This window comes from Burkholderia sp. SRS-25 (genome assembly GCF_004343765.1).
Taxonomy (GTDB): domain Bacteria; phylum Pseudomonadota; class Gammaproteobacteria; order Burkholderiales; family Burkholderiaceae; genus Burkholderia; species Burkholderia contaminans.
In genome coordinates this window covers 1-52252 of sequence record NZ_PTXM01000039.1, presented here as the reverse complement: position 1 = coordinate 52252, position 52252 = coordinate 1, and the positions used below count along the sequence as shown (strand labels likewise).

Annotated in this window: 49 protein-coding genes and 1 pseudogene; 29 read left to right on the top strand and 21 right to left on the bottom strand. The window is 67.5% G+C overall.

Annotated features, from left to right (window positions below; all coding sequences use genetic code 11):
• The 5 genes and pseudogenes from C5O79_RS36370 to C5O79_RS36350 form a co-directional block, all read right to left on the bottom strand.
• Window positions 1-135 (bottom strand): annotated as a pseudogene (locus C5O79_RS36370) (AMP-dependent synthetase); the annotation flags it as partial.
• Between the two features lie 247 nt (window positions 136-382).
• Window positions 383-2317 carry a sigma-70 family RNA polymerase sigma factor gene (locus C5O79_RS36365; protein WP_240687937.1) on the bottom strand — a complete coding sequence of 645 codons (1935 nt, stop codon included), beginning with the start codon at window positions 2315-2317 and terminating at the stop codon, window positions 383-385.
• A complete protein-coding gene (locus tag C5O79_RS36360) occupies window positions 2274-2588 on the bottom strand; it encodes a high-potential iron-sulfur protein (RefSeq protein WP_046549654.1) in 315 nt (104 codons plus the stop codon). The genes C5O79_RS36365 and C5O79_RS36360 overlap by 44 nt, the downstream gene beginning before the upstream one ends.
• A 102-nt stretch (window positions 2589-2690) precedes the next feature.
• Window positions 2691-3899: a c-type cytochrome gene (locus tag C5O79_RS36355; protein WP_122476675.1), complete on the bottom strand. Its 1209-nt coding sequence runs from the start codon at window positions 3897-3899 to the stop codon at window positions 2691-2693.
• A gap of 80 nt (window positions 3900-3979) precedes the next feature.
• Entirely contained in the window at window positions 3980-5701 is a 1722-nt protein-coding gene (locus C5O79_RS36350) for a methanol/ethanol family PQQ-dependent dehydrogenase (protein ID WP_122476672.1), read from the bottom strand.
• 416 nt (window positions 5702-6117) lie between these two features.
• Here C5O79_RS36350 and C5O79_RS36345 point away from each other — a divergent pair, with 416 nt between their 5' ends.
• Entirely contained in the window at window positions 6118-8463 is a 2346-nt protein-coding gene (locus C5O79_RS36345) for a TonB-dependent receptor (RefSeq protein ID WP_131932249.1), read from the top strand.
• Between the two features lie 67 nt (window positions 8464-8530).
• Here C5O79_RS36345 and C5O79_RS36340 read toward each other — a convergent pair whose 3' ends face one another.
• On the bottom strand, window positions 8531-9547 hold the full coding sequence (locus C5O79_RS36340; RefSeq protein ID WP_124619738.1) for an alpha/beta fold hydrolase: 1017 nt from the start codon (window positions 9545-9547) through the stop codon (window positions 8531-8533).
• A 315-nt stretch (window positions 9548-9862) separates the two neighbouring features.
• Between C5O79_RS36340 and C5O79_RS36335 the strand changes: the two genes are divergently transcribed.
• The 9 genes from C5O79_RS36335 to C5O79_RS36295 all read left to right on the top strand — a co-directional run bounded on the left by C5O79_RS36335 (window position 9863) and on the right by C5O79_RS36295 (window position 17500).
• Window positions 9863-11881, top strand: coding sequence for a sigma-54-dependent Fis family transcriptional regulator (locus C5O79_RS36335; RefSeq protein WP_131932247.1), 2019 nt, complete (start codon window positions 9863-9865; stop codon window positions 11879-11881).
• Between the two features lie 332 nt (window positions 11882-12213).
• Window positions 12214-12288, top strand: coding sequence for a pyrroloquinoline quinone precursor peptide PqqA (gene pqqA, locus C5O79_RS36330; protein ID WP_006485436.1), 75 nt, complete (start codon window positions 12214-12216; stop codon window positions 12286-12288).
• Window positions 12289-12349: 61 nt separating this feature from the next.
• Window positions 12350-13273 carry a pyrroloquinoline quinone biosynthesis protein PqqB gene (pqqB, locus tag C5O79_RS36325; protein ID WP_046549649.1) on the top strand — a complete coding sequence of 308 codons (924 nt, stop codon included), beginning with the start codon at window positions 12350-12352 and terminating at the stop codon, window positions 13271-13273.
• A gap of 2 nt (window positions 13274-13275) precedes the next feature.
• Window positions 13276-13995 carry a pyrroloquinoline-quinone synthase PqqC gene (gene pqqC / locus C5O79_RS36320; protein ID WP_039369437.1) on the top strand — a complete coding sequence of 240 codons (720 nt, stop codon included), beginning with the start codon at window positions 13276-13278 and terminating at the stop codon, window positions 13993-13995.
• Window positions 13992-14273 carry a pyrroloquinoline quinone biosynthesis peptide chaperone PqqD gene (pqqD, locus tag C5O79_RS36315; RefSeq protein ID WP_039369440.1) on the top strand — a complete coding sequence of 94 codons (282 nt, stop codon included), beginning with the start codon at window positions 13992-13994 and terminating at the stop codon, window positions 14271-14273. Before pqqC ends, pqqD begins: the two co-directional genes overlap by 4 nt.
• A gap of 1 nt (window position 14274) precedes the next feature.
• Window positions 14275-15414, top strand: coding sequence for a pyrroloquinoline quinone biosynthesis protein PqqE (gene pqqE / locus C5O79_RS36310; RefSeq protein WP_124619740.1), 1140 nt, complete (start codon window positions 14275-14277; stop codon window positions 15412-15414).
• Window positions 15415-15657: 243 nt separating this feature from the next.
• On the top strand, window positions 15658-16335 hold the full coding sequence (locus C5O79_RS36305; protein ID WP_160310344.1) for an energy transducer TonB: 678 nt from the start codon (window positions 15658-15660) through the stop codon (window positions 16333-16335).
• A 14-nt stretch (window positions 16336-16349) separates the two neighbouring features.
• Window positions 16350-17081, top strand: a complete 732-nt coding sequence (locus C5O79_RS36300) for a MotA/TolQ/ExbB proton channel family protein (protein ID WP_047849499.1) — start codon at window positions 16350-16352, stop codon at window positions 17079-17081.
• Window positions 17078-17500 carry a biopolymer transporter ExbD gene (locus C5O79_RS36295; protein ID WP_047849500.1) on the top strand — a complete coding sequence of 141 codons (423 nt, stop codon included), beginning with the start codon at window positions 17078-17080 and terminating at the stop codon, window positions 17498-17500. The genes C5O79_RS36300 and C5O79_RS36295 overlap by 4 nt, the downstream gene beginning before the upstream one ends.
• A gap of 60 nt (window positions 17501-17560) precedes the next feature.
• Here C5O79_RS36295 and C5O79_RS36290 read toward each other — a convergent pair whose 3' ends face one another.
• Complete coding sequence (locus tag C5O79_RS36290) at window positions 17561-17899, bottom strand: helix-turn-helix transcriptional regulator (RefSeq protein ID WP_124474520.1); 339 nt, start codon at window positions 17897-17899, stop codon at window positions 17561-17563.
• Window positions 17900-17978: 79 nt separating this feature from the next.
• Between C5O79_RS36290 and C5O79_RS36285 the strand changes: the two genes are divergently transcribed.
• Window positions 17979-18878: a hypothetical protein gene (locus C5O79_RS36285; RefSeq protein ID WP_046549644.1), complete on the top strand. Its 900-nt coding sequence runs from the start codon at window positions 17979-17981 to the stop codon at window positions 18876-18878.
• Between the two features lie 207 nt (window positions 18879-19085).
• The gene (locus C5O79_RS38755; protein WP_046549774.1) at window positions 19086-19319 is read left to right on the top strand and encodes a hypothetical protein; all 234 of its coding nucleotides are present in this window, start codon (window positions 19086-19088) and stop codon (window positions 19317-19319) included.
• 103 nt (window positions 19320-19422) lie between these two features.
• Here the strand turns inward: C5O79_RS38755 and C5O79_RS36275 are convergent, their stop codons facing one another.
• From C5O79_RS36275 to C5O79_RS36245, 7 genes are all read right to left on the bottom strand, one after another.
• Window positions 19423-20430 (bottom strand): aldo/keto reductase, encoded by a 1008-nt coding sequence (locus tag C5O79_RS36275; RefSeq protein WP_046549643.1) that lies wholly within the window; start codon window positions 20428-20430, stop codon window positions 19423-19425.
• A 51-nt stretch (window positions 20431-20481) separates the two neighbouring features.
• Window positions 20482-20808 carry a carboxymuconolactone decarboxylase family protein gene (locus C5O79_RS36270; protein ID WP_131932245.1) on the bottom strand — a complete coding sequence of 109 codons (327 nt, stop codon included), beginning with the start codon at window positions 20806-20808 and terminating at the stop codon, window positions 20482-20484.
• Window positions 20809-20940: 132 nt separating this feature from the next.
• Complete coding sequence (locus C5O79_RS36265; protein ID WP_039369467.1) at window positions 20941-21834, bottom strand: LysR family transcriptional regulator; 894 nt, start codon at window positions 21832-21834, stop codon at window positions 20941-20943.
• A 67-nt stretch (window positions 21835-21901) separates the two neighbouring features.
• Window positions 21902-22792 carry an alpha/beta hydrolase family protein gene (locus C5O79_RS36260; protein ID WP_046549640.1) on the bottom strand — a complete coding sequence of 297 codons (891 nt, stop codon included), beginning with the start codon at window positions 22790-22792 and terminating at the stop codon, window positions 21902-21904.
• A 97-nt stretch (window positions 22793-22889) separates the two neighbouring features.
• Window positions 22890-23630: an alpha/beta hydrolase gene (locus C5O79_RS36255; protein ID WP_131932243.1), complete on the bottom strand. Its 741-nt coding sequence runs from the start codon at window positions 23628-23630 to the stop codon at window positions 22890-22892.
• Entirely contained in the window at window positions 23627-24433 is an 807-nt protein-coding gene (locus C5O79_RS36250) for a DinB family protein (protein WP_046549638.1), read from the bottom strand. Before C5O79_RS36250 ends, C5O79_RS36255 begins: the two co-directional genes overlap by 4 nt.
• Before the next feature lie 166 nt (window positions 24434-24599).
• Window positions 24600-25031: a YciI family protein gene (locus C5O79_RS36245; RefSeq protein ID WP_122476649.1), complete on the bottom strand. Its 432-nt coding sequence runs from the start codon at window positions 25029-25031 to the stop codon at window positions 24600-24602.
• Window positions 25032-25240: 209 nt separating this feature from the next.
• On the opposite strand from C5O79_RS36245, the gene C5O79_RS36240 reads away from it, so the two are divergent.
• The gene (locus C5O79_RS36240) at window positions 25241-25471 is read left to right on the top strand and encodes a hypothetical protein (RefSeq protein WP_046549636.1); all 231 of its coding nucleotides are present in this window, start codon (window positions 25241-25243) and stop codon (window positions 25469-25471) included.
• A 42-nt stretch (window positions 25472-25513) separates the two neighbouring features.
• On the opposite strand, the gene C5O79_RS36235 is transcribed toward C5O79_RS36240, so the two are convergent.
• The 4 genes from C5O79_RS36235 to C5O79_RS36220 form a co-directional block, all read right to left on the bottom strand.
• Complete coding sequence (locus tag C5O79_RS36235) at window positions 25514-25885, bottom strand: hypothetical protein (protein ID WP_226148099.1); 372 nt, start codon at window positions 25883-25885, stop codon at window positions 25514-25516.
• Entirely contained in the window at window positions 25833-27254 is a 1422-nt protein-coding gene (locus C5O79_RS36230; RefSeq protein ID WP_122476647.1) for an MFS transporter, read from the bottom strand. Before C5O79_RS36230 ends, C5O79_RS36235 begins: the two co-directional genes overlap by 53 nt.
• A gap of 165 nt (window positions 27255-27419) precedes the next feature.
• On the bottom strand, window positions 27420-28181 hold the full coding sequence (locus C5O79_RS36225) for an ABC transporter permease (protein WP_039369495.1): 762 nt from the start codon (window positions 28179-28181) through the stop codon (window positions 27420-27422).
• A gap of 3 nt (window positions 28182-28184) precedes the next feature.
• Window positions 28185-29129, bottom strand: a complete 945-nt coding sequence (locus C5O79_RS36220; RefSeq protein WP_039369498.1) for an ABC transporter ATP-binding protein — start codon at window positions 29127-29129, stop codon at window positions 28185-28187.
• A 434-nt stretch (window positions 29130-29563) separates the two neighbouring features.
• Here C5O79_RS36220 and C5O79_RS36210 point away from each other — a divergent pair, with 434 nt between their 5' ends.
• The 9 genes from C5O79_RS36210 to C5O79_RS36170 all read left to right on the top strand — a co-directional run bounded on the left by C5O79_RS36210 (window position 29564) and on the right by C5O79_RS36170 (window position 39055).
• Window positions 29564-29860 carry a cupin domain-containing protein gene (locus tag C5O79_RS36210; protein WP_046549632.1) on the top strand — a complete coding sequence of 99 codons (297 nt, stop codon included), beginning with the start codon at window positions 29564-29566 and terminating at the stop codon, window positions 29858-29860.
• Window positions 29861-30477: 617 nt separating this feature from the next.
• Window positions 30478-32076 (top strand): DUF2957 domain-containing protein, encoded by a 1599-nt coding sequence (locus C5O79_RS36205; RefSeq protein WP_122476644.1) that lies wholly within the window; start codon window positions 30478-30480, stop codon window positions 32074-32076.
• A gap of 71 nt (window positions 32077-32147) precedes the next feature.
• Complete coding sequence (locus C5O79_RS36200) at window positions 32148-33401, top strand: DUF2957 domain-containing protein (protein ID WP_122476642.1); 1254 nt, start codon at window positions 32148-32150, stop codon at window positions 33399-33401.
• 73 nt (window positions 33402-33474) lie between these two features.
• Window positions 33475-34299, top strand: coding sequence for an OmpW family outer membrane protein (locus C5O79_RS36195; protein ID WP_046549629.1), 825 nt, complete (start codon window positions 33475-33477; stop codon window positions 34297-34299).
• A gap of 121 nt (window positions 34300-34420) precedes the next feature.
• Entirely contained in the window at window positions 34421-34924 is a 504-nt protein-coding gene (locus tag C5O79_RS36190) for a hypothetical protein (RefSeq protein ID WP_046549628.1), read from the top strand.
• A 373-nt stretch (window positions 34925-35297) separates the two neighbouring features.
• Window positions 35298-36389, top strand: a complete 1092-nt coding sequence (locus C5O79_RS36185; RefSeq protein ID WP_122476640.1) for a hypothetical protein — start codon at window positions 35298-35300, stop codon at window positions 36387-36389.
• A 434-nt stretch (window positions 36390-36823) separates the two neighbouring features.
• A complete protein-coding gene (locus C5O79_RS36180; protein ID WP_046549626.1) occupies window positions 36824-37966 on the top strand; it encodes a glycosyltransferase in 1143 nt (380 codons plus the stop codon).
• Window positions 37963-38457 carry a hypothetical protein gene (locus C5O79_RS36175; protein WP_122476638.1) on the top strand — a complete coding sequence of 165 codons (495 nt, stop codon included), beginning with the start codon at window positions 37963-37965 and terminating at the stop codon, window positions 38455-38457. Before C5O79_RS36180 ends, C5O79_RS36175 begins: the two co-directional genes overlap by 4 nt.
• Window positions 38458-38470: 13 nt before the next feature.
• On the top strand, window positions 38471-39055 hold the full coding sequence (locus C5O79_RS36170; protein WP_122476636.1) for a dual specificity protein phosphatase family protein: 585 nt from the start codon (window positions 38471-38473) through the stop codon (window positions 39053-39055).
• 84 nt (window positions 39056-39139) lie between these two features.
• Here C5O79_RS36170 and betA read toward each other — a convergent pair whose 3' ends face one another.
• The 3 genes from betA to betI are packed head-to-tail and all read right to left on the bottom strand — an operon-like array spanning window position 39140 to window position 42952.
• Complete coding sequence (gene betA / locus C5O79_RS36165; protein ID WP_046549623.1) at window positions 39140-40840, bottom strand: choline dehydrogenase; 1701 nt, start codon at window positions 40838-40840, stop codon at window positions 39140-39142.
• Between the two features lie 25 nt (window positions 40841-40865).
• Complete coding sequence (gene betB, locus C5O79_RS36160) at window positions 40866-42335, bottom strand: betaine-aldehyde dehydrogenase (protein ID WP_122476634.1); 1470 nt, start codon at window positions 42333-42335, stop codon at window positions 40866-40868.
• A 32-nt stretch (window positions 42336-42367) separates the two neighbouring features.
• Window positions 42368-42952 carry a transcriptional regulator BetI gene (betI, locus tag C5O79_RS36155; protein WP_122476631.1) on the bottom strand — a complete coding sequence of 195 codons (585 nt, stop codon included), beginning with the start codon at window positions 42950-42952 and terminating at the stop codon, window positions 42368-42370.
• Window positions 42953-43673: 721 nt separating this feature from the next.
• Between betI and C5O79_RS36145 the strand changes: the two genes are divergently transcribed.
• The 7 genes from C5O79_RS36145 to C5O79_RS36115 all read left to right on the top strand — a co-directional run bounded on the left by C5O79_RS36145 (window position 43674) and on the right by C5O79_RS36115 (window position 52158).
• Complete coding sequence (locus C5O79_RS36145) at window positions 43674-44576, top strand: alpha/beta hydrolase (protein WP_046549620.1); 903 nt, start codon at window positions 43674-43676, stop codon at window positions 44574-44576.
• 67 nt (window positions 44577-44643) lie between these two features.
• Entirely contained in the window at window positions 44644-45213 is a 570-nt protein-coding gene (locus tag C5O79_RS36140; protein ID WP_046549619.1) for an isoprenylcysteine carboxylmethyltransferase family protein, read from the top strand.
• A gap of 17 nt (window positions 45214-45230) precedes the next feature.
• Complete coding sequence (locus tag C5O79_RS36135; protein WP_122476628.1) at window positions 45231-46514, top strand: nucleotide disphospho-sugar-binding domain-containing protein; 1284 nt, start codon at window positions 45231-45233, stop codon at window positions 46512-46514.
• Window positions 46511-48106: a DHA2 family efflux MFS transporter permease subunit gene (locus C5O79_RS36130; RefSeq protein WP_122476626.1), complete on the top strand. Its 1596-nt coding sequence runs from the start codon at window positions 46511-46513 to the stop codon at window positions 48104-48106. Before C5O79_RS36135 ends, C5O79_RS36130 begins: the two co-directional genes overlap by 4 nt.
• Window positions 48107-48116: 10 nt before the next feature.
• A complete protein-coding gene (locus tag C5O79_RS36125) occupies window positions 48117-49055 on the top strand; it encodes a glycosyltransferase family 2 protein (RefSeq protein WP_122476623.1) in 939 nt (312 codons plus the stop codon).
• An 8-nt stretch (window positions 49056-49063) separates the two neighbouring features.
• Window positions 49064-50968, top strand: coding sequence for an efflux transporter outer membrane subunit (locus C5O79_RS36120; RefSeq protein WP_131932241.1), 1905 nt, complete (start codon window positions 49064-49066; stop codon window positions 50966-50968).
• Window positions 50968-52158, top strand: a complete 1191-nt coding sequence (locus C5O79_RS36115) for an efflux RND transporter periplasmic adaptor subunit (RefSeq protein WP_122476618.1) — start codon at window positions 50968-50970, stop codon at window positions 52156-52158. The genes C5O79_RS36120 and C5O79_RS36115 overlap by 1 nt, the downstream gene beginning before the upstream one ends.
• Window positions 52159-52252 lie beyond the last annotated feature (94 nt).

Sequence of the window (52252 nt, the reverse complement as noted above, 5' to 3'; positions counted from 1 at the left end):
TCCTTCGTAATCGCTTTCGGCTTCGGCGGCGAGCGCACGATAGGCCGGCATGCCGGAAATGGTCGCCGCCTGTTCGAGCGCCGCGGGCGGCGCAAACTGACGGGTTTCGTGAAGAACCGATTCAATCTTGGACAAGCGTGTCTCCTTGCGTTCTTGTGATGCCTGACGGTGTTCCGGAAAACGCAACATGCATGCCAGCATCGGCGATCGACGCGCGCCGGCGGCGACAACCGCGGCAGCCGGGGCGCGTGCCGAACGATCGTTACCGGCGGACCACGGCGTGCACGGCAACACGATGCGGCCGGTCGTTCAGAAATGCAGCAGGGTGTGTTGCAGTCCTGAGCATTGGCGTGAAGCTGGAAAGGCTGCCGGTACCGCCGCGTCAGGCGAGCAGCGATCGCAGCGCCGGCGCGTGTCCGAATTGCCGGATGCGCTCGAGCGCCGCCACCTCGATCTGGCGAACGCGTTCGGCCGACAGGTTCAGTTGGCGGCCGATCTCGCGCAGCGAATACTCGCTGTCCACGTCGATGCCGTACCTCAGGCGAAGAATCCATGCTTCGCGCGCGGGCAGGCTGTCGATCAGCGCCGCCACCGCGGAGCGAAGCTGGCCGGCGCTCGCGGCGTCTTCCGGGTTCGGCGCATCGGGATCGATCGTGACGTCGCACAACGTGAGGTCGTGATCGGGCGAAACGGGCGAGTCGGCGGAGACGGGCTCGCGCACGACGCGCATCAGTTCGCGTACCTTGTCGACGGGCAGTTGCATCTGCGCGGAGAGTGCCGGCGCGTCGGCGACATCGCCGGTGCGCTGCCGGTGCGTCAGCGCGAGCCGCGACAGCTTGTTGAGCGCATCGACCGTATGGGCGGGCACCCGTATCGTGCGGCCCTGATCGGCGAGCGCGTGCGTGATCGCCTGCCGGACCCACCAGGTCGCATACGTCGAGAATTTGAAGCCGCGCCGGTGGTCGTAGCGATCGACGGCCTTCAAGAGGCCGATATTGCCTTCCTGGATCAGGTCGAGGAACGGCAGGCCGCGATCGGGATACCGTTTGGCGATGGATACGACGAGCCGCAGATTGCTGCGGAACAGTTTCGTTCTCGCGGGTTGCATCGCACGCTCGATACGCGACAGCCGCGCGTCGAGCGCGACCGCGATGGTGAGCGGCAGCGGCGACTGGCCGGCGAGGCGGGCAAGCGCGATGCGCGCATCGATCAGCGCCGGTGTGTGGCGGGCGACGGCGGCGGCGCATTCGGGATGCGCGGCGATGCAGGCGCGCAGCCAGGCGTGCGCGTCGTCGCACGGCGCGAAGCGGTCGCAGCGCGTCGATCCGGTGCGTATGCCTGATGCGGCCAGCGTATCGACGAGCCGTTTTTCGACCTGGCGCGCCCGGGTGGCGCGCTCAACGTTCGCATGACCGATGCGCTCGATCGCGCGCGACGTGAAGCGGATCCTGCCGGTCACCGCGGCAGCTTCGCGAATCAGCGCGCGATAACGGGCCGACGCGAACCCGTCGGCGTGCAACGCGTGCCGCATCGCCGGTGCCAGCGCGCTGGCGCGCTCCAGCGATTCGGCAACCGCATCGCGCCACGCCGGGCTGTCCGGCGAGAGGCCGGTGTCGCCCGATTCCATGGCGGGGTCGGGCGCCGTGTCGTTCCCGGGCGAATCGTCGTGCGAATCGTCGGGCGGCATCACGGGCGCTTGCGTGAGCCATTCGGCGTTCCCGGCGAACCCCGTCACGTAGACCGACGCCGCGACCTTGCCGGCGCGGATGTCGTCTGCGATCGCGGCGATGCCGGCGAGTGCCTCCGGATCCCGGCTCAATGCGTCGATGCATGCCGCGCGGCCGCTTTCCAGGTGAAGCGCGAGCGCGATCTCTTCGTGGCGGTCGAGGAGCGGCGTCGCGCTCATGTCCCGCAGATAGAGCCGGACCGGATCGTTGGTCCGGCCCGTGATCAGATCGTCGGGCGCGAGCGGCGCCGATGCGTCCGCGAGCCGCAGCGTGACTTCCGGCGCCTGCGCGAAATGACGGTCGAGTGTCCACGCGGTACGCGAGCCGGCATGCGCGCGCACCTCGATGCCGAGCGCGCGGAGCGTCGCCGCGGCCGCGTCGACGTCCGTGCGTTCCGCCGCATCGTCGGGCAACGCGTCGGCGATTTCGCCGTGCGTCACGTAACCGCGATCGATGCCCAGCGCGATCAACGCATGCAGATGGGCCGCGTGTTCGGCATCCGTGGCGCGACGCGGTGCGCTGTCGCGTCCGCGCGCGGCCCCGGGATCAAGCGAGCTTTGCATAGACGTTGCACCAGCCTTCGGCGGCAACCGTCTTGCCCGCGAACATCGGGCACGTGCCGAAGGATTCACCCGCGGCGGCCTTGTAGAAGCGGCAGTTCGAACAGGTCTGGCCGGCCTGGTATTTCGGGAACTTGCCCGCGTCGACGGTCGTGGCTTTGGCGCGGTAGCCGAGCGTCTTCGCGGCCGCGTCGTTTTCATCGACGGGCGGCGGGGCTGCGAATGCGCGGGTGCCGGCTGCGAGTGCGGCGCACAGGCCGGCCGCCTGGACGAAGAAGGTTCGGCGATTGGAGGAGATCATGGCGTTGTCCTGAATGAAATAAAAAGATGAAGCCGGGCCCGCGCGCCGGGCATGCTGCCCGGCGCGGCGGTCGGTCGGTCGAAACGAAAGCGGGCGGGGAAGTTACTTGCGCGGTCCGGCGATGAGCGGCGCCTTCGACGCGGTGGCGGCATCGGCGGTCAGCTTGCTTTTGGACGCGTCATAGCCGTTCGAGTAAAGCAGGAACGCCATCACGTCCTCGTATTCCTGTGCCGTCATCTTGCCGGGGCGATCGGCCGGCATGTTGTTCGACATGTACTGGAAGATGCCGCCGACCGTGATGTGCGACTTGCCTTCGGGGGCGAAGGATTCCCCGCTCAGCGCGGGAGCGGTATTGCCTTCGAGCTGGTCGCCGTGACATTTCGCGCAGGCGTCGCCGTAGAGCTTCTTGCCATGCTGGACCTGCGCCTGGTCGAACGACGGCATCTCGCTGCCTTCGCTGGCCGATACCTTGATGAAGCCGCTCCTTGCCGGCATGGATGGTGCGGACGCGATCGCGCCGTCGAGAAACCGGCCGGGCGCACGCGCGGCGGCGGCTTGCGCGACCGTGTCCGGAAGCGCCCAACCGCGCGTGAGCGAGGCGAGGCGGCCATCGCCGCTCATGCGGGACAGTGTTGCGTCGACGCGCTTTTGCAATGCGTCCTTGCCCGGCCCGAATGCGAACGACAGTTGCCAGATGGAGTAGGGCGAGGAAGTCGCCGCGACCCGGAACCGTTGGCGCGGGTGCGCTCGCTCGTACGCTACGACGCTCGGATACCAGACGATCGCGCGCTGGGCACGGCCCGCGGCGACCGCGCCGATCGTCTTCTCGCTCGTGTCTTCGAGGTCGAAGCGGGCGTTCGCCTGCTGGGCGGCGATCAGTTGAGACGGGCTGCCGTACGTGGCCGCGATCGTTTCCTTGGCGCCGGACGAGGCCTGCGCGTCGAGCAGCGACACGCTGACGTATCCGGCGCGCAGATAGCCTTGCGAGAACGTCATTTTCGATCCCGATGCATCGGCGATTTCCGAGCGTGGGAAGCCGGCGATCACGTCGCAGTCGCGTTCGAGCGATTTCTTCAGCTCGCCGGCGGAGATGCCGTCGTCGCCGCCATCGTCGTCGACGCCGCGCTTGTTGAACGTCGCGACGATGCCTGCGGTGCGGAACACTTCGCGTGCAACGGATCGGTCGAGTGCCGTGGTCGGGCTGCCGGGCAGCGTGCAGATGCGCACGCCGGCCGACGCGGTTGCCGGTGTCAGCGCCACGCCCACGGCGAGCAGACTGGCGACGGTAACGGAAGTGAGACGAGTATTCATGATCCTGTGTCCGGTGGAAGCGGGGAGGGCGTCGCGCCCGCATCGGGCGCATGCGGGCGCGACTCGGGCCTGGCGCCTGGTCAGTCGAGCGCGAACACGTAGAGCGTGCCGCCGCGCGGAACGTCCTTCGCGATGTCGGCCATCGGGCCGCCCCAGATCGGGTTCGCGCCGCCGTAACCGGCCAGCACGGCGACGTATTCCTTGCCGTCGACCTCATACACCGACGGCTGGGAGATGATGCCGCTCGCCAGTTGCGGGCTTTCCCAGAGCACCTTGCCGGTCGCCGTGTCGAACGCATACAGGTGGCCGTCGAGCGAGCCGCTGAACGCGAGACCGCTCGCGGTGGTCGCGACGCCGCCGTTCCACGGCTTCTTCGACCAGTGGCTCCACAGCTTCTTGCCGGTGTTCACGTCGATGGCCGTCAGTTCGCCGTAGCCCTCGCTGCCCGGTTCGGGCTTGATCTCGAAGCCTTCGCCGAGGTACGGCAGGCCCTCCATGTAGCTGACCGACTTGCCGGTGAGACTCATGCACGCATGCAGCGCGGGCACGACCGCGATGTTGCGTTCCTGGTCATAGGAGATCGACCACCAGTTCTTGCCGCCGAGGAAGCTCGGGCACGTTTCGATCGTCGTGCCGGCCTTCGGGAACTTCGATGCATCCTGGATCGGCTTGCCGTCGGCCGTGTAGCCGGTGACCGACAACGCCTTCACGAACGGCGTCGCATAGATCAGCTTGCCGGTCGTGCGGTCGATCGCGTGGAAGAAGCCGTTGCGGTCCGCGTGGATGATCGCGTCGTAGTCCTTGCCTTTGTACTTGATGTCCGCAAGCACGGCCGCGTTCACGCCGTCGTAGTCCCACGTGTCGTTGTTCGTGTACTGGTAGTGCCACTTCAGGTTGCCGTTCTTCGCGTCGAGCGCAAGCAGCGAGTCGGAATACAGGTTGTCGCCGGGGCGCAGCGCCGCGAGCCACGGGCCCGGGTTGCCGACACCCCAGTACAGCGTGCGGGATGCGGCGTCGTAGGTGCCGGTGAGCCACGCCGCGCCACCGCCGTGGCTCTGCATGCCGTCGGGCCAGGTTTCCGCGCCCTTTTCGCCGGAAGCGGGGATCGTGTAGCGTTTCCAGACTTCGGAGCCGTTCTCCGGATTGAGCGCGACGATATAGCCGCGAATGCCGTATTCGCCTCCCGACGTGCCGACGACGATCGCGCCGTCGAGCGCGAGCGGCGCGAGCGAGAATGCGTAACCGAGGCCCGGCTCGAACATCTGCTTCTTCCACACGAGATTGCCGGTCTGCGCATCGAGCGCCGCGACTTCGCCGCTCAACATCGCGACGTAGACGTTCTTGCCGTACAGCGCGACGCCGCGGTTCACGACGTCGCAGCACGCGGTCTTGAACGACGCGGCGCCGAGCTTCGGCTCGTATTTCCACAGCTGCTTGCCTGTCTTCGCGTCGAATGCATAGACGTTGTCCTTCGGCGTCGTCACGAACAGATAGTTGCCGTTGATGATCGGCGTGGCCTCGAAGCCCTGCTTCAGGTCGGCGGGGAACTTGTAGGCCCACACCTGCTTGAGATCCTTCGCGTTCGACGTGTCGATCTGCTTGAGCGGCGAATGCGAGCGGCCGTCGTAGGTGCGGTAGTAGGTCAGCCAGCCGGGATCGCCATGTGCATCGGTCAGGCGCTGGTAGGTCACGGCCGGGTAGTCCGCGGCCGCTTCGACGAGGCCGGGGTTCAGCGCGACGGCGGCTGCCACCGCGATTCCGATCGTCGCCAGCCGGCTCGCTGAAGCCGAGAATTTCTTCATGGTTGTCTCCTGAGTCATTGTGGTCGCACCGCCGCGAACGGTTGATCGCGCCGGCACGGTTGGGAATCCGGGCCGAGTGCCCTGCCCGTTACGCAAGTCGCATGCCATCGCGGTGCGAAGCCCGCGCGGCGCGGCATACCGGCGCAGCGCGCGCGATGCGCCGTCGAACACGCCGGGCTCCGGCATCCCCGAAGGTGTTGCATTCAGGTACACCGCCGTGCATGAAGTGTTGCCAAACATGACAGGTGACGCAGCACGCGGGACAGGTGGGCCGTCGCACGCTTCCATGCCGCGCGGAACCGATGCGCCGTGCAGGCAGCGCTGGCATGGTTCTCGCACGCGCGCTTCTCGACACCACATCGCCGCGCGGTGCATTGCACGATCCGGCGGAACATAAAAATACGGAGACAACGGAAATGATCAGGAGGCCAAAGGCAGCCGGGCGGCGCAGCGCGATGCGAGGCGGCCGGCGGGCGCGATGCGTCGGCACGGCCATCGGTGCGCTTGCGCTCGCCGGGCTGTCGCCCGGCAGCGCGCGTGCGCAGCAGCAGGCGGAGGGTGCCGCGCCGCCTGCCGCCGCCATCGCGTCGCAAGCGTCGGCCGTGATGTTGCCGGCGGTGGTCGTCGTCGGCACGACGCCGCTGCTCGGAATCGGCACGCCGCTGTCGAAGGTGCCGGCAAACGTGCAGACGGTGCGCGGTGCGGAACTCGACGCACAGCACCGTGCGACGCTGACCGACTTCTTCGCCGCAAACCTGCAGAGCGTGACGATCTCGGAGGCGCAGGGCAACCCTTACCAGACGGACGTCAACTATCGCGGCTTCACCGCGTCGCCGCTGCTCGGCACGCCGCAGGGGTTGTCGGTGTTCGTCGACGGCGTGCGCGTGAACGAGCCGTTCGGCGACGTCGTGAACTGGGACATCCTGCCCGCGCAAGCGATCGATCGGGTGCAGCTGATTCCGGGCTCCAATCCGGCATACGGACGCAATACGCTCGGCGGTGCACTCGCGATCACGACGAAGGACGGCAAGACGAACCCGGGCGGCGAAGCGGAGGTGTCGGGCGGCTCGTGGGGGCGCAAGACCGCCAGCATCGAGCAGGGCGGGACGATCGGCGCGAACCTCGACTACTACGCAACCGCGAACGTCGCGAACGATGGCGGCTGGGCCGACCACAACGCGAGTCGCGTGCGCCAGGCGTTCGGCAAGCTGCGCTACACCGATGCGGACACGACGCTGTCGATCGCCGGCGGCGGCGCGGACAACACGCTATACGGCACCCAGACGATTCCGCGCTCGTTCCTCGGCAACCCGAAGCAGGCGTATACGTATCCGGACCAGAACCGCAACAGCGCCGGCTACCTGACGCTGTCGGGCGACCGGTTCTTCGGCGAGCACGTCGAGCTGAGCGGCAACGCGTACTATCGGCACCTGCGAAACGCCAATACGAGCAGCAACAACAATACGGATTACGGATCGACCGGCGACGACGGCACGGTCGACACGGTGCAGGGCAGCAATGCGCGGTCGACGATCGTTACCGACAGCTACGGCGGCAGCGTGCAGCTCACGCTGCTCGGCAAGCTCGGCGGGATGGCCAACCGGCTGATTGCGGGCGTCGCGGCCGATGTCGCGAATTCCAGCTACGTCGCGTCGTCGCAGGACGCGTATTTCACCGATACGCGCGCGGCGATCGGCGTCGGCGATTTCGTCCAGCAGACCCGCGCGAAGACGCGCAACGCGAACGTCGGCGTGTACCTGAGCGACGCACTGTCGCTGACGCCGCACTGGACGCTGACGCTGTCGGGCCGCTACGACTGGTCGAAAGCGCAGATCGGCGACGAGAGCGGCGTGCAGCCGCTGCTCGACGGCAACCATACGTTCTCGCGCTTCAATCCGGCGGTCGGGCTGAACTGGAACCCGGTCCCGGGCTTCACCGCGTATGCGGCGTACAACGAAGGCATGCGTTCACCGACCGCGATCGAGCTGGCATGCGCAGACCCTTCCGCGCCGTGTTCGCTGCCGAACGACTTCATCGCCGATCCGGCGCTCAAGCCGGTGATCTCGAAGACGTTCGAAGCCGGCGTGCGCGGCCGCATCGGCGCCGCGACGACCTGGAGCGCCGCGGCCTACCGCACGACACTGACCGACGACATCCAGTTCATCAGCAGTCCGACAAGCGCGCAGGGCTATTTCCGCAATGTCGGCGATACGCGGCGGCAGGGTATCGAACTGGCGGGCCGCACGCGGCTCGGGCCGTTCGGTGTCGGGCTGTCGTACAGCTATGTGGATGCGACCTACCGTTCGTCGTGGACCGAACACAGCCCGGCGAATTCGTCGGCCGATGCGAACGGCAACGTGACGGTCAAGTCCGGCGACCGCATGCCCGGCATTCCCGCGCACACAGTGAAGCTGAGGCTCGACTACGCGGCGACGCCCGCATGGGATATCGGCGCGAACGTCACGTGGCGCAGCGGCGTGTATGCGCGCGGCGACGAGAACAACCAGGACGTGAACGGCAGGCTCGCGGGCTACGTGCTCGTCGATCTCGACATGCGCTACCGGATCACGAAGCGGTTCGAGGTATTCGCCAGCGTGACGAACCTGTTCGACAAGCGCTATGCGAGCTTCGGTGCGCTCGGCCAGAACTTCTTCAACGGACCGAATCACACGTTCGACGGCGCCAATCCGGTGAACGAACAGTTCGTCGGGCCGGGTGCGCCGCGCGGTGCGTGGATCGGTGTGCGCTATGCGTGGGATTGAGCGTGGCGCGGCCGCGCCGGTCGTCGCGTCATGGCGTGAACAGGCGCAGGTTGCGCGGCTTCCGCGATCACATGAACGCTGACGCCGCGAACATCGTTGCCACGGCGCGTGCGACGCTGTGTGCCAACGCCGGGTCGCTTGCGAGATGCCCGGCATGCACGCGTTCGATCACCACCTCGGGTGCGGCACGCGCGAGGCGAACGACGTTGGCGGCCGGGCACACGGGGTCGTGCATCCCGTGCGCGGCGAACAGCGGCACCCCCGCCCGCGCCGCCCGACGCGCAAGCGCAAGCACGCTGCGCTCGCCGAGCCAGCAGCCGCGCTGCAGGTAGTGTGCCTGGATCCGGTATTTGTCGATCAGCCTGCGAACAGTCTTCTCCGAGCGGATCGCCCGCGCAGGCGAGCGGCGCGTCCGCGCCGAGGCGAGGACGGCGTTTTCGTACGCGTGCCACGCGAGCGCCACTGCGCGCTGGTGTGCCACGCTTGCGCCGCGGCGCAGCCGCCGCGCGCAGCGCGACAGCAGTCGCTCCGCGTGGCCGCCGCCGGCCGCCGCATGCAGGCGCCGCCATTCGCGGGGCGCTCGCGTGCGCGACGTCGTGAACAGTCGGCGGACCTCGCGTGGCGACGTCAGGAACAGGCCGCGCAGTACGACGCCGGTCACCCGCGCGGGATGCGTGCCCGCATAGGCGAGTGCGAGCGCGGCGCCCCACGATCCACCGACGACGCCCCAGCGCGCAATGCCGAGCTGTTCGCGTACTGCCTCCAGGTCGGCGATCAGCCGCGCGGTGCTGTTGTGGCGCGTGCCGCCGCGCGGCGCGGAGGCCCCTGCACCGCGCTGGTCGACGAGTACGACGCGCACGCGGGTCAGGTCGAACAGCCTCAGGATGCCGGCCTGGCTGCCGCTGCCGGGCCCGCCGTGCAGCACGACGACCGGGTGGCCGTGCGCGGCGCCGGCCACGGCGAACGCGATCGATTGGGCATCGCGCCGCAGGCGGCGGACGGCGGGGACGGCGGGCGGCGCCGGTGTATCGGGCAACGCCCGCATCGCGGGCGACGGCGTGGATCGATTCGGGCGGCGTGTCATGTCGATAAGGCTCGGTGTGGAGTCGGCGCAACCGTCACGCGGCCGCATGGATGTCCGGGCGGCCGCTGGGCTTGACCTGCGACAAAGCCAGAAACGCGCCAGCCGCGAAGATCGGGATTCGCACGGGTAGTCACGCGTCCGGAAATCGCGGTATCACGAAGCCGGCCTGTTGCGCAGCGCACATGCACGGGTGTGCCCGGATCGTTCATTACGTCCTGCTTTCAGTTCGGGCGGTGACGCTGGCGTGGCCCGATGCTTGCTTGCAAAGACGGCAAAGAGTCCGGCAAATGACCGGAAGGATCCCCGGAGGAGACAATGCGCGATGACGTAGAGCAGGCGGCCGGAACACGGGCCGCGCATCCCGCCGGCTGGCCCGCGCCGTCGATTCAGAAAGCCCACGAGCGGTCCGAGACATTCGGCCTGCAGGTATCGGCCCGGCCCGACTACGATGTGTTGCCGAGCTCGGCGCTGGTGCTCAAGCGCGAGCAGAGCCGGGTGCTGTGCGTGCACGCGATGCCGGTGATGGAAACGCTGCACGAGCAGATCGTCAACACGCAGAGCATGATCGTGCTGACCGACGCCGAAGGTCTGATCCTGCATTCGATCGGCGACGACGATTTCCTGCGTCGCGCGGAGAAGGTCGCGCTGCGCCCGGGTGCGAACTGGGCGGAGAACCGGCAGGGCACCAATGCGATCGGGACGGCACTTGCCGAACTGTGCCCGATGGTCGTCCACGGCGACCAGCACTTCCTGGCGGCGAACCGCTTCCTGACCTGTTCGAGCGTGCCGATCCTCGATCCGTACGGCGATGCGATCGGCGTGCTCGACGTGACGGGCGACCATCGCAGCTATCACCAGCACACGATGGCGCTCGCGAAGATGTCGGTGCAGATGATCGAGAATCATCTGTTTACGACGACCTTTCAGGAAACGCTGCAGGTGTCGTTCCATGGCCGTCCTGAATTCCTCGGCACGCTGATGGAGGGAATCGTCGCGTTTACCGCCGACGGCCGCTTCCTGTCGGCCAATCGCAGCGCGCAGTTCCAGCTCGGCATGCCGCTCGCCGCGCTGCGCGCGCATACGCTGTCGTCGCTGTTCGACGTCACGAGCGCGCAGCTGATCGACCGCATGCGCGCGAGCACCGACCGGCACCTGACGCTGAATCTCGGCAACGGCGCGGTAGTGTGCGCGCGCGTGCACTTCCGGCGCGCGACGCTCGCCGAAGGCAGCCGGCCGACGGACGTCCACGATGCGCTTGCGCCGGCCGCGCGTGCGACTGCAGTGCCGGCGCCGGCCGCCGGCACGTCGGCCGGCCTGTCGCGGCTCAACTATCTCGACACCGGCGATTCGCAGGTCGCCTGCGTGATCGCGAAGGTGCGCAAGGTGATCGGCAAGGACATCCCGATCCTGATCACCGGCGAAACCGGCACCGGCAAGGAACTGCTCGCGCAGGCGATCCACAACGACTCGCCGCGGCGCGACGCGCCGTTCGTTGCGGTCAACTGCGCATCGATTCCGGAGACGCTGATCGAGTCCGAGCTGTTCGGCTATGAGGAGGGCGCATTCACCGGCGCGCGCCGCAAGGGCGCGATCGGCAAGCTGCTGCAGGCGAACGGCGGCACGCTGTTCCTCGACGAAATCGGCGACATGCCGTATCCGTTGCAGGTGCGGCTGCTGCGCGTGCTGCAGGAGCGCCTCGTCAACCCGCTCGGCTCGACGAAGACGATTGCCGTGGACATCGCGATCATTTGCGCGACGCACCGCGACCTGCGCGACATGATCGCGCAGAATCGCTTTCGCGAAGATCTCTACTACCGGCTGAACGGCCTCGTGGTGCGCCTGCCGCCGTTGCGCGACCGCACGGATCTTGCGGTGGTCGTGCAGAAGATGCTGCAACGCGAGGCGTTCGCGGGGCCGGGCCGGCCGCCGCTGTCCGTCGCGCCGGACGTGATGGCGCTGTTCGTGCGCTGCACCTGGCCCGGCAACTTCCGCCAGCTCGGCAACTTGTTGCGCACGGCGGCGGCGATGGTCGACGACGATGGCGAAATCCGGCGCGAGCATCTGCCGGACGATTTCTTCGACGACCTGCGCCGCGGCGATGCGCAGGCCGCCCAGGTCATGCACGAGCCGTCTGCCGGACCGTGCGTCGCGGATGCGCTCCCGCCGGCCGACGCGCGCCTGCAGGACGTCGCGGCGTCCGCGATCGCCGCCGCGCTCGCGCGCCATGGCGGCAACGTGTCCGCCGCGGCGCGCGCGCTCGGTGTCTCGCGCAACACGATCTACCGGAAGATGCCGGCCGCCGACACGGAGCGCCGCCCGTCGGACGAGAACTGACGCGCCGGCCGCGGGATCCCGGCCGGCGCACCGCGCGCGTCCTGTCACAACCGGTGTGTCAAGTTGCAACACCGGTGTTCAACGATTCAACACCTGTCACACCCCTCGCACACCGCGCCGCGGGGGCGGAGGATCACGCGTGCGCGAATCCTGTCGGCTATTCGTAAGGATGGCATTCCGATGCCCGAACGACGGCCTTATGCGGCCGCCGGACGGCCGACGCGAGGTTTCGGCACGCTCCTTGCTGAAGAGGAACCGACCGCCCGATTTCCGCGGTTGTTCGACTCACCACGCAACGCATCAACTCATCAACTCGATCAGGAGACAACATCATGCAGTGGACGACACCGTCTTACACCGACCTGCGCTTCGGCTTCGAAATCACGATGTACATCGCCAACCGCTGATCGCCGTGCGTGCCGCCCGTTTCGCCGTGATCGGCGCGGGCGGCCTCGGGAGCTGACGCCCATGAAGATCAAGATACTCGGCTCGGGAGCCGGCGGCGGCTTGCCGCAATGGAACTGCAATTGCGCGAACTGCCGCCGTGCGCGCAGCGGAAGCGGCCACGTACTGCCGCGCACGCAGTCGTCGATCGCGGTCAGCGACGACGGCATCGACTGGGTCCTCGTCAACGCGTCGCCCGACATTCTTTCCCAGTTGCGCGCGGATCCGGACCTGCAACCGGCGCGCGCGATCCGCGACAGCGGCATCGCCGCGGTCGTGCTGTGCGATGCGCAGATCGATCACGTGACGGGCCTGCTGATGCTGCGCGAGCGCTCGACGCCGCTGCCGCTCTATGCGAGCGCGCCGGTGCTCGACGACCTGTCGACCGGCTTGCCGCTCGTGCCGCTGCTCGGCCATTACTGCGGCGTCGCCGCGCATACGATCGTGCCCGGCGAGCCATTCGAAGTGCCTGCCGCGCGCGGCATCCGTTTCACCGCGATTGCCGTCGACAGCAAGGCGCCGCCTTATTCGCCACGGCGCGCGTCGGCCGCGCCCGGGGACAACATCGCGCTGTCGATCGAAGACGTCGAGAGCGGCCGCCGCGCGTTCTATGCGCCGGGGCTCGCGACGGTCACCGACGACGTGCGTGCGGCCATGGACGGCGCCGATCTCGTGCTGGTGGACGGCACGTTCTGGACCGGGACCGAGATGATCGATCTCGGCCTGTCGGGCAAGCACGCAGCCGACATGGGCCACCTCGCGCAGTGCGCGGAACACGGGCGGCCCGGCATGATCGACTGGCTCGACACGCTGCCCGCGCGTACGCGCAAGGTGCTCACGCACATCAACAACACGAACCCGATTCTCGATCCGCATTCCGTCGAGCACGCGCACCTGCGCGCGCACGGCATCGACGTCGCACACGACGGCATGCAATTCCAGGTCTGACGATGAACGCACCGATCCCCGCTACGGCGTTGCACGCGACGCCCTGGACCGCGACCGAATTCGAGACGCGCCTGCGTGCGCTCGAATCGCGCTACCACATCCATCACCCGTTCAACCGGCGGCTCAACGGCGGCGCCTGTTCGCCCACGCAGATCCGCGGCTGGGTGGCAAACCGCTTCTACTACCAGATCAACATCCCGCTCAAGGATGCGGCGATCCTGTCGAACTGCCCCGACCGCGACACGCGGCGCCGCTGGATCCAGCGGCTGGTCGATCACGACGGGCAGGGCGACAACGAAGGCGGCATCGAGGCGTGGGTGCGGCTCGGCGAGGCATGCGGTCTCTCGCGCGCCGAACTGTGGTCCCTCGAGCACGTGTTGCCGGGCGTGCGGTTCGCAGTGGATGCATACGTGAACTTCGCGCGGCGCGCGCCGTGGCAGGAAGCGGTGTGCTCGTCGCTGACCGAGATGTTCGCGCCGCAGATCCATCTCGACCGCCTCGCGGGCTGGCCGTCGCATTACCCGTGGATCGAACCGGCCGGGCTGCATTACTTTCGCAGCCGCGTGCCGCTCGCGCAGCGCGACGTCGAGCATGGCCTCGCGGTCACGCTGCAGCATTTCACGACGCCGGATGCGCAGCAGCGCGCGCTCGGCATCCTGCAATTCAAGCTCGACATTCTGTGGTCGATGCTCGACGCCGTCGAAAGGGCCTATCCGCTATGAACGCGATCGAAGCCGCCAGCGGCGTGCCGCTGCGCCCTTGCCTCAGTGGCATGTACCGCCTGCAATGGGAGGCGGCCCAGGATGCCTACGTGCTCCTCTATCCGGAGGGCATGGTCAAGCTCAACCCGAGCGCGGGCGAGATTCTCGCGCGTTGCGACGGCACGCGCGAACTGGACGACATCATCGGCGAACTCGAGCGCCTGTTCAGGCAGTCGGATCTCGCGACCGACGTCTATCGTTTCCTCGATCATGCGCGGCTGCGCGGCTGGCTCGACTGACATGGCCCCCGACACTTCCCGTCCATCCGCGCCGCTGTGGCTGCTCGCGGAACTCACGTACCGTTGCCCGCTGCACTGCGCGTTCTGCTACAACCCCGTCGACTTCGCGGCGCACGGCGCGGAACTCGATACCGATGCATGGCGCACGGTCATCGGCGATGCGCGCGCGCTTGGCGCCGCACAGATCGGCTTCTCGGGCGGCGAACCGCTGCAGCGTGACGACCTCGAGACGCTCGTCGCGCATGCGCGCGGGCTCGGCTTCTATACGAACCTGATCACGTCGGGTGTCGGGCTGAGCGTTGCCCGCATCGAGCGGCTCAAGGCGGCCGGGCTCGACCACATCCAGTTGTCGCTGCAGGATTCGACGCGCGAGCTGAACGATTTCCTGAGCAGCACCCGCACGTTCGAACTGAAGCGCGGCGTTGCGCGGCTGATCAAGGCGCACGGCTACCCGATGGTGCTCAACTGCGTGCTGCATCGCTACAACCTGCCGCACGTGGGACAGATCATCGAGATGGCGCTCGACCTCGGCGCCGATTACCTGGAACTCGCGAACACGCAGTATTACGGGTGGGCGATGCTGAACCGCGACCAGTTGATGCCGACCGTCGAACAGGTGCGCGAGGCCGAGGAAACGGTCAACCGCTATCGCAAGCTGGTGGGCGAGCGCTGCAAGATCCTGTTCGTCGTGCCCGACTATTTCGAGCGGCGCCCGAAGGCCTGCATGAACGGCTGGGGCTCGGTGTTCCTGGGCGTAGCGCCGGACGGCACCGCATTGCCGTGTCATGCCGCGCGGTCGCTGCCCGGACTCGCGCTGCCGAACGTGCGCGACTGGTCGCTGCGGGAAATCTGGTACGACAGCGACGCGTTCAACGCGTTTCGCGGCGACGGCTGGATGCGCGAGCCGTGCCGCACGTGCGACGAACGGCATGTGGATCACGGTGGATGCCGATGCCAGGCCTACCTGCTGGCCGGCGACCCGAAGGAGGCCGATCCGGTGTGCGAAAAGTCCGCGCACCATGGCCAGGTCGAGCAGGCCGTGCAATTCGCGCGTCGTGGCACGCCGCGCGACGAGCAGCCGCTGATTTTCCGCAGCCGGGAGAATTCGCTGGCGCAATGCGGAGCCGCGTGCGATTGCTGAGGGCGCGCGGCGAAGACGGCGGGCGTGAACGGGGCAGGGCGAGGCGATGGAGACCGTGGCGATCGATACGCAATCCTCTTCATATGGGCGATCGGGTGCGTACACGCGAGGATCATTGAACGCCGGATGGAGGGTGCGATGAGTACGGCTGCCTTCGATACGCGAGCGGCGGGCGGCTCATATCGATTCGCCCGCAATCGTTCCCGTCGCCGCGGAATGTGCGTCGCGTCGACCGTGGCCGTCGTGAGCGTGCTTCATGCAGGCGTATTCGTCCTGCTTGCACGCGAGCCGGCCGTGCGAAGCGTGCCCGTGCAACGGCAGGTGATGGTGGCGACGCTGATTCCGCCGGAACCGGCGCAGGAGGTATCGATGGTGGCGACTGCCGCGACGCGGCCGAAGGCGGCGTCGCACACGACACGTGGGGCGAATGCCGCGGCCCGATCGTCAGCGGGCAGCGCGTTGCAGCCAGCCGGGCCCGTTGCACCGGTTCGCGCCCGGCAGCGTGTCGGTGATGCGCTTGCGCCGCCGCGGCCGGTGCCGTTCGCGGCGGCGATCGAGCGACGCGAGGCGCCGCACGTCGACGCGGCTTCCGGTGTCACGCCGACGCAAGCCGCGTCACCGGCACCTCCGGCGCCTGCGATACCGCGCTTCGTCGCGCATCCCGAATGTGCGCTGGTCACTCCAGACTACCCGCCGCAGTCGCTGCGCGCGGGTGAGCATGGCACCGCGCTCGTCGAACTCGAAACCGACGCGGCAGGCCGGGTCGTCGCCGCGCGGATCGTGGCCGGCAGCGGCTCGCCGCGTCTCGACGCGGCGGCGCGCGACGCGGTGCTGGCGAGCCGCTGCGCGCCGCATGTGGAAAACGGCGCGGCGTTGCCCATGCGGGCGCGCGCGCCGATCACGTTCAATCTCGACGAATGACAGGACACTTCATCATGACAGTCTACGGAATCGGTCACGTATGGGCGCAGGGCGACGCGATGACGCATGCGGTGGCGCTGTCGCTCGTCGCGATGTCGATCGCGTCGTGGGCGGTGATCGTGATCAAGTCGATCGAACTGATTGGCGTCCGGTGGCGCGCGGGGGACGTGGAAGCCCGGCTGCGGAACGCCGACGGGATGCGCGCACCTGACGTGCAGGGCGTGCCGTTCATCGATATCGTGCGCGCGGGCGAAGCGGCGGTCGCGCATCATGAAGCGAGCCGGCACCGGCTGCACGACCGCGTCGACGCGAGCGACTGGCTGTCGCGCAGCCTGAAGACGTCGGTCGACGAATCGGCGGCACGCATGCAGCGCGGGCTGGGCGTGCTCGCGTCGATCGGCAGCACCGCGCCGTTCGTCGGCCTGCTGGGCACCGTCTGGGGGATCTATCACGCGCTGCTGTCGCTCGGTGCCGCCGGCGATGCGAGCCTCGATCGCGTGGCCGGGCCGGTTGGCGAGGCGCTCGTGATGACGGCATTCGGACTGTGCGTCGCGATCCCGGCGGTGCTCGGCTATCACGCGCTGGTGCGATTGTCGCGCGATATCGTCGCGCGCCTGAACCGCTTCGCGCATGGGCTGCACCTGTTCCTGCTCACGGGCAGCGGGCCCTCGGCGGCTGCATGCGCCGGACGCGCGGCCGGAATGCCGGCCGACCTGCGGCCGGCTCCCGACGGAGCACGAGCATGAATGACGATGCGGCCGGTGGCAACGACGGGATGGCCCTGGCGGCGGACATCAACATGACGCCGCTGATCGACGTGATGCTCGTGCTGCTGGTGGTGTTCATGGTGACGTTGCCGGTGCTGCATCACGCCGCGCACGTGACGCTGCCGCAGGCGGCGAGCGCGCGCGAGGCGCGGCCCGGGCCGCACGTGGATGTCGCGATCGACGCCAGCGGCGGCGTGAGCTGGGACGCGCATCCGGTGTCGAGTGCCGAACTGCAGGCGCGCCTTGCCGCGGCGGCTCGCGCCACGCCCCAACCGGAAGTGCGCCTGTCGGCCGATCGCGCGGCCCGCTACGACAGCATCGCGAAGTTGCTGTCGGCGGCACAGGCCGCCGGCATTGCAAAGGTCGGTTTCGTCACCGATCCCGCCGCCGGCCGATAACACGCGGCGCGCTGCTGCCGCGCCAGCGATGCGACCCGGCGGCACCGCCCGGCCGCGACGTTATCCATCATCTGCCTTCGCCTGCAACCCCTTCAGCCCCTGGATCACGACCAGCAGCGCGCGCCCGTGCTCATCCGACCCGTCCCACGCGTCGACGATCGCGTCGCGCAGCAGGTCGTTGAACTGGCGGCGCGACGGCCCGGTATCGACACCATAGAAATTGCATAGCTTATTGAATGGCGCGCTGCGGCGCAGCCGGTGCCCGTTCGACAGCCTCAGGCGCGATACGGTCGGCTGGCTGACCCCGGAGAGTCGCGCTATTTCGCTGGACGAGCGTGTATCTGCCATCAAGCGGCGCAACAGGTCTTGAACGGGAAAATCTTGGTCCGGGGCTTCCATGCGATGCATTATACATATACAGTTACGGCTGTTGAATGGGCTTGCTGTCACCGGCGAGGCTGTATCCCCGAGAAAGTTGATGACACTGAAACACCTCCCACCCACGTTCTGCTGGACCAAGATCGGTACCGAGTCCGGCGAGGAACTGCCGACCGTCGTGCTCCGCAAGGAATGGGAGCGCCGGCTCGGGGGCGGGCGTTTTCTGTGGGGCATCAACCAGCCGCTCGGCAGCAGCGCGCAAGTCGCCGCGCATCGCACGGGCTCGCTGCTCGCGCTGTTTTCGCCGGTCGCATCGCGCCCGCGCGCCGGCGAGCGGAAAGACATGCTGCTGTGGAATGCATGGGTCGACGCAAGCGGGCAGGTGCGTCCGCTGCCGCCGCACACGTTCATCGCCAGCCGCTCGACCTTGCCGTCGGGCCGGCGCCGCGAACAGCACTACGCGCTCGTGTGCGCGTCGTCCACCGCACTGACGGTCGGCACGCAGTTGCGCGTGTTTCCCGATCACCTGCGCAGCGTGAGCACCGGCCAGCCGCTCGGCGCCGCACAGGGGGCGGCCGTGGTCGATTGCGTCGGGCGTGCGAAGGAGCAGACGGGCAAGAGCTATCCGCTCGCGCTGTCGGTCGAGCTCGAGGCACCGTATTTCGTGCGGCTCGCGCAGCCGTGCGTGCTGAAGGCGCGCGATCTCGCGGAAGTGAACAAGGCCACGCGTGCGGGCGATTTCGATCGCTTCGTCGAACTCGTCGCGCGCTTGCGCGGCCGTTCGCCGACGGACGCCGTGCGCGGTGTCACGCGCGATCTGTTCGATGCGCCGCCGATCGAAACGGCGGCCGCGTATGTTGCGCCCACGCACGCGGCGCGCTTGCGCAACCGGCCGGCGGTCGAGCACCCGCGTGATCTCACCGGCGACCTGTTCGACCTGTCGCCGGGTGAAGCGGCCGCGTTCGCGGGCCTTGCGCTTCCCCGTATCGGGCGCGCGTGAAGAAACGCGCGCAGCAGGTCGCGCAAGAATTTGTTGCAATCTCGCCATAGCGGAGCGGCGAGCGCAGAGAGACAATCGGCACGAAGCGCGCTGCGCGGCGGCCGATGCGTCGATACTCGATGGGTCGTGGTTCACGCCGCCGACATGCGCACCACGCACACTGAGCGTCGGCGTGCTTCACACTGCAACCCTGAGGGAGAAGTGTCGATGTCGACCCACATCTGTTCGCGGGAAGCCCGGGCCGCGCAGCGCTTCGTCGAAGCCACGCGCAATGTCGATCAGGCGTTTCGCGCCGTGCGCGGCGAAAGCGACGACGACGTTTCGTCGGCCGAATACGCACGCGCGATGTCGCGCCTCGACCGCGCGCTCGACGAGCTGGCGCGTGCGCAGGAATTTTTCGATCGCGTAGTCAGCGCTGACGCAACCGCGCACGAAAACTGATCGAGCTGCATCAACGTGAAAGCGCGTCGAGCGACGCGCTTTCATCATCATCATCCTGCCGGGCTTCGCGCCCGGCATGTCATTCACGCATCCCGTTCCGACTTCAGACCTTGCGGCCTTCGACCGGATAGCCGGGATCGGTATAGCCGTGCGTCGACGCATGCCCGGGCGGCACGAGCGAATCGACGAATCGTTCGTCGTCCGGGCCGAGTTCGAGCGTCAGCGCATCGATGTAGCTGTCCCAGTGCGCTTCGGTGCGCGGCCCCGCGATCGTCGAGCTGACGATGCGGTTTTTCATGACCCATGCGAGCGCGAACGCAACCGACGTCGTGCCGCGCGCGGCGGCATGCGCGGCCACCTGCTGCGCGATGTGCAACGATTCGGGGCGCCATTCCGTTTGCTGGATGCGACGGTCGCCGCGGGCCACGCGTGAATCGGCGGGCGGTTGCGCATCGACTGCATATTTGCCGGTCAGTACGCCGCGCGCGAGCGGGCTGTACGGCACGACGCCGATCCCGTAGTGCGCGGCGGCCGGAAGCTGTTCGACCTCGGCCGTGCGATCGACGAGGTTGTACAGCGGTTCGCTCGCGACCGGGCGATCGATGCCGAGCTGATCCGCGAGCCGCACGATCTCGGCGATGCGCCAGCCCTTGAAGTTCGACAGCCCGAAGTAGCGCACCTTGCCTTGCCGGATCAGGTCGGCGATCGCGCGCATGCCTTCGTCGAGCGGCGCATCGGTCAGCGCGCGATGGAAATAGAGGATATCGATGTAATCGGTGCCGAGCCGCTTCAGGCTCGCGTCGACCGATTCGACGATCCATTTGCGCGACTGGCCTTGCCGGTTCGGCCCCGCGTCGGGTCCGGCCGGATAGCCGAACTTCGTCGCGACGACCCAGCTGTCGCGACGCGACGCAATCGCGCGGCCGACGACTTCTTCCGAGCGGCCGGCGTGATAGACGTCGGCCGTGTCGATGAAATTGATGCCCTGGTCGAACGCCTTGTCGATGATGCGCGCCGATGTCGCTTCGTCGGTCTCGCCGCCGAACATCATTGCGCCGAGACACAGCGGCGACACCTTGAGCGCGCTGCGCCCGAGATAGCGGTAATCCATGAAGGCTCCATGCGGGCGCGTGCCCGCCGGTTGATGGAAGGGCGCCCGCGCTTACACGCCGGCTTCGTCGAACGCGCGCTGCGCGATCGTGAGCGCCGAGCTTGCGGTCGGCCAGCCCGAGTAGAACGCGAGGTGCGTGATCGCTTCGACCAGCTCGTTGCGCGTGAGGCCGTTGTCGAGCGCTTTCTTCAGGTGGAACGGCAGTTCGTTGACGCGATACAGCGACACGAGGCTCGCCACCGTGACGAGGCTGCGATCGCGCGGCGACAGGCCGGGGCGCTGCCAGACGTCGCCGAACAGCACGTTGTCGGTGTAGTCGGCGAGGGCGGGGGCGATGGCGCCGAACGCTTTGCGTGCGGCGGAAGTCGGTTCGGACATCGAGGGCTCCGGGGAAAGTGGGGAACACCGTCGATGGTAGCCACCGATGCGTCTATCGATAATCCCCGCCGATCCGCATGCACTTATCGACGCGATTCATGAATCGGCGCGCATCGGCGGCGCCGCGTCGGCTCATGCGCGATAGCGCAGCGCGTCGACGATCACGGCAAGCGCGCGCGACGACTGCCGCCGGCTCGCGTAGTACAGGTGATGGCCGGGGAACGTCGGGCACCAGTCGTCGAGCACGCTGTCGAGGCGGCCGGCGGCGACATGCGGCGCCGCGAGTTCGGCGGGCACATAGGCGAGCCCGTAGCCCGCGAGCGCCGCATCGAGCGTTTCGTAGGTCCCGTTGAACGTGACCTGCCCGTCGACGCGCACCTGCAGCATGTCGTCGCCGCGCGCAAGTTCCCACGCGTACAGCGCGCCGTGCGTCGGCAGGCGCAGGTTGATGCAGTCGTGCGCGAGCAGATCCTGCGGCGACACGGGGCGCGCGCGTTCCGCGAAATACGCGGGCGCGCCGACGATCGCCATCTTCATGTCGGCCGAGATGCGTACGGCGATCATGTCCTTCGCCACCTGGTCGCCGAGCCGCACGCCGACGTCGAAGCGTTCCGCGACGATGTCGGACAGCCCGTAGTCGTTCACGAACTCGACCTTCAGGTCGCGATAGTCGCGCAGGACCGGCGCGAGCTTCGGCCACAGCAGCGTGCGGATCACGAAGTCGGTCGCGTTGATGCGCACGGTGCCCGCGGGCTGGTCGCGCAGTTCCGCGAGCGCAGCCAGTTCGGCCTCGATTTCGTCGAAGCGCGGTGCGAGATTGAGCAGCAGGCGCTCGCCGGCTTCGGTCGGCGCCACGCTGCGTGTCGTGCGCGTGAGCAGCCGCACGCCGAGGCGCGTTTCGAGCGAGCGGATCGTGTGGCTGAGCGCGGATTGCGAGACGCCGAGCTGAGCGGCCGCCCGCGTGAAACTGCGCTCGCGCGCGACGGCGATGAAGGCGAGGAGGTCCGCAAAGTTGTCGCGCGGCATGGAAGGTGTCGGGTGGTCGATGCCCGCGCATCGTACCACCGGGTTCGCCGGGCCGCGTCGCGGCGCGTCAGCCCGCGCGCGTCATGCCCGGCGCATGGGGCGCGGGATGATACGCATAGCCGCGCTGCTGGAACGACGTCGCGAAGAACCGCATCTGGTAGCGGATCGCATTCGCCCAGTAATCCCACGTATGACCGCCCGGTCGCTCCGCGTAGTCGTGCGGCACGCCGAGCGCGACGAGCCGTTCGTGCAGCGTGCGGTTCGAGCCGACGAGCGCGTCGTCGCGGCCGCAATCGATCGTCAGGTCGAGATGCGCGCGCACGAACGCGCTGGCGCTGGCGACGATCACGTTGCGATCCCAGAACGACGGATGGCGGCCGGGGTCGCCGAACACGTGTGCGATGCCAGGCTCGTCCGAGCAGCAGCGCGGATCGACCGCGCCGCTGATGCTGCCGACCGCGCCGAACGTGTCGGGCCGGTCGAGCGCGATGCGCAGCGCGCCGAAGCCGCCCATGCTGAGCCCGGTGATCGCGCGGGCACGCTGCGTCGCAATCGTGCGGAAGTGCGAATCGACGTACGACACGACTTCGTCGCCGATGAAGGTTTCGTAGCGGCTGCCCGAGTCGAACGGGCTGTCGATGTACCAGCTCTCGTGCCCGCCGTCGGGCATCACGAGGATCACGTGGTAACGGTCGGCCAGCGCGGCGATATGCGTGTTCGACGTCCAGTCGGTGTGGTCGCCCCCGGAGCCGTGCAACAGGTAGACGACCGGATAGCGATCGCCGTCGCGGGCGCCGCGCGCATAGGCGTCGGGCAGCACGACGGTGGCCTTGAGCGTCTCGTTCATCGCGGCGCTGGGAATCACGACGACCCGCGCGTGAAATGCGAGAGCAGGGCCCGAAATGGCGAGCAGCAGAATCAGCCAGAAAGCGCGTGCCAGGTTTGTCGATCCTCGCATGTGTCGATCCCGTCCGGCGCAGACGCCGGGAAAACCCTGTTCTGGCGACTCTAGCAACCGCGCCTTTCAACCAAATTTCGGCGAATCCTACGGGTTGTCAGGCGGGCGACGCGGACACGATGCGCCCGAGCGCCGCGCGAAACGCATCGGGTTGCTCGGCCGGGATCAGGTGCCCGCAGCGCTCGATCGTGTCGAAGCCGGCGCAGCGCGCGAGCGCCCAGTCGGGCAGGTGCCAGCCAGCGCGCGAGCGTTCGCCGGCCATCAGCCAGACCGGATGACGCTCGAACACCTGCGCGAGTGCCTGCAGATAGCCCGGTTCGCCCGTCGTCGCGACCACCGAGCGGCCCATCGCGCGCAGCGTCGATGCGGGTTGATGCGCGAGCCAGCGGCGGGCGTCGTCGAGCAGGCCCGGCGACGGCGCGTCGATCGCGCGGCGCAGCCAGCCTTGCGGATCGGCACGCAGGCCGTCGAGCATCGCATCGGCTTCGGCAGGCGTCATGCGGCCGACCGACGCCGACCAGAACGCGTCGTCGAGCGTGAAGTTGCCCTCGACGTTGACGATCCGCCGCACGCGTTCCGGGTGCGCATGCGCGAACAGCATCGCGATCGCCCCGCCGACCGAATGGCCGACGACATCGACCGGCTGTGCGCCGAAGTGCGTATCGACGGTATGGCGAAGGTGCTCGACCTGCGCAGCGAGCGTGATCGCGTCGAACGGCGTCGCGCGATGCGTGCCGTAGCCGAGCAGGTCGGGGGCGAGATGCGGGCCGTTCCACCCGCGCACGTCGAGCGTGCCGATGAAACCGTGAATGAAGACGACGGGCGTGGTCGGGATCATGGGGCGGGCGCGGAAGGAAGGGGCGGCAATTCGAGTTCGGCGAGCAGTTCGTCGAGTTCGAGCACGTGCGTGCGGTCGTGGTCGAGCAGCTCGCGCACGAGTTCGTCGAGCGACATGCGGCGGATGCCGTCGCGCAGCCCGCAGCGGGCGAGCTGCGCGGAATCGAGCGCGGCCGCGGTTGCACACAGCGCGGCGCGGCCCGTGCGGAATGCCGTGACGGCAGCGTCGAGCGGCTGCGCGAGATAGTCGCGTTGCGCGGCGAGCGCGGTGCCGTCGACGGATGCAATCACGGGCAGGTCGAGCGTGCGTACGGCGTCGATGCGCTCGGCGAACACCGCGTCCAGATCGCGCAGGTGGCACGCATGCTCGACGAGCGAGAAGCCCGTGCCGTCGGGGCGGCGTGTCCGCAGCGCGGCCGGCACATGTGCCGCGTACGCGGCGAGCCGACCGGGCAGGCTCGCCAGCGCGGCGATGACGCCGGCGAAAGGCAGCACCTGCGGATACGCGCTGAACACCGCGCCATAGCTGAACGGCGTGCCGCCGAGCCGCCCGCGTGCCTGTACGACATCGTGCCCGTGGCGGCGCATGATTTCCGCGACCATCGCGCCGCAGAACTGGCGGGCCGTGGTGTCGGTGTCGATTTCGGGGAATTTGTGCGCAATCTCGTGCTGGATCGCACCGATCGCGGCGACGCCGACGCGCGACAGCGCCGCGAATTCGACGTAGCGCTCGGGTTGCGCGATCAGCGCTTCGAGCTGGGTGCCGAGCGCGGTGATGCGGAAACGGTCGAAGCGGGAGTGCATGACGGAAGGATTTCGCCGAGTAACGTTTCAAAACGATACGTTACTCGGCGGGGCCGCGTCAATTGGTTCGACGGAGCGAGGTGATGCATCCCGGTCATTGCCGTCTGGTAGCCCCGGCGGTCCCCGGGGGCGCCGCGCTGCGCGCGATCTGCGCTCCGCCTGCCGCTCAGGACTTCTGCCGCGCGTCGATTTCCTCACGCATCCGCGCTTCCTGCTCCTGCAACTCGGGGGTGAGCGCCGCGCCGAAATCCTCCGGCGAAAAGATTTGCCGGATCTCGATGTCCGATTCGACGGGCATCGGGTTCGGGCAGCGCTTCACCCATTCGACGGCTTCGTCCATCGACTTCACTTCCCACAGCCAGTAGCCGGCGATGAGTTCCTTGGTTTCGGCGAACGGGCCGTCGATCACCGTCCGGTCCTTGCCGGAGAAGTGCACGCGCTTGCCGCGCGAACTCGGATGCAGCCCTTCGCCGGCAAGCATCACGCCGGCTTTCACGAGTGCTTCGTTGTACTGGCCCATTGCGGCCAGCAGTTCGGTGTCGGGCATCGCGCCCGATTCCGAAATGGCGGTTGCCTTGACGATGACCATGACGCGCATTGCTGTTTCTCCTTGAGCAGGCGTTGACGGGAGCCGCCGGCGGTGCCGACGGCAAACCGATCGGTTACGACAACACGACGCGTGAAGATGGCGCGAATCGACATTGTGCGTGAAGAATTTTTGCGTGCGGCCGCACCGGCGGGGCCTGCTGCGGAACCGTTCGCCAAAACTGGTATGCTGATCTTCACCACGTTCGCGCGGAGGACGCCATGGCTGCTAAGGAAGTCTCGAAGAAGAAGTACCTGAAAATCCTGAACAAACGCTTGCGCGCCGAGCCGGCGGCCCCGGCCGGCGCGTCGTTTGTCTTTTTCCCGCTGGGTGCGAAGGCGAAGAACGCGACGGGTGTCGTGTCCGGCGACACGCGCAGCAAGCGCGAACTCGCGGTGATGGCCGCGGTGCAGCGCAAGGCGGCCGAAGAGTTCGTCGTCGCCGGCGCCTGACCGGAACCTGCTGCACCGCCGCTGGATTGCCGCCTCCGCAACTTACGCGGCGGCGGCCTCGCAATGCGCGATCGCGCCGGCGAGCACGCGCGGGATGTCGTGCGTGATGGCCGGGCCGTGCGTGCAGATCGGAGGCGCGTACGCGACGAGCGCCGGATTGGCCGCGAGGAAGTCGGGCAGTGCGCGCCTCTCGTCGACCTCGAAATGCGGAACGATCACGCTGCTCACCATCGACGGCGTGGTGCCGGCGGCCGCGAGGCTCGCGGCCAGTTGCGGAAAATTCGAACGCGTGCGCGTTTCGATGCAGACGACGTCGCCGTTCGGCGACGGACGAAGAACTGGCTGAAGCCTGATCAGGCGCTCAGGAGAGCTTGTCTGCCGCAGCCGCGTACCTGCCGCCGCCGCCCGCTTCATCACCCGCTGCGAGCTGTTCCAGCGCGAGGCCCTTCGTCTCGATCCCGAGCGTCCACACGGCAAGCGCGGCCGCGATGAACGACAGCGCGCCGAGCGTGAACACGCCGCCCTGGCCGAACACCGGCAGCACGACGCCGACCACGTAAGGCCCGATCAACGAGCCGACGCGCCCGATCGCCGACGCGAAGCCCGAGCCCGTCGCGCGCGCGCCGGTGCCGTACAGCTCCGGCGTATACGTGTACAGCGCGGCCCACATCCCGAACAGGAAGAACTGCATCGCGAGGCCGGTGCCGATCAGCAGCGTCGTGCTGCCGCCGTACAGCGCGCTCTGGCCGTACGCGTACGCCATCACGGCGCCGCCGATCAGCGACGCGATGCAGGTCGGCTTGCGCCCCCAGCGTTCGACGAGCCATGCGGCGCACAGGAAGCCCGGCACGCCGCCGAGCGAGATCAGCACCGTGTAGAACACCGATTTCGTGACCTCGAAGCCGGCCTGCTGCAGCAGCGCGCCGAGCCACGACGTGAGACCGTAGAAACCGAGCAGCGCGAAGAACCACAGCAGCCACACCATCACCGTGCGGCGGCGGTACACGCCGCTCCAGATTTCGCGCAGCGCGCCGTGGCCACGTGCGACGACCGGCTCGGCGAGCCGCGACGGCGGCGGCAGCGTCGTCACGCCGGCCGAGCGCATCACCTTCGCCTCGATCGTGCGCATCACCGTGTCGGCTTCCGTTTGCCGGCCCGCATGCTCGAGCCAGCGCGGCGATTCCGGAACGATGCGGCGCACGACGAGCACGAACACGGCGGGAATCGCGAGCAGCGCGAACACCGTGCGCCAACCGAATTGCGGCAGCACGAAGTACGCGACGATGCCGGCCGTGATGAAGCCGAGCGGCCAGAAGCCGTCCATCAGCGCGATCAGGCGGCCGCGCTTCTCGGTCGGCACGAATTCGGACAGCAAGGTCTGGGCGACCGGGAATTCCATCCCCATCCCGATCCCGAGCAGCACGCGGTAGACGATCAGCGCGTCGACGCTCTGCGCGGTCGAGCACAGATAAGAGGCCGCGCCCCACAGCACCATGCTCCACTGGAACACGGGCCGGCGGCCGAAGCGGTCGGCGAGCAGGCCGGCCACGGCCGCGCCGAGCACCATCCCGAAGAAGCTCGCGCTCGCGACGAGGCCGGCGGCCGCGGTCGATAGCCCGAACTCCTTGCGGATCGAGCCGAGCACGAACGTCATCGTGCCGAGGTCGACCGAATCGAAGAAGAACGCGATCGCGATGATGAAGAAGATCCGCTTGTGATAGCCGGAGAACGGCAGGCGTTCGAGCCGGGCGGCGGCGGAGGCGGGAGCGGTGGCGGCGGGCATGGCGTCCTCTGAAATGAAAAGGGGCCTCGCAGCGCATGCTCCAAGGCCCCGATGCTTCGGTATTCAGTAGACGCGACCACAAAATGCCGCATCAGAGGAAAAGCGCCGCCTGCTTGCCCAAATGCGTCATCGGCGGCCGCGCGGGGTGCGGCCGTCGCGCATCAATTAGTTCTTCAGCTTGTAGCCGGTGCGGAACATCCACGCGACGATCGCCAGCAGGATCACGAGGAACAGCGACGTTGCGCCGAGGCTGACGCCCACGTGCACGTCGGCGATCCCGTAGAACGACCAGCGGAAGCCGCTGACCAGGTAGACGATCGGATTGAACAGCGTGACGACGCGCCACGCGGGCGGCAGCATGTCGACCGAGTAGAAGCTGCCGCCGAGGAACGTGAGCGGCGTGATGATCAGGAGCGGCACGAGCTGCAGCTTCTCGAAGCTGTCGGCCCAGATGCCGATCACGAAGCCGAACAGGCTGAACGTGACCGCCGTCAGCACGAGGAACAGCACCATCCAGAACGGATGCAGGATGTGCAGCGGCACGAACAGGCCGGCCGTGGCGAGGATGATCACGCCGAGCAGGATCGACTTCGACGCGGCCGCGCCCACGTACGCGATCACGATCTCCCAGTACGACACGGGCGCGGAGAGAATTTCGTAGATCGTGCCCGTGAAGCGCGGGAAGTAGATGCCGAACGACGCGTTCGAGATGCTCTGCGACAGCAGCGACAGCATCACGAGCCCCGGCACGATGAACGAACCGTAACCGATGCCGTTCACGTCGCTGATGCGCGAGCCGATCGCGGAGCCGAACACCACGAAGTACAGCGATGTGGAAATCACCGGCGCGATGATGCTCTGCATCAGCGTGCGGCGCGTGCGGGCCATTTCTGCGCGGTAGATCGCGCGGATGCCATGCCAGTTCATGCGTCAGGCTCCTTGCGTGCCGTTGCGGCGGTTGTCGATCAGGCTGACGAAAATGTCCTCGAGCGAGCTCTGCGTCGTGTGCAGGTCGCGAAAGCCGATGCCGGCCGAGCCGAGCGCGTTGATCAGTTTCGCGATGCTCGCGTCGTCGCGCTGCGAGTCGTACGTGTAGACGAGCGCGGCGCCGTCGTCCGCGCGTTCAAGCCCGAACGGCGCGAGCGCGGGCGGCACGTCGGCGAGCGGGTGCTCGAGCTGCACGGTGAGCTGCTTCTTGCCGAGCTTGCGCATCAGCTCGTGCTTTTCCTCGACGAGCACGAGCTCGCCGCCGAGGATGATGCCGATGCGGTCGGCCATTTCCTCGGCTTCCTCGATGTAGTGCGTGGTCAGCAGGATCGTCACGCCGTTGTCGCGCAGCGAATCGACGAGCTTCCACATGTCTCGGCGCAGCTCGACGTCGACGCCGGCCGTCGGCTCGTCGAGGAACAGGATGCGCGGCTCGTGCGACAGCGCCTTCGCGATCATCACGCGGCGCTTCATGCCGCCCGACAGCGTCATCAGCTTGTTGTCGCGCTTGTCCCACAGCGACAGCGCCTTCAGCGTCTTCTCGATGTACGCGGGATCGGGCGCCTTGCCGAACAGGCCGCGGCTGAACGACACGGTCGCCCAGACGGTTTCGAATGCGTCGGTCGTCAGTTCCTGCGGCACGAGGCCGATCATTTCGCGGGCTGCGCGGTATTGATCGCGGATGTCGTGGCCGCCGACCGTCACGCGGCCTTCGGTCGGTGTGACGATGCCGCAGATCGAACCGATCAGCGTCGTCTTGCCGGCGCCGTTCGGCCCCAGCAGCGCGAAGATCTCGCCGGGGCGGATGTCGAGGGTCACGTGCTTCAGCGCCTGGAAGCCGGACGCGTAAGTCTTGGAGAGGTCGGAGACGGAAAGGATCGGTTGCATGCTCACGGATGGCACGGCCGGCCGGCGCGACGGCGTGCGCCGCACGTGCCCGGCGTCGCCGCCGCTGCGAAGCGGCCGGGACCGGGGACGGCATGGCGAACGGGCGTCATGTCGAACGGCGTTGTGGTGCGGGATCGCAGGACCGCCATATTAGCAATCGGTAGATGGAAATGCATTCTCGTGGAAAGGGCATGCGTTGTCGGTGCCGGATTTGCGGGAAATGGCCACGAATTTCTCAATAAAGCTGCGATTTATTTGAGCCGTACGAACAATGCGGAGTGTTTTCGGCGAACCGGGCGGCGAGCGCGTTTCGGCTCGGCGGCGGCGCGGCCGGCCGGACGACTGTGCCGCCCGAAGGCCGTCGCGCCGTACCGGGACGGCATGCGCCGCGCTCGCGATAATGCGTTCCTTTCATCGTTCACGGAGCGGCGCGCATGTCTTTGGTCGATTTCAAATCCGTGGCGGCGGCGCAGCCCGCCGCATGGAAATCCACGATCGTCGGCGAGGTCGGGCCGGCCAGGATCAAGGTGCTGCGCATGGATGCGCAGGCTTACGAAGCGGAAGTGCACGACTACAACGAGGGGCTGCTGGTGCTCGACGGCCGGATGATGCTCGAGGTCGCAGGCGAGACGATCATCGTGGAGGCCGGGCAGATGTACCTCGCGCTTGCCGGTGTGCGTCATGCGGTGCTGCCGGGCAGCCACGGCACGCTCGCGATCATCGACGTGTAAGGTTGCGCCGCAACATGCGGGCAGGCGGCTCAGGCCCGGCTGGCGTGGCCAGGCGCGGATTGGCGGTCGCCATTCAAACGCGTGTTATACAGCCTGGGTATTTGTCTGAGCAAATAAAATGAAGGCTGTTTGAAAATCTGTTAAATACCGTGTAAACGCTAGGATCGCGCGGTTCCGGTCGTTTGGAACTCTGCATCCATTTACTTGTAGGTATCGTCCGATCATAGTCTCGACAAACGACGCATCACGATAACGAATCAAGCGTACGGATGGAGACCCATACATGAGACGCCTATCCGCGGGGCCAGTCGGACTGCCGTTTCCCGTTTTTTCGCTGAATGCAGGCGCGATGCAGATCGCGTGCCTGCGTTGCCCTCTCGCCGTGTAGCGGCGAACCATTTCCCGTTTCGATCGTTCTCACGGCGCCTTGCTGCCTGACGGCGCCGGGGGAGAGCGCTTGCCTGCCGCCGCGGCGTGTGCCGCATTTGCCTGACCGGCATCGCGGCCGTCTTGCGCGCACCGTCATGCGCCGCGCTTTCGTGCCGCGGCGCGATACCAACCGGCGGGCCATGCAGCCTGTCCGGACGAGACTTGTCGTACCTGAAAAGGAGGGGTTGATGATTTGCATTCCTGAATGGCGGAAGGCGATTCTGTCGTGCGCGGTAGTCGCTTTACCGTTCGTCGCCGGTTGCGGCGGCGGCGACGATCCGGGGCCGATCAATGTGCCGCAGTGCTCGGGCAGCGCATGCGGGCCGAGCGGTGCCGAAACGACGCCGCCCGTCGTGACGAAGCTGTGTCCGGATGCGCTCGATTACACGACGACGTATACGGGCGGCGCAGGCAGTGGCGAGTATGTGAAGGTGAAGTTCGATACCACGAAGCTCACCTACCAGATGCAGTTCCTGGAATCGTCGGTGCCGACGTCGGCAGGGCAAGTCAACAACACGCGCGCGGGCCTGACGATCAGCGGCGCATTCCATCATCCGACCACGCTCCCGACCGCCGAGCAGAACCGCTGCGCATTCGTGCTCGACAGCGGCGCGACGAGCGACGGTGCGTATTCGGTGACGATCAACCGTGCCGATCCGCCGATGCTGTTCGTCGGCAATGGCGTGGTGGGCGGGGGGATTCCGGGTGCGACGATTGCGTTCGCCGGTATTCCGCTGCTCCCGGGCGTCACGCTCGGCGTCGTACCGTCGCGCACGTTCGATTTCTATCCGTTCATCGGCTTCACCGACACCGAAACCGACTTCACGAAAGTGGCGGGCAACTACAACGAGGTAGGCATCCATCTGTCGCCGATCGGCGGTGATGGTCAGAGCCCGACCGGGCCGGTCGGCTGGGAGTCCGACGTCGTCAACTGGAATCAGACGTTCAATGCGGACGGCTCGTGTTCGATCACGCAAGGCAGCGACTACTCGTGTCAGACGACCGGGACGCCGTGGACGCGGCGCAACAACGCGGACGGATCGGCCGACAACGTATTCGTGAGCAATCCGGCTGTGGGGCAGGGGTATCCGATTGCGGGGCAAGGTTCGACGCTGATCATTGCACCGAGTCAGGCGAAGGGAATCATGATCGTCGGGAGATTGAACGGCGTACTTGTGCCGATTGTGATTCGAGTGGGCTACACGCACGTCGATACGGTCAATCTGCTCGCATCGGTCGCCGATGCCGAAGTCGGTATCTCGATGCTTTCGTCGACGAAAGCGATTGCCGCGAACTCCCTGAAGGGCGGTTATATCGGCGCGACCAGTGCATCCGCATGCGGCATCGTGACCTCCAGTGGCCAGGGGAACAAGTTGACGTCGGCGGGGCCGAGCTTCAACCCGAACGTGCCGCACCCTGACCTGCCGGGTACCTTCACCAATAACGCCTTCTATTCGGTAGCAGGCAGTTGCAACGACGGTACTGCCGTGTCGACGATGGCCGCGAACTATACGTCGACGCTGTTCCAGGGGGCTACCGCGGCGTTCATCGATCCGCAGACGTCGTCGGTGACCTCGCAGTTCGGGCTCGACTACACGCAGGCGACACCCGGCAAGATCAAGGTCACGGCCACGCAGAACTTCAACGCGAAGGGCGCCGGCGGCGACGTGGCGATCTTCAAGAAGGGCGATACGGGCTGGATCGTGACGGCCGGCAACGTCTACGCGATGGTCGTCAACAACAGCCAGGTCAACCCGTTCTTCACGGTCGGCGCGTTCGTCCAGTAACCCTGCGTTGAACACGTAACACCGGCGGCGCATGCGTCGCCGCCGGCGAATCGAATTTCAAGAGGATTCCTATGAATTTGAAGCAATGGATGGCCGCGGCGTCGCTCGCGCCCGTGCTGGCCGCCTGCGGCGGCGACGGCGACCCGCCGCCCGCGCCGGCGGTCCGGCTGTGCCCGCAGACGATCGACTACAACACGGTGTTCATCGGCGGATCGGGTTCGGGCGAACTCGTGAAGGTGCAGCTCGACACGACGAAGATGACGTACCGGATGACCTACCTTGCGTCGCCGGTGCCGACCACGACGGGCACCGTGCAGCCGACGCGCGACACGGCACCGGCCAACGTGGTCGACGGCACGCTCGCTGACGAAACGGGGCTGCCGACGGTGAAGCTGAACCAGTGCACGTTCCGGATGCAGAACGCGAGCCTCGACCCGACCCGGCCCGCGCGGCTATTCCTCGGCGAGGGCGTGCTGGGCGGCGCGATTCCCGGCGCGACGATCCAGTTCGACGGCGTGATCGGCGTCGGCAAGATCACGAAGACGACGTTCCCGTACTACCCGTTCATCAGCTTCTCGTCGCTGGAAACCGACCTGACGAAGATCGCAGGCAAGTACAACCAGCTCGGCTATCACCAGGTGCCGTCGCAGAGCTTCCAGCCGGTGGCGCTCGACCAGCAGGTGACGATCAACGCGGACGGCAGCTACGTCGAAACCGACAACTTCGGCAAGAAGAACGGCGGGCAGCCGCTTGCGTCGAGCGCGACCGTGAACCAGCCGTTCACGCTGCGGCCCGATGCGCCGGCGTTCCAGTCGCTCAACTACCTGCCGCAGATTCCGCCGACGCTCGCGGCGGTCGATCCGGCGAAGGCCGGCAAGGGGATCCTGATCGTCGGCAAGCTGCGCAACCAGCTCGTGCCGATCTTCATCCGTACGGGTGCGGCCAACGCGGACCTCACGCAAGGGCCGCCGAGCGCGGACGACGAATCGGGCATTTCGTTCCTGAGCCCGCAGACGGCGATCGCTCAGGGCTCGCAGAACGGCGAGTACACGGGTGTCGACAGCGCGTTCAACTACCGCGCGACCGCGCTCGTCGGCGCGCAGGCCACGCTGCTCGATCCGTTCAACGCGTCGCAGGCCGCGCTCACGCGTGCGCTGAACCTCGACTACACGCAGAAGGTGCCCGGGGTCGTCACGACCGTGCATGCGGATGCGGCATCGGGGCCGGCGACCGGCAAGTTCGTGTTCACCGGCGGCGTATTCGGGTTCCTCGACATGAACGATACGAGCAACCCGTACTTCACGGTCGGCGCATTCGTGCAGTGACGCACGCCTGGATGGAGACACGGTGGCGCCGCGCGCGGATGCGCGGCGCCCGGACAGAATGAGGGGAGACTTCATGAAGAAGCTGATTGTCGCGGGTGTCGTCGCAGGCGTGTCGACGCTCGCATCGGCCCAGCAGGCGGGCGACAACGTCGCGACGCTGGGCTGGCTGCACATCATGCCGCAGGATTCGACCAACGGGCTGACGACGAATCTTGCCGGCATGCCGATCAACGGGCCGCTGCGCCTGCCCGGGTCGTTTACGTCGCCGGGCACGAGCCTGACGGTCAACAACGCCGATACCGTCGGCCTCACGCTCACGCACTTCTTCACCGACCACATCGCGGTGACGTCGGTGCTCGGCGTGCCGCCCGAGTTCACGCTGACCGGGCACGGCTCGATCCGGCCGCCCGGCCCGGCCGGTGCGCTCGGCAGCGTCAACATGGACAACCCGGCGAACCAGCCGGCGGTGAAAAACGCGCGGCAGTGGAGCCCGACGGTCATTCTGCAGTACTACTTCAATTCGCCGACGGCGCGGTTCCGGCCGTTCGTCGGGATCGGCGTGGCCTACAGCTGGTTCAGCAACATCGAACTGAACGGAAACTTCGCGAAGGACATCAACGAGAACCTCGGCAGCGTGCTCGCGGCCGGTGCCGGCAAGCCGGGGCCGACGTCGGTGGAGGGCAAGGCGTCGTCGTCGTTCACGCCGGTCTACAACGTCGGCGCGAGCTATGCGATCGACAAGCACTGGGGCCTAACGGCGACGCTGACCTACATGCCGCTGAAGACCTACTCGTCGCTGGTGATCAAGGCGGCCGACGGCTCGACGCTCGCCACCACGCGCACGAAGTTGAAGGCCGACCCGCTGATCACGTTCGTCGGGATTTCCTACAAGTTCTGAGCCGACCGGTGCGCATGACGCGCATCGACGGCTTCCTGTGACCGGCTGACCGGACCCATCCGGCCGGAAGGTCGCGTTCCTGGCGGCGTGCCGCCATTTGTGAAGAGAGGGGGCAGTTCAAATGAGCATTCGCAAAATCGTATCGCTTGTTGCTGCAGTGGCTTTCACCGCGGTTTCGGCCGCGCCTGCTTTCGCTGTCACCGTTACGCGGGCCGACGGCCAGCCGATGAACCCGAACGGCGAGCCGTTCTCGGCGACCGGGCTCACGAACCTCAGCAAGGGTGCGATCACCGCAGGCTGTACCGCGACCTTCAACGGCACGATCACGTCGACCGGTATCGTCAACATCACGTCGACGACGTTCACGGGTGGCGCAACATGCTCGCTGATCAGCGGCAGCGCGAGCAGTACGTCGCCGTGGACGGGGCAGGCTGACAGCACGACGCAGTTGTCGATCAATAACGTAAAGGTGAACGTCACGCTGCTCGGCACCTGCGGGCCGAGCAAGGTCGTGACGACGTGGAGCGATACGAACTCGTCGCTGGCGTTCAATAACTCCGTGCTGACGCCGGACTGCACGGTGGCTGGCACGGTTCTGACGTCGCCGAAGTTCCACGTGCAGTAAGCGATCGCGGATCGAAGCGGATGCCCGCCGCGCGCGAGGGCCGTGCGGTATGTGCGGCGGGTATTCGCGGTTTCGCTGGGTTCGTGCCGTCGCGTGTATCGGCGCGGCGGCCGGATTCGTTCTGCAGAGCGGTCGCGTTTTTCGTGCAAGGCCGCCGGGGCGCTCGCTGTGCGCGAAGAGCGGGCTGGATGCACGCGGCTTTCCGCTTCCTCGATGCTTTCGAGCCTTCGTCCATATCAGCGCGATGACAGGCTGGCCGCACGCGTCGCGATCCGATGCGCGCGGCCTTGCAGGATCGGCACGGCGTACCGCGCCATCCGATCCAACTGAATTAACCACTATTCCAATTGGCCAGAACACTCCCGGAAGACCCATGCTTACCGATCCAGCAAAGTATGGAGATGCCCGCGGCGCGACGCCTGACCGGCTGCGCACGGCCGCGTGGCTGCAGTACCTGATAGAACATCTCGACGCTGCTGCGTGCGCGGCGGAGGCGGGTGATACCGGCGACACGACCGTCATCGCGTCGCACGCGATACGCATGCGAGTGGGCGCGAACCTGTCTCGAGAAGCGGCAGCGATTCTTGGCCGGCTGGCGCCGTGGCTCGCGTCGGACGGTGGCGCCTGCGCATGCGATCTGACGGACCCGCGCGGCGCGTGCTCGCATGTGCCTTCGATGCAGCAACTCGCCGAAGCCGAACGTAGCTGCCCCGGCTCGCGTACCGTGTTCGACACCGCGTACGGCGTGATCGATGCATGCACGTTCGACGACCCCGATGTCGGCTGGGCCGCACTCGAGCGGATTGCCGGTGGTGTCGAATGCGGCGGGGGCGATGACGGCGAATGCACTGAACATGAAAAGGGCGCGCAGGACGACATGCCGCCTGCGAAGAACCTGAGAGAAAGGCTGGAGGTCGTCGCGGCGGCGAGTGGGGAAACGTCGGCCATGCCTGGCGCCGTCATCGACGCGATCGTGCTGCGTGCGTGCGGGCCGCGCGACGATGCATCGCGCATCGACGAGATGGCGGCGCTCGTGACGTTCTCGGCTGCACTCGCCGCTGGCGACGGGACTTCTGTTGCCGCGTATGGCGGTCAGCACAACCTCATTGCGCGGGCGATTCGCACGCATCGTGCCGATCTCGCGTCGGTGGACGGGCTGCTCGCGGCGTTGTCCGTGTGCCGGCTCGATCAGCTCGTCGGCGCGGGCAGCTTCTGGGCGTACTACCTGCTGGCGGGCATCGTGATTGCAGCACCGGATGCCGTGCGGGAAGTCGGTCGCCGCTTTCATGGCGATGAATGGCAGGCGTGGCTCGATCACGTGCTCGCGTGGCCGGCGGTCAGCCGCTTCGGGCCGAAGGAGGACGTCGCGTTCGAACGTCTGCAAGGCGCAATGAGCCTGACGTCGCGATGGAATCCGATCGTTCGCGGGAAACGGATGCGGAAGCGGGGTGTTGTAACGCCCTGATTCGGGGAGCACGTGGAACAAGGCCGGCGGGTGCATCGCCTTGGTCGAAGCGCCACGCAAGGATTCCAAACGACTCGCGCACGGGCGCCTTGGCTCGCGCCGAAATGCCGGCCTTGTTCGCACGCGCGAACGGGCGTCAGGCGGCGGCGCGCTGAGCCTTCGTGCTGTCGGCGCCCACGCCATCGATCCCGCCAGCCCGCCAGCCCGCCAGCCCGCCAGCCCGCCAGACCGCCTCGCGCCTCCGCCGATCCAGGCACCCTCGACCGAACGCAGTATGATGCCGCAGGCGGTGCCGGCGATCGCTCCGTTGTAACGGCCCGCCCGCACCGCCAAAGATCTGCCAAGCGTGTTGTAAGCCGGACGCAAACAGCCGCCGCGTGAGAGCGCCGCCGCGAACCCGCGTCCGGGCCACCTTCATCGAAACGGTCAGTCAGATGTCAAAGCAAAACAAGAAGATCCTCCTCCTGAGCGTCAGCGCCGGTGCCGGCCATACCCGAGCGGCCGAAGCGATCCGCGCGTTCGCCGACCACCATCCCGCCGGCATCGAAGCCACCCACCTGGACGTGATGGATTTCGTATCCACCGGCTTCCGCAAGCTGTACACCGATCTCTACATCAAGCTCGTCAGCAGCCAGCCGGCGCTGTGGGGCTACCTGTACCAGAAGACCGACGAAGTCGATCCCGCCGCGCCGTCGCAGAAGATCCGGCGCGCGATCGAGCGGCTCAATTGCCGGGCACTGCTCGCGGAGATCGAGCGGCAGCGCCCGGACGCGATCATCTGCACGCACTTCCTGCCCGCCGAACTGCTGTCGCGCGAGATCCGCAAGGGGCGCGTCGATACGCCGGTGTGGGTGCAGGTGACCGATTTCGACCTGCACAGCATGTGGGTCGTGCCGAACATGCGAGGCTATTTCGCGGCCAACGACGAAATCGCGTGGCGCATGCATGCGCGCGGCATGGCGCCCGACACGGTGCACGTCAGCGGCATTCCGATCATGCCGGCGTTCGGCCAGCCGCTCGATCGCGCGGCCTGCGCGGCCGAGTTCGGCCTCGATCCCGCACGGCCGACGTTCCTGATGATGTCCGGCGGCGCGGGCCTCGGCGGGCTCGACGTGCTGGCCGCGCGCCTGCTCGAGATGGATGCCGACTTCCAACTGATCGCGCTGGCCGGCAAGAACAAGGCGATGCTGGCGTCGTTGCAGGAACTGGCCGCGCAGCATCCGGGCCGGCTGTTTCCGCAGGGTTTCACGCAACAGGTCGAACGCCTGATGGCCTGCGCCGATCTCGTGATCACGAAGCCGGGCGGCCTGACGACGTCCGAGTGTCTCGCGATGCAACTGCCGATGATCGTCAACTCGCCGATACCGGGCCAGGAAGAGCGCAATGCGGATTTCCTGCTCGAGCAGGGCGTCGCGCTGAAGGCGATCGACGACGATGCGCTCGTCTACCGGATCCGCGCGTTGCTGCAGACGCCGGAGCGTCTCGCCGACATGCGCCGCCGCCTCGCGCCGCTCGGGCGGCCGCTCGCCGGCCGCTTCGTGCTCGATCGCGTGCTGGGCCTGGAGCCGGCCGCATGAGCATCGCGCGTTTTGTGCCGACGCGCCATACGGTGTTCGTCGTCGCGTGGGTCGTGCTGCTCGCGTACTTCTTCGCGAACGTCGAGATCCAGATCGAAGGCAGCGCGGGCTGGGCCGCCAACCTGCCGACGTGGCGCATCGAACATCACTGGCTGCTCGACATCTTCTGGGGCGGGCGGCCGATGACCGGCTACCACGCGTGGGTGTTCCCGTTCGTCGCGCTGTTCTTTCACCTGCCGGCCGTGTTCAACGGACGGTGGTCGTGGCGCATCGAAGCGCGGATCATCGCGTGCATCATGGTGTTCTGGCTGACCGAGGATTTCCTGTGGTTCGTGCTGAATCCGGCGTATGGCCTGGCCCGCTTCAATCCGGCGAACGTGCCGTGGCATATCCACTGGCTGGGCGTGGCCCCGACCGACTACTGGACGATGAGCGCTGCTGCGATCGTGCTGTTCATCGTTTCCCGCGAGCGCAAGCGCGCCTTTTACTGATCTCCGACCCGACATGAAAATCGCCGTCATTGCCGCGCTCGCCGTTACGCTCGCAGGGCTCGTGCAGCCGGCCCACGCGGACCCGGCCTCCGAGGTGTCCGTCCGGCCTTTCAAATGGGCGCAGAGCGTGGCCGATGCGCATGTAAACAACCTGCACCGCATCACGCCGACGCTGTACCGCAGCGCCCAGCTGTCGCGCTCGGACGTGCCGGAACTGCAGAAGCTCGGCATCCGCAAGGTCATCAGCTTCCGTTCGTTTCATGCGGACGACACCATCCTGGCCGGCACGCAGATCAGGATGCAGCGGATCCGGATCAACACGTGGGACATCCGCGACGAGGACATGGTGACCGCGCTGAAGGCGCTGCGCACGGCCGACCAGGACGGCCCGGTGCTGATCCACTGCCAGCACGGCGCCGATCGTACCGGCCTCGTGTCGGCGTTGTACCGGATGGTGTACCAGGGCTGGACGCGCGAGCAGGCGCTCGATGAACTGCAGCACGGCGGCTACGGGTTCCATCCGATCTGGCAGAACATTACGAACTACTTGAAAAACGTCGACGTCGAGCGTTTGAAGCGGGAAGTGAACAGCGGCTGACGGGCCCATGCAAAACGCCGCCGACAGTCATTGTCGGCGGCGTTTCGTCGGTGCATGGCTGAGCGGGCAGCAGGCCCGCCGTTATCAAACCGTCTCCGGCTGCCGCACCGCCTTCGCGATATTGCGGGCCATCGCCCCGTTCGCAACGAAGTAAGGCACATCCACGCGCGCAAGCGCCTTGCGCCCGCGAATCTTGTCCGCGATCTTCTCGGCGATCATGATCGTCGGCGCGTTGAGGTTGCCGGTCGTGATGATCGGCATGATCGACGCATCGACGACGCGCAGCCCTTCGAGCCCGTGCACGCGGCCTTCTTCATCGACCACGGCCATGTCGTCGTAACCCATCTTGCACGAGCACGACGGATGGAACGCGGTCTCCGCGCGGGCGCGCACGAACGCGTCGAGTTCCTTGTCGGACTTGCAGTCGGCGCCCGGATTCAGCTCGCGGCCGCGATATCGATCGAGCGCGGGCTGCCGCATGATTTCACGCGTCGCGCGGATCGCATCGCGGAACTCGCGCCAGTCGAGCGCTTCGGCCATGTAGTTGAACAGGATGCTCGGATGGTCGTTCGGATCGCGCGAGCGCAGCTTCACGCGGCCGCGGCTCGGCGAGCGCATCGAGCCGACGTGCGCCTGGAAGCCGTGCATCTCGATTGCGTTCGAGCCGTTGTAGTTGATCGCGACAGGCAGGAAGTGATACTGGATGTTCGGCCACAGGTCGTCGTCGCGCGTGCGGATGAAACCGCCCGCCTCGAAGTGGTTGCTCGCGCCGAGGCCGGTGCCGTTCAGCATCCATTCGAGGCCGATCTTCGGCTGGTTCCACCACTTGAGCGCGGGGTACAGCGAGACCGGCTCCTTGCACTCGTACTGGATGTACATCTCCAGGTGATCCTGCAGGTTCTGGCCTACGCCGGGGAGGTCGAGCACGACGGGAATGTCGAGTTCCTTCAGCCATGCGCCGGGGCCGACGCCCGAGCGCTGCAGCAGTTGCGGCGACGCGATCGCGCCGCTGCACACGAGCACTTCGCGCCGCGCATGCGCGGTCGCGCGTTCGCTGCCGCGCAGGTACGTGACGCCCGATGCGCGCTTGCCGTCGAACAGGATGCGATCGGCGAGCGCGTGCGTGACGATCTCGAGGTTCGACCGCACCTTCGCCTGGTCGAGGTAGCCGCGCGCGGTGCTGGCGCGGCGGCCCTTCGGCGTGACCGTGCGGTCCATCGGGCCGAAACCTTCCTGCTGATAGCCGTTCAGGTCGTCGGTGCGCGGATAGCCGGCCTGCACGCCGGCATCGACCATGGCCTCGAACAGCGGGTTCACGCCGGGCTTGCTGGTCGTGACCGACACGGGGCCGCTGCCGCCGTGATAGTCGTTCGGGCCGACGTCGCGCGTTTCGGCCTTCTTGAAGTACGGCAGGCAGTCGAGATACGTCCAGTTCTCGAGGCCCTTGTGCGTCGACCAGTTGTCGTAGTCGAGCGCGTTGCCGCGGATGTAGCACATGCCGTTGATCAGCGACGAGCCGCCGAGCCCCTTGCCGCGGCCGCATTCCATCCGGCGGTTGTCCATGTGCGGCTCGGGGTCGGTTTCGTAGGCCCAGTTGTAGCGGCGGCCCTGCAGCGGATAGGCGAGGGCGGCCGGCATCTGCGTGCGGAAGTCGAAGCGGTAGTCGGGGCCACCCGCTTCGAGCAGCAGCACCGTCACGTCCGGATCTTCCGTCAGGCGCGTTGCGAGCACGTTGCCCGCGGAACCTGCGCCGCAGATGATGTAGTCGTATTCGCGTGTCGTCATGACGGTCAATCTCCTTTCGTGATCCTTAAAACACCGGGTTGTAGCGGCCGAGCTCGACCTGCACCGACTTGATTCGAGTGTAGTGCTCGAGCGTCGTGATGCCGTTCTCGCGTCCGACACCGGATTGCTTGTATCCGCCAACCGGCATCTCGGCCGGCGATTCGCCCCACGTGTTGATCCAGCAGATGCCGGCTTCGAGACGATGGATCGTGCGGTGCGCGCGCGACAGGTTCTCGGTCACGACGCCGGCCGCGAGGCCGTAGTGCGTGTCGTTCGCGCGGGCGATCACTTCGTCTTCCGATTCGAAATCGAGGATGCTCATCACCGGCCCGAAGATTTCCTCGCGGACGATCTTCATGTCGTCGCGGCAATCGCCGAACACCGTCGGCGCGACGTACTGGCCGCCGCCGAAGTGACCTTCCGTCAGGCGCGTGCCGCCCGCGAGCAGCTTCGCGCCTTCGGCCTTGCCGCTCTCGATGAAGCCGAGCACCTTGTCGAGCTGCGCGGCCGACACGAGCGGGCCGAAGTTGGTCTCGGCATCGGTCGGCTTGCCGACGCGGATGCGCTTCACGCGTTCGAGCACACGCTGCGTGAATGCATCCTTGACCGAACGGTGCACGAACACGCGCGTGCCGTTCGTGCAGACCTGGCCCGAGCTGAAGAAGTTGGCGGTCACCGCGATGTCGGCCGCGCGGTCGAGGTCGGCATCCTCGAACACGATCAGCGGCGACTTGCCGCCGAGCTCCATCGTCACTTCCTTCAGCGACGACGCGCCGGCCAGCGACATCACCTTCTTGCCGGTTTCGACACCGCCGGTGAACGACACCTTCGCGATGTCCGGGTGGCACGTCAGCAGCGCGCCGACCGAGCCGTCACCCTGCACGACGTTGAACACGCCGGCCGGCACGCCGGCTTCCGTATAGATTTCCGCGAGCTTCAGCGCGGTGAGCGGCGTGACTTCGCTCGGCTTGAACACCATCGCGTTGCCGGCCGCGAGCGCGGGGGCCGTCTTCCAGCACGCGATCTGGATCGGGTAGTTCCACGCGCCGATGCCCGCGCACACGCCGAGCGGTTCGCGGCGCGTGTAGACGAACGATTCGGCGCGCAGCGGCACCTGCAGCCCTTCGATCGCGGTCGCGAGGCCCGCGTAGTACTCGATCACGTCCGCGCCGGTGACGATGTCGACCGCGAGCGTCTCGCCGATCGGCTTGCCCGTGTCGCGCGTTTCCAGCGCCGCGAGTTCGTCGTTGCGCTCGCGCAGCAGGTCGACCGCGCGGCGCAGGATGCGCGAGCGCTGCATCGCGGTCATCGCGGCCCATTCACGCTGGCCTTCCTGTGCGGACGCCACCGCGCGATCGACGTCGGCCGCGCTGGCCTGCTGCACCTGCGCGAGCAGTTCGCCGGTGGCGGGATCGAAGGTGTCGAAAGTCTTGCCGCTCGTGGCGTCGACGTAACCGCCGCCGATGTAGAGGCGCTGCAAACCGAATACGGACATGAGGATCTCCTTGAGGGCGACTGCGTGGCGCGTCAGTCGGACGCGAGCAGCAGGTCGATGTAATCGTGGGCGAGCTTCAATGCAGCCCGGGTGTCGATCGGGCCGCCGGCGAGTGCGCCGCGCAGCCACAGGCCGTCGATCAGCGCGGCGAGGCCGCTGGCGGCTTCGCGCGCTTGCGTGCGCGGCAACGCCTTCGCGAATTCGGCGCACAGGTTCGAGTGGAGGCGCCGCGTGTTGACGTGCTGCAGGCGCTTGAGCATCGGGTCGTGCATGCTCTGCGACCAGAACGCGAGCCAGGTCTTCATCACGGGCGCGCTGACCTGCGTGTCGTCGAAGTTCGCGGCGGCGATCGCGCGCAGCCGGGCGCGCGGATCCTTGCGTGCCGCCACGCGGCGGCGCGTGGTGGCCGACCACAGGTCGCGCAGCACGTGCCGCATCGTCGCTTCGAGCAGGCCGTCCTTGTCGCCGAAGTAGTGGCTGACGATGCCCGTCGAGATGTTCGCGCGTTGCGCGACCGACGCGAGCGTCGTGCCGGGCAGGCCTGCCTCGTCGATCGACCGCAGCGTGGCGTCGATCAACTGTGCGCGGCGAATCTCCCGCATTCCGACTTTCGGCATCGCGACTCCCTTCGCCCGGACGGGCCGTCCATGGAAGTCGAGAGCTTAGCGGTTTTTTATTGATCGTTCAATCAATAAAAAACCGGGGTCGGACGGCGACGGCGGGTACCCGGCAGGTGAGCGAGGCCTCCGATCACACGTTGTGCAGGTGCGGAAAAATAATTGAAAGATGTTTAAAAAAGTTGGAATTCGTTTAAAACGCTTTCGGAATCGAGCGATCAATCCGGTTAATCGTTTCAGGTGTCGAAGCGATTACGGAATGAAAGAATATTGAGCTGTGTGATATTCGGTTGAGCGCGGAATTCGATGCGCGAAACCACGTCACGATTCGGTCGTGAAAATCCGTTTGAAATAAGCGAATTAAACGACATAAATTGCTGATTATGAACGAATATTTGTCCTTTTTAAGGAAATCTGCCGTCACCGCGCAAACGATTGCTATCGCCCTCGATCGAATTCCGCCTACCATAAAAAATGCGGGAATAATTTGAATCTGCCGTATTTCCTAACAGAGTAGAGGGTATCGTTGGAATGACTTGAGTCAGTAATATTGTCCGTATTAGTATGGCGCCGCACTACGAGGAATGAATCGATGCCGCCGGTATTGCCGCGGTGCATTGGCCAATCGCGCGATTCGGATCGCGTGTAAAAAACCGGCGCAGTCATTGCGCACCTGCAGCATGCCGCGACGTCGAGACGCCGCATCAACCGGAGAACGACGATGCTGACCGAAAAACACGTGGTCCCATTGCCGAATGGTCTGAAGGTCTACGTCGAACGCAACGTGTTCGACCCGGCGTTCGACACGGCAATGCTCGTCAACGGCGCCCTGGCGACGACCGCGTCGTTCGGGCAGACCGTCCAGTATCTCGGCGAGCGGATGAACACGATCTGCTTCGACCTGCCGTATGCGGGGCAGTCGCGCCAGCACAACCCGGGCTGCTTCATCCTGACGAAGGACGACGAGGCCGCGATCCTGCAGCACCTGGTCGAGCGCTTCGCGCCGGCGTACCTCGTGTCGGTGTCGTGGGGCGGTGTCGCGTCGCTGTTCGCGCTCGCACGCGGCTGCCCGAGCGTGCGGCGCGCGGCGATCTGCTCGTTCTCGCCGTTCCTGAACGATGCGATGGTCGACTACGTGACGCGCGCCCGCGACCACATCGCGGCCGGCGAGAACCTGAAGGCCGCGCAGCTGCTGAACGACACCGTCGGCCGCTACCTGCCGCGCATCATGAAGCTGTACAACTACCGGTATCTCACGCGCCTGCCGCGCGACGAGCAGGACCAGGTCGCGTTCCACGTCGACCAGATCCTGTCGCTGCAGCCGGAGCGCTACCTCAGCGAGTTCTCGAACATCGGCTGCGAGCTGCTGTTCCTGAACGGCGAGCGCGACGAATACACGACCCCCGCCGACGTGCGCCAGCTCGGCGCGCACGTGCCGCGCGCACGGTTCGCGACGGTGCCGGACGCCGGCCACTTCCTCGACATCGAAGGCCGCGCGCAGCGCGAATACACGCGTTCGGCGTTGCTCGACTTTTTCTGCGGCGGGTCGTCGCTCGCCGCCGGCATGGCGCTTGCCGCCGCGCAGTCGTGCGTGCCGGCTCCGATGCACGCGCTGTCGTCGTGACGCCGTCCGCCGTGCGTCCGGTACGCGCGGCGCTCCCGAATTCCCATCCCAACGAGGCAGGCCAGCCGTGAATATCGTTCAGACCATCGCCATCGTCGTTCCGTGGGCCGTGTGGCTCGCCTACTGGATCGCCACGTCGCAAGGCGTGAAGACGACCGTGCGCAAGGAAGCGTCGCGCTCGCGCACGTTGCAGTCGATTCCGCTGATCGTCGGCGGCGCGCTGATCATCCTGCCCGATCCGTCGTGGCAGGCGCTCGTGCCGGACTGGCAGCGCTTCGGCCTGCAGGCGCAGTGCGGGCTCGCGGTGCTGGTGGCCGGCCTGCTGTTCTCGGTGTGGGCGCGGCTGCACCTCGGCACGAACTGGAGCGTGTCGGTCACGCTGAAGGAAGACCATGAGCTCGTCCGCACGGGGCCGTATGGGCTCGTGCGTCACCCGATCTATACGGGCTGCCTGATCGCACTCGTCGGCGCGGCGCTGATCGGCGGCGAATGGCGCGGCGCGATCGGCGTGCTGCTCGTGTTCGCGTCGCTCGCGTACAAGGTGCGCGTCGAGGAAAGCTGGCTGACCGGGTATTTCGGGCCGGCGTACACGCAGTACCGTCGCGAGGTCGCGGCGCTGATTCCCGGCTTCTACTGATCCCCGCGAGGCGCGCGATGGCGAAGATGATCGTGACCGCGATCGGCTCGGCGGGCGACGTGCATCCGCTGCTCGGCGTCGCAAGGACGCTCGCGGCGCGCGGCCACGACGTCGTGTTCTGCACGCATGCGCCGTTCGAGGCGGTCGTGCGCCGTTGCGGGTTCGCCTTCGTGCCGATCGGCACCGCGGCCGAATACGAGGCCGCGATGGCAAACCCCGCGCTGTGGGATTCGCGCACGTCGTTTCGCACGCTGTGGGAGGTGATCGCGCCGACGCTGCGCCCGCACTACGACGCGCTGCGTGCGCTGACCGACGACGATACGGTGCTCGTCGGCACGCTGTGGGCGTTCTCCGCGCGCTTCATGCAGGAGTTGCACGGTACGCCGTACGTGTCGGTGCAGGTGTCGCCGTCGACGCTGCTGTCCGCGCATGCGCCGCCGACGCACCCGCGCCTGACGATTCCCGCGCGCTGGCCGCTGCCCGTGAAGGCGGCGCTGATGACGCTGATCGAGCGGCAGGTGCTCGATCGCACGTGCGGGCCCGCGCTCAACGCGGTGCGCCGCGCGCTCGGGCTCGCGCCCGCGCGGCGCGTGCTGGGCCGCTGGCTGCATTCGACCGATGGCGTGCTGTGCCTGTTTCCCGGCTGGTTCGCGCCGCCGCAGCCGGACTGGCCTTCGAATCATCTGCAAAGCGGTTTCCCGCTGTTCAACGATATTGCGACGCCTGAAGACGATGTGGCACTCGATGCGTATCTCGCGGCCGGTGAGCCCCCGGTCGTGTTCACGGCCGGTTCGACACGCGTCGATCACGCGGCCTACGCGCGTGCGGTGGCGGACGCGCTGCGCGCGACCGGCGCGCGCGGGATCCTGCTGACGTCGCAGGATGCGGTGCCGGACAGTGACCGTTTGCTCGTGCGCCGCTTCGTGCCGATGCGCACGCTGCTGCCGCGCTGCCGCGCGCTCGTGCATCACGGCGGGGTCGGGACCGCGGCGCTCGCGTTCGAAGCCGGGATCGCGCAGGTCGTCACGCCGTTCGCGCACGACCAGTTCGACAACGCGCAACGCGTCGCCGTGAGCGGCTGCGGCGTGCGGGTCGACGGCCCGATCGACGGTGCGCGTCTCGGCGCGGCGCTCGCGCGTGTGCTCGGTGAACCTTCGTTCGCGGTGCATGCGGCGCGCACGCGCGCGCTGCTTGCCGCCGAGCGGGACGGCTGCGAAGCCGCCGCCGATTTCATCGAACGGTTCGCACCGGCGCATGGGCGTGCTGCCGTGCGGCACGAAGCTGCGGTGGCCGGCGCATGAGCACCGCGTCGCCGCTTCACGACGGGCCCGTCGCGCCTTCCGCGTTCGACGTGCCGGCGCCCGCGCCGGCCGCGCAGCCGGTGCGTGGCATCCGGCTCGCGCTGCTGACGTTCGCGCTGTCGCTCGCGACCTTCATCGAGGTGCTCGACTCGACCGTGACGAACGTCGCGGTGCCGGCGATCTCCGGCAGTCTCGGCGTATCGAACAGCCAGGGTACGTGGGTGATCAGCTCGTACTCGGTCGCGGCCGCGATCGCGGTGCCGCTGACGGGCTGGCTCGCGCGCCGCGTCGGCGAGTTGCGGCTGTTCGTCGGCGCGATCCTGCTGTTCACGCTGACGTCGCTGCTGTGCGGGCTCGCGCGCGACCTGCACGTGCTGGTGATCTGCCGCGCGCTACAGGGACTGTTTTCCGGGCCGATGGTGCCGCTGTCGCAGACGATCCTGCTGCGCACGTTCCCGCCGGACAAACGCACGATTGCGCTCGCGCTGTGGGCGATGACGGTGCTGCTCGCACCGATCTTCGGGCCGGTGGTCGGCGGCTGGATCGTCGACAACTTCTCGTGGCCATGGATCTTCCTGATCAATCTGCCGATCGGGCTGTTCTCGTTCGCGGTCTGCACCGCGATGCTGCGCCCCGACGCGCAACACGGCCAGGCCGGCCCGATCGACGTGCCGGGCATCGTGCTGCTCGTGATCGGCGTCGGCTCGCTGCAGGCGATGCTCGATCTCGGCCACGATCGCGGCTGGTTCGGCTCGCCGCTGATCGTCACGCTCGCGGTGGTCGCGGCGCTCTCGATCGTGTCGCTGCTGATCTGGGAAGCGGGCGAGGCGCATCCCGTCGTCGATCTCAGCCTGTTCCGCGATCGCACGTTCTCGTTCTGTGTACTGATCATCTCGCTCGGGATGATGAGCTTCTCGGTGGTCGGCGTCGTGTTCCCGCTGTGGATGCAGGCCGTGATGGGCTACAACGCGTTTCACGCGGGGCTTGCCACGGCGTCGCTCGGCGTGCTCGCGCTGGTGTTCTCGATCCTCGTCGGGCTGCATGCGCATCGCTTCGACGCGCGCGTGCTCGCGACCTTCGGCTTCCTCGTGTTCGCGGCCGTGCTCGCATGGGATGCGCATTTCACGCTGAAGATGACGTTCGCGCAGATCGCCGCGCCGGGCCTGATCCAGGGGATCGGGCTGCCGTGCTTCTTCATTCCGCTGACCGCCGCGACGCTGTCGCGCATTCCGGACGACCGGCTCGCGGCCGCGTCGAGCCTGTCGAACTTCCTGCGCACGCTGTCCGCCGCGTTCGGCACCGCGATGAGCGTGACGCTGTGGGACAACCGCGCGACCTATCACTACGACGTCGTGTCGCAATCCGTCACGCACGCGTCGGCGAACACGCAGCGCTTCGTGCATACGCTGAACGCGATGGGCGTGGATGGCGTGCGCGAGTTGTCGACGCTGCACCAGGTCGTGATGCAGCAGGCCTACATGATGGCGACCAACGACATGTTCTGGATGGCGAGCATGACGTGTCTCGCCCTCGCGGCAATGATGTGGCTGACGCGGCCGAAGCGCGGCGCGTCGGCCTCGTTCGGGCATTGAGGAGAGGAACATGACGACACTCGGCGCACTCGTGATCCTGTATTACCCGAGCGATGCACAGCTCGATGCGCTCGGCGCATGGCGGCACGCGTGCGACGCGCTGCTCGTCGTCGACAACACGCCGCAGCCCGATGCACGGGCCCGCGAGATGTGCGCGCGCGAAGGCATCGCGCTGCTGCATCACGGCAACCGCGGCGGGATCGCGGGCGCATACAACGCGGGGCTCGCGGCGCTGTTTCGCGACCGGATCGATGCCGTCGCGCTGTTCGACCAGGATTCGTCGGTGCCGGCCGCGTATTTCCCCGCGATGCGCGATGTGTGCGCGGGGCTCGGCAGGCGCGCGTTCCTGGCCGGCCCGCGCATCTTCGACGAAAACGCGCGCAGCTTCCTGCCCGAACTGTCGACCAACGGGATCGGGCTGCGCCGCCTGCGCATCGAGCCGGGCGCACCGTTGCAGCGCTGCGCGTTCCTGATTTCGTCGGGCTGTGTCGTGTCGCGCGACGCATTCGACGTGCTCGGCCGTTTCGACGAGACGCTGTTCATCGATCACGTCGATACCGAATACAGTTTCCGCGCGTTGTCGCGCAACGTGCCGCTCTATGTCGTGCCGTCGCTGGTGCTGCCGCACCGGATCGGCGCGAAGCAGCGTCATGCGATCGGCCCTTTTGAAATGACGTCGATGAATCACTCGTGGCAACGGCGCTATTACAGCGCGCGCAATGCGGTGCAGCTCGGGATGCAGTACGGGTTGCGCTTTCCGGTGGCGATCGTGCCGAACCTGCTGACGGTGTGGCAGGTCGTGCAGATCGCGCTCGTCGAACGCGACAAGCGCGCGAAGCTCGCCGGCATCCTGTTCGGCGTCGCCGATGGCCTGTTCGGCCGGCTCGGTCCGCTCGAACGCACGCGGCCGCGTCTGGCCGCGCGTGCGCAACGCGTGCAGCAGGGGTGAGGGGCGCGATGCGGCGTGTGAATGAAGCGGCGAGTGCGGCGCGTGGCATGAAGGGCGGCTCGATGACGATCGCCGTCGCGGCCGTGTCGCTGGCGTTGAGCGGATGCGTGCCGTCGGGCTTCCTGCCGTCGCTGTCGTTGCGCGCGCCGGCCGACGATGCGCTCGTGCATACGGCCGGCCCCGGCGTGAACGGCGCATGGCCCGCGCCCGACTGGGTGAAGCAGTTGAATGATCCGCAGCTCGATGCGCTGGTTGCCGAGGCTTCGCAAAACAACCCGGACCTGCAGGTCGCGCAGGCGCGGCTGCGGATCGCGCAGGCGCAGCTTCAGCAGTTCGATTCGTTGACGGGACTGACGGGCACGGCCGGCGCGACCGTCAGCCGCGCGCGCATGCCGAAGCCCGGCGACGACGTCGCCAACGTGTCGGTCAGCGGCTATCGCGTGCCGGTGGAGATCTTCGGCGATCCGAACACCTCGCCGTCGTCGGTGTTCGTCGGGCTGACCTACCAGCTCGACCTGTGGGGCAGGAACCGCGCCGCGACGAAGAGCCTGATGTCGCTGCGCGAAGCGGCGCGGGTCGAGGCGGAGCAGGTGCGGCTCACGCTGGCGGTCGCGATCGTCACCGTGTACTGCCAGCTCGACCAGGCGTATGCGACGCAGGATCTGCTTCAGCAGAAACTGAAGGTCAGCCAGCGCGTGACGACCGTGCTGCGCGAGCGCACCGCACGCGGGCTCGACAACGCGTACGACGCGAGCGACGCCTCGATCAAGCGCAGCAAGCTGCTCGCGCAGATCGCACTCAACGACGAACAGATCAAGCTCGCGCAGCTGCAGCTCGGCGTGCTGTCCGGTCGCGGCCCGGAGCGCGGGCTCGCGCTGCAGCGGCCGCGCGTCGGCACATTCGCGGGCGGTGCGCTGCCCGCGCGGCTGCCGGCCGATCTCCTGGGGCGCCGGCCCGACATCGTCGCCGCACGGTTGCGTGTCGAAGCCGCGTTCGCGAATGCCGATTCGACACGCGCTCAGTTCTATCCGGACGTGAACCTCGTCGCGCTCGGCGGCGTGTTCGCGCTCACGCCCGCGTCGCTGTTCTCGCGTGACGCACTCGCCGGCTCGGTCGGCCCGGCGATCTCGCTGCCGATCTTCGATCGCGGCCGGCTGAAGGCGAAGCTCGGTGCGGATGTCGCGCAGGCCGACGTCGCGATCGGGCTGTACAACAAGACCGTCGACGACGCGCTCGGGCAGGTCGCGCAGTTCGTCACGTCGCTGCAGACGTCGCAGACGCTCGTCGCTCAGCAGCAGGACGCGGTCGCGGCCGCGCAGAAGATCGTGGAGATCGCGACCGACCGGCACCGGCGCGGCGTGCTGATGCAGAAGGACGTGGATGTCGCGGATCTCACGCTGATCGACGAGCGCGCGCAGATGATCGCGTTGCTCGGCCGGCAGCGGTCGCTGCGCGTCGGGCTCATCGGCGCGCTGGGCGGCGGGTTCGATGCGGGCGCGACGGTTGCGCAGGCGCCGGCCGTGCATCGGGCGCGTAGCGGGGCGGCGAAGCGAGGCGCTGCTGCGATTGCCGCACCCGCCGTGGCCGCTGCGACCGCACCGAAAGCATCGAACGCACCGAACGCACCGAACGCACCGAACGCACCGAACGCACCGGACGCGAGCCGACCGGTGGCGGCGCCGTCGGCCGATGTGCGTGCGGCGAGCGTGGCCATGCCGCCGATCGTCGCTGCATCGAATGCGGCGCCCGCACGACGCGACGACGCGGCGCGCACACCGGCCGCCGCCGCGACGCCTCGCAGCACCCCCGTTCTCGCGCGCACGGCAGCGGCGAGTCCGGCGCCGAGCCCGTCGGTCACGCCACCGATTCCCCTGTTCCAGCACGATCGCCTGATCGTTACGCAAAGCGACTGATGCATCACGACAACCTCCATACCGCCGCGCCGCCGGCCGCACTGAACGACCCGGCACTCGACGCACGCCGCGCGACGCGCCGCAAGCGCTTCATCGCGTTCTTCGCGGTCGTGCTGGTGGCCGCGCTCGCGTGGATCGCGTACTGGCTGCTGAGCGATCGCTATTACGAAGACACCGACGACGCGTACGTCGCCGGCAGCATCGTCCAGGTCGCTGCGCAGATCCCCGGATCGGTGACCGACGTCGTGGTTGCCGATACGCAGGCCGTGCGCGCCGGCCAGACGCTCGTGAAGCTCGACGACACCGAGGCGTCCGTCGCATTCGCGCAGGCGAAGGCGCAGCTCGCGCAGGCCGTGCGGCAGGTCGCGAACGCGAAGATCTCGAACACGATGTACGTCGAGGCCGTGAATGCGCGGCGCGCCGACCTGGCGCTCGCGCAGCGCGCGTTCGCTGCACGCTCGGGCGCGTCGGTCGAGATCGTCGCCCCCGAGGAACTCGCGCGCGCGCGCGCGGCGGTCGCCGGTGCCCAGGCGAATCTCGCGGCCGCGCAGGCGCAACTCGATGCGGCACGTGCGCTCGGCACGCGGTTGCCTGTTGACGAAAGCCCGGCTGTCGTGCAGGCGGCCGCGCAGTTCAAGCTTGCGTACCGGAACCTGAAGCGCACGACGATCGTCGCGCCCGTCGACGGCACGATCGGGCAGCGTTCGGTGCAGGTCGGCCAGCAGGTCGGGCCCGGCGTGCCGCTGATGTCGATCGTGCAGCTCAACCAGCTGTGGATCGAGGCGAATTTCAAGGAGGGGCAGATTCGCCACATGCGCATCGGGCAGCCGGTCGAGGTCGTGTCCGATCTGTATGGCTCGCGCGTGACCTATCGCGGCCGCGTGCAGGGCTTCTCGGCGGGTACGGGCAGCGCGTTCTCGATGCTGCCGTCGCAGAATGCGGCCGGCAACTGGATCAAGGTCGTGCAGCGCGTGCCGGTCGTGATCGCGCTCGATGCGCGCGATCTGGCCGCGCATCCGCTGCGCGTCGGGTTGTCGATGCGCGCGACGGTCGACACGCACGATCGCAACGGCCACGCGCTCGACAGCGAGCCGCCGACGCCGGCCGTCAGCACACGCGTGCACGACGGCGTCGCGAGCGATGCGGAAAGCGCTGCCGCCACGATCATCCGCGAAAATCAGGGCGGGTAACGTCCGAACGAGAGAGGGGCGGCCGGTCGCCGCGAACGGCCCGCCACCCGGCGCCTGGTGCGTCACTGCGCTCGCCAGCCCCCCAGTTTCCCAG

What these genes read in the sequence shown, in the direction of transcription:
- betI (WP_122476631.1), bottom strand. Translation starts at nt 42,952, where the DNA reads ATGCCGAAAGTCGGAATGCGGGAGATTCGCCGCGCACAGTTGATCGAC.
- C5O79_RS36270 (WP_131932245.1), bottom strand. Translation starts at nt 20,808, where the DNA reads ATGTCCGAACCGACTTCCGCCGCACGCAAAGCGTTCGGCGCCATCGCC.
- C5O79_RS36345 (WP_131932249.1), top strand. Translation starts at nt 6,118, where the DNA reads ATGATCAGGAGGCCAAAGGCAGCCGGGCGGCGCAGCGCGATGCGAGGC.
- betA (WP_046549623.1), bottom strand. Translation starts at nt 40,840, where the DNA reads ATGACGACACGCGAATACGACTACATCATCTGCGGCGCAGGTTCCGCG.
- pqqC (WP_039369437.1), top strand. Translation starts at nt 13,276, where the DNA reads ATGAACGCACCGATCCCCGCTACGGCGTTGCACGCGACGCCCTGGACC.
- C5O79_RS36250 (WP_046549638.1), bottom strand. Translation starts at nt 24,433, where the DNA reads ATGCACTCCCGCTTCGACCGTTTCCGCATCACCGCGCTCGGCACCCAG.
- C5O79_RS36300 (WP_047849499.1), top strand. Translation starts at nt 16,350, where the DNA reads ATGACAGTCTACGGAATCGGTCACGTATGGGCGCAGGGCGACGCGATG.
- C5O79_RS36130 (WP_122476626.1), top strand. Translation starts at nt 46,511, where the DNA reads ATGAGCACCGCGTCGCCGCTTCACGACGGGCCCGTCGCGCCTTCCGCG.
- C5O79_RS36275 (WP_046549643.1), bottom strand. Translation starts at nt 20,430, where the DNA reads ATGGATTACCGCTATCTCGGGCGCAGCGCGCTCAAGGTGTCGCCGCTG.
- C5O79_RS36195 (WP_046549629.1), top strand. Translation starts at nt 33,475, where the DNA reads ATGAAGAAGCTGATTGTCGCGGGTGTCGTCGCAGGCGTGTCGACGCTC.
- C5O79_RS36245 (WP_122476649.1), bottom strand. Translation starts at nt 25,031, where the DNA reads ATGCGCGTCATGGTCATCGTCAAGGCAACCGCCATTTCGGAATCGGGC.
- C5O79_RS36190 (WP_046549628.1), top strand. Translation starts at nt 34,421, where the DNA reads ATGAGCATTCGCAAAATCGTATCGCTTGTTGCTGCAGTGGCTTTCACC.
- C5O79_RS36350 (WP_122476672.1), bottom strand. Translation starts at nt 5,701, where the DNA reads ATGAAGAAATTCTCGGCTTCAGCGAGCCGGCTGGCGACGATCGGAATC.
- C5O79_RS36295 (WP_047849500.1), top strand. Translation starts at nt 17,078, where the DNA reads ATGAATGACGATGCGGCCGGTGGCAACGACGGGATGGCCCTGGCGGCG.
- C5O79_RS36290 (WP_124474520.1), bottom strand. Translation starts at nt 17,899, where the DNA reads ATGGAAGCCCCGGACCAAGATTTTCCCGTTCAAGACCTGTTGCGCCGC.
- C5O79_RS36210 (WP_046549632.1), top strand. Translation starts at nt 29,564, where the DNA reads ATGTCTTTGGTCGATTTCAAATCCGTGGCGGCGGCGCAGCCCGCCGCA.
- C5O79_RS36360 (WP_046549654.1), bottom strand. Translation starts at nt 2,588, where the DNA reads ATGATCTCCTCCAATCGCCGAACCTTCTTCGTCCAGGCGGCCGGCCTG.
- C5O79_RS36120 (WP_131932241.1), top strand. Translation starts at nt 49,064, where the DNA reads ATGCGGCGTGTGAATGAAGCGGCGAGTGCGGCGCGTGGCATGAAGGGC.
- C5O79_RS36185 (WP_122476640.1), top strand. Translation starts at nt 35,298, where the DNA reads ATGCTTACCGATCCAGCAAAGTATGGAGATGCCCGCGGCGCGACGCCT.
- C5O79_RS36355 (WP_122476675.1), bottom strand. Translation starts at nt 3,899, where the DNA reads ATGAATACTCGTCTCACTTCCGTTACCGTCGCCAGTCTGCTCGCCGTG.
- C5O79_RS36200 (WP_122476642.1), top strand. Translation starts at nt 32,148, where the DNA reads ATGAATTTGAAGCAATGGATGGCCGCGGCGTCGCTCGCGCCCGTGCTG.
- C5O79_RS36225 (WP_039369495.1), bottom strand. Translation starts at nt 28,181, where the DNA reads ATGAACTGGCATGGCATCCGCGCGATCTACCGCGCAGAAATGGCCCGC.
- C5O79_RS36230 (WP_122476647.1), bottom strand. Translation starts at nt 27,254, where the DNA reads ATGCCCGCCGCCACCGCTCCCGCCTCCGCCGCCGCCCGGCTCGAACGC.
- C5O79_RS36260 (WP_046549640.1), bottom strand. Translation starts at nt 22,792, where the DNA reads ATGCGAGGATCGACAAACCTGGCACGCGCTTTCTGGCTGATTCTGCTG.
- C5O79_RS36265 (WP_039369467.1), bottom strand. Translation starts at nt 21,834, where the DNA reads ATGCCGCGCGACAACTTTGCGGACCTCCTCGCCTTCATCGCCGTCGCG.
- C5O79_RS36235 (WP_226148099.1), bottom strand. Translation starts at nt 25,885, where the DNA reads ATGAAGCGGGCGGCGGCGGCAGGTACGCGGCTGCGGCAGACAAGCTCT.
- C5O79_RS36205 (WP_122476644.1), top strand. Translation starts at nt 30,478, where the DNA reads ATGATTTGCATTCCTGAATGGCGGAAGGCGATTCTGTCGTGCGCGGTA.
- C5O79_RS36255 (WP_131932243.1), bottom strand. Translation starts at nt 23,630, where the DNA reads ATGATCCCGACCACGCCCGTCGTCTTCATTCACGGTTTCATCGGCACG.
- C5O79_RS36340 (WP_124619738.1), bottom strand. Translation starts at nt 9,547, where the DNA reads ATGACACGCCGCCCGAATCGATCCACGCCGTCGCCCGCGATGCGGGCG.
- C5O79_RS36145 (WP_046549620.1), top strand. Translation starts at nt 43,674, where the DNA reads ATGCTGACCGAAAAACACGTGGTCCCATTGCCGAATGGTCTGAAGGTC.
- pqqB (WP_046549649.1), top strand. Translation starts at nt 12,350, where the DNA reads ATGAAGATCAAGATACTCGGCTCGGGAGCCGGCGGCGGCTTGCCGCAA.
- C5O79_RS36115 (WP_122476618.1), top strand. Translation starts at nt 50,968, where the DNA reads ATGCATCACGACAACCTCCATACCGCCGCGCCGCCGGCCGCACTGAAC.
- C5O79_RS36125 (WP_122476623.1), top strand. Translation starts at nt 48,117, where the DNA reads ATGACGACACTCGGCGCACTCGTGATCCTGTATTACCCGAGCGATGCA.
- pqqD (WP_039369440.1), top strand. Translation starts at nt 13,992, where the DNA reads ATGAACGCGATCGAAGCCGCCAGCGGCGTGCCGCTGCGCCCTTGCCTC.
- C5O79_RS36175 (WP_122476638.1), top strand. Translation starts at nt 37,963, where the DNA reads ATGAGCATCGCGCGTTTTGTGCCGACGCGCCATACGGTGTTCGTCGTC.
- C5O79_RS36240 (WP_046549636.1), top strand. Translation starts at nt 25,241, where the DNA reads ATGGCTGCTAAGGAAGTCTCGAAGAAGAAGTACCTGAAAATCCTGAAC.
- C5O79_RS38755 (WP_046549774.1), top strand. Translation starts at nt 19,086, where the DNA reads ATGTCGACCCACATCTGTTCGCGGGAAGCCCGGGCCGCGCAGCGCTTC.
- C5O79_RS36220 (WP_039369498.1), bottom strand. Translation starts at nt 29,129, where the DNA reads ATGCAACCGATCCTTTCCGTCTCCGACCTCTCCAAGACTTACGCGTCC.
- C5O79_RS36170 (WP_122476636.1), top strand. Translation starts at nt 38,471, where the DNA reads ATGAAAATCGCCGTCATTGCCGCGCTCGCCGTTACGCTCGCAGGGCTC.
- C5O79_RS36135 (WP_122476628.1), top strand. Translation starts at nt 45,231, where the DNA reads ATGGCGAAGATGATCGTGACCGCGATCGGCTCGGCGGGCGACGTGCAT.
- pqqE (WP_124619740.1), top strand. Translation starts at nt 14,275, where the DNA reads ATGGCCCCCGACACTTCCCGTCCATCCGCGCCGCTGTGGCTGCTCGCG.
- betB (WP_122476634.1), bottom strand. Translation starts at nt 42,335, where the DNA reads ATGTCCGTATTCGGTTTGCAGCGCCTCTACATCGGCGGCGGTTACGTC.
- C5O79_RS36335 (WP_131932247.1), top strand. Translation starts at nt 9,863, where the DNA reads ATGCGCGATGACGTAGAGCAGGCGGCCGGAACACGGGCCGCGCATCCC.
- C5O79_RS36285 (WP_046549644.1), top strand. Translation starts at nt 17,979, where the DNA reads ATGACACTGAAACACCTCCCACCCACGTTCTGCTGGACCAAGATCGGT.
- C5O79_RS36180 (WP_046549626.1), top strand. Translation starts at nt 36,824, where the DNA reads ATGTCAAAGCAAAACAAGAAGATCCTCCTCCTGAGCGTCAGCGCCGGT.